This is a genomic window from Moryella indoligenes (assembly GCF_030812885.1).
GTDB lineage: Bacteria > Bacillota > Clostridia > Lachnospirales > Lachnospiraceae > Moryella > Moryella indoligenes.
Genome location: NZ_JAUSTO010000013.1, coordinates 1 through 55,627 on the forward strand (window position 1 = coordinate 1; position 55,627 = coordinate 55,627).

61 protein-coding genes and 1 tRNA gene (1 of these 62 cut by a window edge) are annotated in these 55,627 nt (G+C 54.2%); 12 read left to right on the forward strand and 50 right to left on the reverse strand.

The window, feature by feature from the left end; all coding sequences use genetic code 11:
- The 19 genes from J2S20_RS09210 to J2S20_RS09300 all read right to left on the reverse strand — a co-directional run.
- Positions 1–608, reverse strand: a 608-nt coding sequence (locus tag J2S20_RS09210; protein ID WP_307255139.1) for a hypothetical protein, incomplete at its 3' end; no start/stop codon positions are given.
- A gap of 5 nt (positions 609–613) precedes the next feature.
- Positions 614–1,156 carry a LemA family protein gene (locus J2S20_RS09215; RefSeq protein WP_307255141.1) on the reverse strand — a complete coding sequence of 181 codons (543 nt, stop codon included), beginning with the start codon at positions 1,154–1,156 and terminating at the stop codon, positions 614–616.
- Positions 1,157–1,168: 12 nt separating this feature from the next.
- A complete protein-coding gene (locus tag J2S20_RS09220; protein WP_307255143.1) occupies positions 1,169–1,540 on the reverse strand; it encodes a hypothetical protein in 372 nt (123 codons plus the stop codon).
- Positions 1,541–1,555: 15 nt separating this feature from the next.
- Positions 1,556–1,804: a hypothetical protein gene (locus J2S20_RS09225; RefSeq protein WP_307255145.1), complete on the reverse strand. Its 249-nt coding sequence runs from the start codon at positions 1,802–1,804 to the stop codon at positions 1,556–1,558.
- Between the two features lie 252 nt (positions 1,805–2,056).
- Positions 2,057–3,994, reverse strand: coding sequence for a DUF927 domain-containing protein (locus tag J2S20_RS09230; RefSeq protein WP_307255147.1), 1,938 nt, complete (start codon positions 3,992–3,994; stop codon positions 2,057–2,059).
- 5 nt (positions 3,995–3,999) lie between these two features.
- Positions 4,000–4,509 carry a CHC2 zinc finger domain-containing protein gene (locus tag J2S20_RS09235; protein ID WP_307255149.1) on the reverse strand — a complete coding sequence of 170 codons (510 nt, stop codon included), beginning with the start codon at positions 4,507–4,509 and terminating at the stop codon, positions 4,000–4,002.
- A complete protein-coding gene (locus tag J2S20_RS09240; protein ID WP_307255151.1) occupies positions 4,506–4,976 on the reverse strand; it encodes an ERCC4 domain-containing protein in 471 nt (156 codons plus the stop codon). Before J2S20_RS09240 ends, J2S20_RS09235 begins: the two co-directional genes overlap by 4 nt.
- Entirely contained in the window at positions 4,964–6,334 is a 1,371-nt protein-coding gene (locus J2S20_RS09245) for an ATP-dependent DNA helicase (protein WP_307255153.1), read from the reverse strand. The genes J2S20_RS09240 and J2S20_RS09245 overlap by 13 nt, the downstream gene beginning before the upstream one ends.
- 12 nt (positions 6,335–6,346) lie before the next feature.
- Positions 6,347–6,949 carry a hypothetical protein gene (locus J2S20_RS09250; RefSeq protein ID WP_307255155.1) on the reverse strand — a complete coding sequence of 201 codons (603 nt, stop codon included), beginning with the start codon at positions 6,947–6,949 and terminating at the stop codon, positions 6,347–6,349.
- On the reverse strand, positions 6,942–7,604 hold the full coding sequence (locus J2S20_RS09255; RefSeq protein ID WP_307255157.1) for an AAA family ATPase: 663 nt from the start codon (positions 7,602–7,604) through the stop codon (positions 6,942–6,944). The genes J2S20_RS09250 and J2S20_RS09255 overlap by 8 nt, the downstream gene beginning before the upstream one ends.
- Positions 7,605–7,606: 2 nt before the next feature.
- Positions 7,607–7,810 (reverse strand): hypothetical protein, encoded by a 204-nt coding sequence (locus J2S20_RS09260; RefSeq protein ID WP_307255158.1) that lies wholly within the window; start codon positions 7,808–7,810, stop codon positions 7,607–7,609.
- Positions 7,797–7,982, reverse strand: a complete 186-nt coding sequence (locus J2S20_RS09265; protein WP_307255159.1) for a hypothetical protein — start codon at positions 7,980–7,982, stop codon at positions 7,797–7,799. Before J2S20_RS09265 ends, J2S20_RS09260 begins: the two co-directional genes overlap by 14 nt.
- Positions 7,983–7,991: 9 nt before the next feature.
- Positions 7,992–8,486, reverse strand: coding sequence for a siphovirus Gp157 family protein (locus J2S20_RS09270; RefSeq protein ID WP_307255161.1), 495 nt, complete (start codon positions 8,484–8,486; stop codon positions 7,992–7,994).
- A 63-nt stretch (positions 8,487–8,549) separates the two neighbouring features.
- The gene (locus J2S20_RS09275; protein WP_307255162.1) at positions 8,550–8,771 is read right to left on the reverse strand and encodes a hypothetical protein; all 222 of its coding nucleotides are present in this window, start codon (positions 8,769–8,771) and stop codon (positions 8,550–8,552) included.
- Complete coding sequence (locus J2S20_RS09280; RefSeq protein ID WP_307255163.1) at positions 8,764–9,444, reverse strand: polymer-forming cytoskeletal protein; 681 nt, start codon at positions 9,442–9,444, stop codon at positions 8,764–8,766. The genes J2S20_RS09275 and J2S20_RS09280 overlap by 8 nt, the downstream gene beginning before the upstream one ends.
- 111 nt (positions 9,445–9,555) lie before the next feature.
- On the reverse strand, positions 9,556–9,717 hold the full coding sequence (locus tag J2S20_RS09285; protein ID WP_307255165.1) for a hypothetical protein: 162 nt from the start codon (positions 9,715–9,717) through the stop codon (positions 9,556–9,558).
- A complete protein-coding gene (locus J2S20_RS09290) occupies positions 9,714–9,950 on the reverse strand; it encodes a hypothetical protein (RefSeq protein ID WP_307255166.1) in 237 nt (78 codons plus the stop codon). The genes J2S20_RS09285 and J2S20_RS09290 overlap by 4 nt, the downstream gene beginning before the upstream one ends.
- A gap of 461 nt (positions 9,951–10,411) precedes the next feature.
- The gene (locus J2S20_RS09295) at positions 10,412–10,609 is read right to left on the reverse strand and encodes a hypothetical protein (protein ID WP_307255167.1); all 198 of its coding nucleotides are present in this window, start codon (positions 10,607–10,609) and stop codon (positions 10,412–10,414) included.
- A gap of 57 nt (positions 10,610–10,666) precedes the next feature.
- On the reverse strand, positions 10,667–10,942 hold the full coding sequence (locus J2S20_RS09300) for a helix-turn-helix transcriptional regulator (RefSeq protein ID WP_307255168.1): 276 nt from the start codon (positions 10,940–10,942) through the stop codon (positions 10,667–10,669).
- Positions 10,943–10,999: 57 nt separating this feature from the next.
- Between J2S20_RS09300 and J2S20_RS09305 the strand changes: the two genes are divergently transcribed.
- The 4 genes from J2S20_RS09305 to J2S20_RS09320 all read left to right on the forward strand — a co-directional run bounded on the left by J2S20_RS09305 (position 11,000) and on the right by J2S20_RS09320 (position 13,744).
- Positions 11,000–11,386 (forward strand): helix-turn-helix domain-containing protein, encoded by a 387-nt coding sequence (locus J2S20_RS09305; RefSeq protein WP_307255169.1) that lies wholly within the window; start codon positions 11,000–11,002, stop codon positions 11,384–11,386.
- Entirely contained in the window at positions 11,379–11,600 is a 222-nt protein-coding gene (locus J2S20_RS09310; RefSeq protein WP_307255170.1) for a hypothetical protein, read from the forward strand. Before J2S20_RS09305 ends, J2S20_RS09310 begins: the two co-directional genes overlap by 8 nt.
- Positions 11,601–11,613: 13 nt before the next feature.
- Positions 11,614–12,567 carry a 3'-5' exonuclease gene (locus J2S20_RS09315; RefSeq protein WP_307255172.1) on the forward strand — a complete coding sequence of 318 codons (954 nt, stop codon included), beginning with the start codon at positions 11,614–11,616 and terminating at the stop codon, positions 12,565–12,567.
- 148 nt (positions 12,568–12,715) lie between these two features.
- Positions 12,716–13,744, forward strand: a complete 1,029-nt coding sequence (locus J2S20_RS09320; RefSeq protein WP_307255174.1) for a site-specific integrase — start codon at positions 12,716–12,718, stop codon at positions 13,742–13,744.
- A gap of 135 nt (positions 13,745–13,879) precedes the next feature.
- Here the strand turns inward: J2S20_RS09320 and J2S20_RS09325 are convergent.
- Positions 13,880–13,967: transfer RNA gene (locus J2S20_RS09325), tRNA-Ser, on the reverse strand.
- A 67-nt stretch (positions 13,968–14,034) separates the two neighbouring features.
- A complete protein-coding gene (locus J2S20_RS09330; RefSeq protein WP_307255175.1) occupies positions 14,035–14,262 on the reverse strand; it encodes a hypothetical protein in 228 nt (75 codons plus the stop codon).
- 134 nt (positions 14,263–14,396) lie between these two features.
- Between J2S20_RS09330 and J2S20_RS09335 the strand changes: the two genes are divergently transcribed.
- Positions 14,397–16,511, forward strand: a complete 2,115-nt coding sequence (locus tag J2S20_RS09335; RefSeq protein WP_307255176.1) for an InlB B-repeat-containing protein — start codon at positions 14,397–14,399, stop codon at positions 16,509–16,511.
- A 216-nt stretch (positions 16,512–16,727) separates the two neighbouring features.
- On the opposite strand, the gene J2S20_RS09340 is transcribed toward J2S20_RS09335, so the two are convergent.
- From J2S20_RS09340 to J2S20_RS09385, 10 genes are all read right to left on the reverse strand, one after another.
- A complete protein-coding gene (locus J2S20_RS09340) occupies positions 16,728–16,949 on the reverse strand; it encodes a hypothetical protein (RefSeq protein ID WP_307255177.1) in 222 nt (73 codons plus the stop codon).
- Positions 16,933–18,012 (reverse strand): tRNA 2-thiouridine(34) synthase MnmA, encoded by a 1,080-nt coding sequence (gene mnmA / locus J2S20_RS09345; protein ID WP_307255200.1) that lies wholly within the window; start codon positions 18,010–18,012, stop codon positions 16,933–16,935. Before mnmA ends, J2S20_RS09340 begins: the two co-directional genes overlap by 17 nt.
- Positions 18,005–19,219, reverse strand: a complete 1,215-nt coding sequence (locus tag J2S20_RS09350; RefSeq protein ID WP_307255179.1) for a DUF1189 family protein — start codon at positions 19,217–19,219, stop codon at positions 18,005–18,007. Before J2S20_RS09350 ends, mnmA begins: the two co-directional genes overlap by 8 nt.
- A 6-nt stretch (positions 19,220–19,225) precedes the next feature.
- Entirely contained in the window at positions 19,226–20,146 is a 921-nt protein-coding gene (metA, locus tag J2S20_RS09355; protein ID WP_307255180.1) for a homoserine O-acetyltransferase MetA, read from the reverse strand.
- Positions 20,124–22,130, reverse strand: a complete 2,007-nt coding sequence (gene ligA / locus J2S20_RS09360; RefSeq protein ID WP_307255181.1) for an NAD-dependent DNA ligase LigA — start codon at positions 22,128–22,130, stop codon at positions 20,124–20,126. Before ligA ends, metA begins: the two co-directional genes overlap by 23 nt.
- Complete coding sequence (locus J2S20_RS09365) at positions 22,130–23,104, reverse strand: pseudouridine synthase (protein WP_307255182.1); 975 nt, start codon at positions 23,102–23,104, stop codon at positions 22,130–22,132. The genes ligA and J2S20_RS09365 overlap by 1 nt, the downstream gene beginning before the upstream one ends.
- A gap of 161 nt (positions 23,105–23,265) precedes the next feature.
- Positions 23,266–24,291 (reverse strand): tRNA preQ1(34) S-adenosylmethionine ribosyltransferase-isomerase QueA, encoded by a 1,026-nt coding sequence (gene queA / locus J2S20_RS09370; protein WP_307255183.1) that lies wholly within the window; start codon positions 24,289–24,291, stop codon positions 23,266–23,268.
- Positions 24,292–25,263, reverse strand: coding sequence for a hypothetical protein (locus tag J2S20_RS09375; protein ID WP_146137119.1), 972 nt, complete (start codon positions 25,261–25,263; stop codon positions 24,292–24,294).
- 268 nt (positions 25,264–25,531) lie between these two features.
- Positions 25,532–27,037 carry an NHL repeat-containing protein gene (locus tag J2S20_RS09380; protein ID WP_106611386.1) on the reverse strand — a complete coding sequence of 502 codons (1,506 nt, stop codon included), beginning with the start codon at positions 27,035–27,037 and terminating at the stop codon, positions 25,532–25,534.
- A gap of 230 nt (positions 27,038–27,267) precedes the next feature.
- On the reverse strand, positions 27,268–27,621 hold the full coding sequence (locus J2S20_RS09385) for a hypothetical protein (RefSeq protein ID WP_106611385.1): 354 nt from the start codon (positions 27,619–27,621) through the stop codon (positions 27,268–27,270).
- A 200-nt stretch (positions 27,622–27,821) separates the two neighbouring features.
- Between J2S20_RS09385 and rpoN the strand changes: the two genes are divergently transcribed.
- A complete protein-coding gene (gene rpoN / locus J2S20_RS09390) occupies positions 27,822–29,204 on the forward strand; it encodes an RNA polymerase factor sigma-54 (protein WP_106611384.1) in 1,383 nt (460 codons plus the stop codon).
- Between the two features lie 62 nt (positions 29,205–29,266).
- Here rpoN and J2S20_RS09395 read toward each other — a convergent pair whose 3' ends face one another.
- The 7 genes from J2S20_RS09395 to J2S20_RS09425 all read right to left on the reverse strand — a co-directional run bounded on the left by J2S20_RS09395 (position 29,267) and on the right by J2S20_RS09425 (position 35,418).
- Positions 29,267–29,959 (reverse strand): RluA family pseudouridine synthase, encoded by a 693-nt coding sequence (locus tag J2S20_RS09395; RefSeq protein WP_106611383.1) that lies wholly within the window; start codon positions 29,957–29,959, stop codon positions 29,267–29,269.
- Entirely contained in the window at positions 29,956–30,270 is a 315-nt protein-coding gene (locus J2S20_RS09400) for a GIY-YIG nuclease family protein (protein ID WP_172463663.1), read from the reverse strand. The genes J2S20_RS09395 and J2S20_RS09400 overlap by 4 nt, the downstream gene beginning before the upstream one ends.
- Positions 30,267–30,926 (reverse strand): serine O-acetyltransferase, encoded by a 660-nt coding sequence (gene cysE, locus J2S20_RS09405; RefSeq protein WP_106611727.1) that lies wholly within the window; start codon positions 30,924–30,926, stop codon positions 30,267–30,269. Before cysE ends, J2S20_RS09400 begins: the two co-directional genes overlap by 4 nt.
- A 55-nt stretch (positions 30,927–30,981) precedes the next feature.
- On the reverse strand, positions 30,982–31,788 hold the full coding sequence (locus J2S20_RS09410; protein ID WP_106611382.1) for an HAD-IIB family hydrolase: 807 nt from the start codon (positions 31,786–31,788) through the stop codon (positions 30,982–30,984).
- Between the two features lie 29 nt (positions 31,789–31,817).
- Positions 31,818–32,978, reverse strand: coding sequence for a trigger factor (gene tig / locus J2S20_RS09415; protein WP_106611381.1), 1,161 nt, complete (start codon positions 32,976–32,978; stop codon positions 31,818–31,820).
- Positions 32,979–33,041: 63 nt separating this feature from the next.
- Entirely contained in the window at positions 33,042–34,442 is a 1,401-nt protein-coding gene (locus J2S20_RS09420; protein ID WP_307255184.1) for an aminopeptidase, read from the reverse strand.
- A 262-nt stretch (positions 34,443–34,704) separates the two neighbouring features.
- The gene (locus tag J2S20_RS09425) at positions 34,705–35,418 is read right to left on the reverse strand and encodes a S1 RNA-binding domain-containing protein (protein ID WP_307255185.1); all 714 of its coding nucleotides are present in this window, start codon (positions 35,416–35,418) and stop codon (positions 34,705–34,707) included.
- A gap of 200 nt (positions 35,419–35,618) precedes the next feature.
- Here J2S20_RS09425 and J2S20_RS09430 point away from each other — a divergent pair, with 200 nt between their 5' ends.
- The 4 genes from J2S20_RS09430 (at position 35,619) to J2S20_RS09445 (ending at position 39,054) form a co-directional block, all read left to right on the forward strand.
- Positions 35,619–36,032, forward strand: coding sequence for a Fur family transcriptional regulator (locus J2S20_RS09430; RefSeq protein WP_307255186.1), 414 nt, complete (start codon positions 35,619–35,621; stop codon positions 36,030–36,032).
- A 36-nt stretch (positions 36,033–36,068) separates the two neighbouring features.
- On the forward strand, positions 36,069–36,620 hold the full coding sequence (locus J2S20_RS09435; protein WP_106611377.1) for an NADH peroxidase: 552 nt from the start codon (positions 36,069–36,071) through the stop codon (positions 36,618–36,620).
- Positions 36,621–36,787: 167 nt separating this feature from the next.
- On the forward strand, positions 36,788–38,407 hold the full coding sequence (locus J2S20_RS09440; RefSeq protein ID WP_307255187.1) for a UDP-glucose--hexose-1-phosphate uridylyltransferase: 1,620 nt from the start codon (positions 36,788–36,790) through the stop codon (positions 38,405–38,407).
- Positions 38,404–39,054, forward strand: coding sequence for a DUF6553 family protein (locus tag J2S20_RS09445; RefSeq protein WP_307255188.1), 651 nt, complete (start codon positions 38,404–38,406; stop codon positions 39,052–39,054). Before J2S20_RS09440 ends, J2S20_RS09445 begins: the two co-directional genes overlap by 4 nt.
- A gap of 181 nt (positions 39,055–39,235) precedes the next feature.
- Here the strand turns inward: J2S20_RS09445 and J2S20_RS09450 are convergent, their stop codons facing one another.
- The 4 genes from J2S20_RS09450 to J2S20_RS09465 are packed head-to-tail and all read right to left on the reverse strand — an operon-like array spanning position 39,236 to position 44,721.
- Positions 39,236–40,282, reverse strand: a complete 1,047-nt coding sequence (locus J2S20_RS09450) for a galactose ABC transporter substrate-binding protein (protein WP_307255189.1) — start codon at positions 40,280–40,282, stop codon at positions 39,236–39,238.
- 26 nt (positions 40,283–40,308) lie between these two features.
- Positions 40,309–41,277, reverse strand: coding sequence for a sugar ABC transporter substrate-binding protein (locus tag J2S20_RS09455; RefSeq protein ID WP_307255190.1), 969 nt, complete (start codon positions 41,275–41,277; stop codon positions 40,309–40,311).
- A complete protein-coding gene (locus tag J2S20_RS09460) occupies positions 41,267–43,120 on the reverse strand; it encodes a cache domain-containing sensor histidine kinase (RefSeq protein WP_307255191.1) in 1,854 nt (617 codons plus the stop codon). The genes J2S20_RS09455 and J2S20_RS09460 overlap by 11 nt, the downstream gene beginning before the upstream one ends.
- Positions 43,117–44,721 carry a response regulator gene (locus tag J2S20_RS09465; protein WP_307255192.1) on the reverse strand — a complete coding sequence of 535 codons (1,605 nt, stop codon included), beginning with the start codon at positions 44,719–44,721 and terminating at the stop codon, positions 43,117–43,119. Before J2S20_RS09465 ends, J2S20_RS09460 begins: the two co-directional genes overlap by 4 nt.
- Positions 44,722–44,949: 228 nt before the next feature.
- On the opposite strand from J2S20_RS09465, the gene J2S20_RS09470 reads away from it, so the two are divergent.
- Positions 44,950–45,537: a hypothetical protein gene (locus J2S20_RS09470; RefSeq protein WP_307255193.1), complete on the forward strand. Its 588-nt coding sequence runs from the start codon at positions 44,950–44,952 to the stop codon at positions 45,535–45,537.
- Positions 45,538–45,595: 58 nt separating this feature from the next.
- Positions 45,596–45,988, forward strand: coding sequence for a hypothetical protein (locus J2S20_RS09475; RefSeq protein WP_146137117.1), 393 nt, complete (start codon positions 45,596–45,598; stop codon positions 45,986–45,988).
- A 211-nt stretch (positions 45,989–46,199) separates the two neighbouring features.
- Here the strand turns inward: J2S20_RS09475 and J2S20_RS09480 are convergent, their stop codons facing one another.
- From J2S20_RS09480 to rpmE, 8 genes are all read right to left on the reverse strand, one after another.
- The gene (locus J2S20_RS09480) at positions 46,200–47,879 is read right to left on the reverse strand and encodes an ABC transporter permease subunit (RefSeq protein WP_307255194.1); all 1,680 of its coding nucleotides are present in this window, start codon (positions 47,877–47,879) and stop codon (positions 46,200–46,202) included.
- 15 nt (positions 47,880–47,894) lie between these two features.
- The gene (locus J2S20_RS09485; protein WP_106611367.1) at positions 47,895–49,403 is read right to left on the reverse strand and encodes a sugar ABC transporter ATP-binding protein; all 1,509 of its coding nucleotides are present in this window, start codon (positions 49,401–49,403) and stop codon (positions 47,895–47,897) included.
- A 95-nt stretch (positions 49,404–49,498) separates the two neighbouring features.
- Positions 49,499–50,818, reverse strand: a complete 1,320-nt coding sequence (locus J2S20_RS09490; RefSeq protein WP_307255195.1) for a substrate-binding domain-containing protein — start codon at positions 50,816–50,818, stop codon at positions 49,499–49,501.
- Between the two features lie 184 nt (positions 50,819–51,002).
- Entirely contained in the window at positions 51,003–52,244 is a 1,242-nt protein-coding gene (locus J2S20_RS09495) for a galactokinase (protein ID WP_307255196.1), read from the reverse strand.
- Positions 52,245–52,410: 166 nt separating this feature from the next.
- Positions 52,411–53,484 carry a peptide chain release factor 1 gene (prfA, locus tag J2S20_RS09500; RefSeq protein WP_307255197.1) on the reverse strand — a complete coding sequence of 358 codons (1,074 nt, stop codon included), beginning with the start codon at positions 53,482–53,484 and terminating at the stop codon, positions 52,411–52,413.
- Positions 53,477–54,388, reverse strand: a complete 912-nt coding sequence (prmC, locus tag J2S20_RS09505; protein ID WP_307255198.1) for a peptide chain release factor N(5)-glutamine methyltransferase — start codon at positions 54,386–54,388, stop codon at positions 53,477–53,479. The genes prfA and prmC overlap by 8 nt, the downstream gene beginning before the upstream one ends.
- Complete coding sequence (locus J2S20_RS09510) at positions 54,375–55,340, reverse strand: DUF1385 domain-containing protein (RefSeq protein WP_307255199.1); 966 nt, start codon at positions 55,338–55,340, stop codon at positions 54,375–54,377. Before J2S20_RS09510 ends, prmC begins: the two co-directional genes overlap by 14 nt.
- Before the next feature lie 153 nt (positions 55,341–55,493).
- A protein-coding gene (rpmE, locus tag J2S20_RS09515) for a 50S ribosomal protein L31 (protein WP_307255201.1) crosses the window boundary here: on the reverse strand, positions 55,494–55,627 show its 3' portion. 76 nt of this gene lie beyond the right edge of the window; only the last 134 of its 210 coding nucleotides appear in the window; its start codon lies beyond the right edge, outside the window — the gene reads right to left on this strand; its stop codon occupies positions 55,494–55,496.

The following is a 55,627-nucleotide window of genomic DNA, read 5'->3' on the forward strand; positions in this document are numbered from 1 at the left end:
GAATCAATGTCAGATTCGTAAAAGATTGAATTTTCCCCTACTTCACCTCCGGAAAGATTTGTAAACATCGTTCCGACCATGCCGGATGCAGCACCGCTGTAATTGTACCGAAGCTCCGACGATGCTCTCACCGTCCCTACGTATTGCATATAAAGCGGAGAAATTTTTTCTTTTGCAAATATTATTCCCAGCATTTCAACCTGTTCGCATTGCTTCGTCTCACTCGCAATTTCATCCCATGTCCAATATGTCTCCGTCGTGTATGTCGTTTCTCCGTTTACCGTATGCGGAACCATTCTTGTGTGCATCGTATACTGTTCCGTAGTCTGGCTGATCTCTATATACTCCCCATCAACGCCCGGATATCCTACAGGGTCAACAGCGGTAAGTTCTCCAAACACAAGTGCGTTTCCTATGTGTGTTCGCATCCCATACTCAAACGACTCTGCGCGTTCTATCCGTACCGCCTTGCTGTATTCAGTGCGTTTGCTGTCGGAGTAATTATCAATCTGCCCAGAGATAAAAAATCCTATGCTTGCCATAATTCCGACTATGGCTATGCTTGCAACGACTTCTCTCTTTGTGATCTCAATCCCCAGCACGTCCATAGCGATCACTCCTCAAAGAGCTTTTGCGGCGCATCCTTCGGAGCCGAATAGTCAAGATACTTAAAATTTATTCGCTCGTATCCAAGGATTCCAAGAAATATGCTGTTCGGGAATGCCCTCGTGTGCCTGTTGTATTCGCGAACCGCCTTGTTGTAATTCTCCCTGTACCCCGCAATAAGGTTTTCAGTGATGGAAAGCTCGTTCATAAGTTCCTTGTAGTTCTCGTTCGCCTTTAGCTCCGGATATGCTTCTGCTACAGCTGATATCGCCATAACCGCGCCGTCTATTCCACCGGAATCCCCTCTCTTTTCAACAATTTCATTCAAAACGCTTGCTTCGTGTGCATCGTAGTGTTTCACACTGTCCACAAGGTTATAAACAAGATCGACTCTTCGCTTCTCCTGAATGTTTATGTCTGATTCAGCAGTGCTCACCTGTTCCTCAAGCGAAAACGCCCTGTTTCTGCAACTCTGCGTCCAAACTACAAACAACGCCAAAACTGCAACTACGCTTGTTGTAACAATCAACCACAACTTTCTGTCCTTCATTTTCTTTTCTCCTTAAAGTCCTAACTCTTCGAGAGTGTATCCGCGATCAAGTTCCATCCCCTGATACATTGTGTTGGGGCCAAATTCGGGAAGGTAAATATCATCACCCTTTATCGTGATAGAAAGATGTTCTTTCTTTCCCATATTGAAACTCATCTTCGCGATATGAATCACCCTATCTCTCCACGGCTTAATCACCGCACTAAGATATCGCTTCTCTACCTTGTCCAGAATTTCAACCTTTGAACCATCAACCTTCGCAAGCCGATCAAGGCCACTTTCATCGAAGACCAGAGCGTTAAAGCCCTTTACCTTAAACATCCCAGGATCAACCTCTTTTTCCAGTTCGATTACGAACCTGTCTCCTGTCTTATACTTGCTCATCTATGCTCCTCTCTGTTATCCTTTGTGCAGTTCCATCCATCTGAGTTGAAGCTGGTTAAATACTGCCACTCCGATCTCTATTGCAAACTGACTGTTTCCGTACTTCTCACAAACCTGATTGATCTCTGCAAAGGCACTGTCAGCCTGTGATTGGTCGGTATCGTTATAGTGATTCTTAAGTATCAACCAAAACTCTTTTTGGATAGAAAACTCATTATGTTGAAAGATATTGTTACTATTCTTATTATTCATCTCCTGTCCCACTAATAATTAACACTGCCCCGCTGTTGTGTTGAATAGCCCCACAATGTTTTTGCTGGCGGGGCAGCGAAAAACCTAGTGTTTATAAGGCTTTCCGTGGTGTTGCCCCACTTGCCCCAGTATTTTTTACATTCCCTATAGGACTATAAAAAATGAAAATGATTGTTAAATCTTAAACACATATTTTCATTTTTTCATTTTCCTTATATATTGCTTATTTTCCGATGGGGCAGAGCGGGGCAGTGGGGCGGGACGTTAGTCAAACGGCAATTCGTCTTGTTCATAATCAATAAATTCCTCACTTTCATTTTGTTCATATTGCTCATTTTCATTATTCAACCTCAAAATGTATGTTCTGTATCTCTTGCCCGCAATCATTGTTTTACTTTGAAGGCGCTTTTTATCGCTATCGCATCGAAGTAAGTTGTTGGCACCTGCCCAGCGTACAAACTGCCGGGAATTGAAGTTATAAAACCTTCCCAATTCTTCTAATGCCGACGGAATGATTGCAACCGTGTCCTCTGTTGGAAAACTCCCCCAGATAACGCCCGCATAATTGCCATCTTCTCGCGGCTCAAATCGGTTGCGCTGCATATGCACAGCATCCATCACATGGTCGTAGGCTCGCCGCATCTCGGAAACTTCATTTTGTCCCTTGATAAAGTCAACGCACTTGTGCAGATCGAGCCGCACGCCGTCCTGAAAGATTTCCCGCTCCGCAATCTCATCTGCGGTCAGCAGCACGGCTAACGGAATTACCTGCTTTGCCTCTTTGGTTTCCCCCTTTGCCTCTGCGGCGTCTCGAATCTTCTGCTCGTAGCTGTCAACCATTTCTTGAAGGATGTCTTTGCCAAGGGCTTCTACCGCCTCAATGAACGGTTTCCCTCCGTGCCCGTAGTGCTTTAGCAGGATTCCGACCGTCGCATTGCCGTTTTCAAAGATGTCCCCCGGCTCTGTCTCGATGTCCAAAACACGGTTTATGGCGCCGCCCTTCATCGCTGAATCACAGAGCGGGCGCTCGATGTTGGTAAGAATGACATTGTCCCACGTCGCAACATCGCGCATTTCCATGGTTCGCATCAGGCGGCTCTTACCGCGTCCGGCGCAAAGCATGTAGATCAACTCCGGGAAGCGTTCCGGGTCTTTGTCACGGATTTTTGACAGATCGTCTATCATCATCGGGAGATGATTTAGGATTCCAAGCTGCTGTTCCATGGAATTAACAGTGCTGGTGCTCTCAACGATATATTTTCCGGTTCCGGGGTCTGCCCATACGCTGGTAGCAGCCATCAGAGCAACGGTTTTACCCCGACCGCTTTCACCGTACAGGTTGACGATAAACGGCAAGACGTTGAGGAGCGGCAGCAGCACGCTGGCAAAGCTCGCCGCAAGATAAACGGATACTTCTATTCGACCTCGTGCCCGAATGCTTCGCATGAGTCCTAACCACGCGTTGTAATCTCCCTCCTCATGCACAGAATCAAAAACATATTTGAAACTTGGATGTGCGTCAAAAATGATGTCTTTGGCTGAGTATGGCAAAAACTCGTTATCAATCCAGCCAAGCTTTGACGTAGATTCCCGGAGCGGTATCAGGTCGTTGTTAAGGGCTTCATAGTCTGAGAGATATGAGATCATAGCCCTTGCGGTCTCCGATGTGACCGGAAGTCCGTAATCTGACAGGTTCACAATCTTGCTGTTGGACGACATCTCACTCCGGTATGGCATGATGGAGCACACCCGCCCGTCCTTCTTCCAAGTGACCTGCACCTTCTCCCGGTGCGTCTCGCGATTCACCAGCCTTTCAGTCACGATGATAGGATAATGGCTCGCCGTGATGGTTCCAGCAAAGCCTATCGCCCGGACTCCGCTCTCTGTGACAATCCAGCGCCCTGTCCGAGCAAACACAATGTTTCCCGGTTCGAATTCCAGCGACATCGAATTGCTGTTGGCGCTGTCGGGCTCAGTCGCAGCTTTGACAGCTATTTCTTTTCTCATTTCCTTGAGCTGTTTCTCCTGTAAGCGAACCATTTGCTTGAACTTGCTCAGAATTCGCAGCTCTTCGGCTCTCTTTTCCAGCTTGTTAATCAGCAAAAAACGCTGCACTTCGTCTGTCTCTGTATAAACCTCTTCCAACAGCTCTGTGGACATGATCTCTTCCGCAGTTAAATTTTCCGGGTTGGATATGTCCATGGGCCTCACTTCCTTTCTGCCATCAGGTTCAATAGATCTTCAAGCAGGCAATCTGCCTTGTATGCAGTGGCCGCTAAATCATTCTGCGCAACGCACCACTGCTCGGAATATGGCGCAGAAGAATCCAGAGTGCCCTTAATTCCCGCCAGACTATCGCAGACGGACAAATACTCGCCTCGCGCCTTCTCAAGCCGTTTTTCGCGTCTCTCGTGCGCCGTTTGCCTGCGTTTTGCCCGAATCAGAGCAACATCCGACATCCCCGCCCGGCTATCTCCGCCCAGCTTCCGGAAAGCCTCCGCAAAGGAACAGCTCTCCATCTTCTGCACGAAGGTGAAAACATCGCCGTTTGCTCCGCAACCGAAACAGTGGAAGCTATCCGGGTAAATCTTAAGAGACGGGCTTCTGTCTCCCTCGTGGAAGGGGCAGCGGATAAAGTTAGCTCTGTTTGGCTGGAACCCGTACCGCCGCACCACTTCTGCCATGCTGATTGCCTGCTTGATCTCTTCTTTTGTCATGTCACGATCTCTAAAAGCTCTTTGATTCGCCGCCCGGTCTGACGCTTGTTGCAAAACTCGAACTGTACCCCGTAGCGCTCGCACATCGTCTGCATTGACCGGAAAAGCTGCTCTCCGTTGGTCGCCTTCGGGCTTGTCTTCCGGCGGGGATTCTGCCAGAAAAAGACATCTTCAAGCGACCGAATTCCCGGCTCTTCCACCAGAACAATAAGCTTGATTCCGGTTTTTCGGGCTCGCACAAGCTCCGCCCGGAAGCGTTCGTGCTGCTGCGTGACATTGCCGCAGACCTCGAGGAGTCCCTGCTTCCGGTCAACTACAACACGGGGATTATCTAAGTTCATATAGTCTCCGACATAAAGCTTTGAGCAGAAGTGCTGTATTCCCAGTTCATCAAACTGCGCCTCGATTCGCTTGCGTTCGGACTGGTGCTCCCGGCTGTCAATCTGGATCTGCATTACTGCCCCCATTCCTTATCAATTGCCCGATAGAATTTCCGGACCCTTGGAGAGGTGCGGAGGTCTTGAAACTGTAAAATTCCGTTGATGTATAGGTTACTTCCGCGATCCACTCTTGACAGGGCAACGTACATCTGCCCGTTTGCGAAAAATTCCGGATAAAGGTTTACTCCGTTTTTCAGCGTCATGCCCTGCGACTTGTGGATTGTGATTGCCCATGCGAGCTTAAACGGAAACTGCGTCACGCTGCCGGTCTCTTTTTCTGTAATTTCAGTTACAGTTTTGGTCACTGTCTGGCCATCCGGCTCAGTGACAGTCACCTGCTTTTCCTTTGCTACGGGCTCGGATACCGTCCATGTGTGCTTTTTGACAAGCACAACCTTTCCGGTCTCCTCAATTTTTACCTTTACAGTATCTTCATCCAGGCATTCAGTGATTGTTCCAAAGGAGCCATTGAAATAGTCACCCAGCGGACTGTTAATCAACATCATCACCCGCGCACCCTCTTTGAAAGTGAGTGCATATTCGGCATTGGTGGAGGAAATGTCTGCGTCCCCTTTGATGTCTGCCGGAGAGAAAATTTCCTCGCCCGGAAGTCCGGCCAAGCGCTCGTTGTTTCGCTCCTGCGCTGTGCTGTTTTTCCCGCAGAGAATCACGGAGTTTTCTGACACAAACGCATTTTTTGCCGTGTTACAGTCAAACCACTCTACGACAAACGGATCCTCTCCCGTCCTTACTGAGTTAAGGCTTTCTGCGTATGCCTTATCATCCGCTACCCGGTGGATTGTCCGAAGGATTGCGTTACGGAACCCCATGCCGGCCCAGAGCTTTGATTCAAAAGCAAAGAGTTTGTGACCATAAATGCCCTGAAAGATTTTCCTGTCAGCTGTTGTCAGTACTGGCTCAAGTTGGCAGAAATCTCCTACTACAATCAGCTGTGTGTGTACATCCTGCGGCTCACGATTTTGTTTTCTTGCAAGCCGCTCTTCATTTTTCCGTTTCACCTCGTCTGCCATCTGCACAGCTCTTGCCACATGCTCGAAAAGATCGATCCGGCACATGGATATCTCATCAATCACAATGATGTCTGCTGCCTGGATCTCCTTTTTGGCTTTTGCCGGAGGACGAACGATTGATACCTTCTTGAGTCCGAAGGCGCGATGTACTGTGTAAGCCGTGATCGTCTCGATTCTCTGAGCCGCTGCGCCTGTCGGGGCACAGGCGATGATATTTTTTCCTTCATCCTGTGCCCACTCAAGGAAGGCGTTCAGTACAGCTGTTTTACCAGTACCGGCTTTACCTGTCAGAAAAACGTTATCTCCGTTTTTCATGATCTCAAGTGCAGCCTGCTGGTCTTCCGAAAAATTCATCTTTCCTCCTTATCAGTTAAACGGCAGCCCTTCATCATCTGCGCTGTCCGGGATGTCCATAAATCCAGTATCCTTGCTTGTCGGTCTGAGCTGTTCCTGCTCAGCGTCGCTTAAGAACTTCTCGTTCGGAATTTTATCCGGGTCAACCTTGCCGTCTGTGACGAACCAGCGGAGTTTTGTTCTAACCTTTTCTTCTCCCTGATAAACTTCATGCACCAGTCCGTATGCTCCCCCGATCTTTTTGTTGCGGAACTGCCCGCACCACTGCACGGAATCCTCCACCCACTTGATCTGCGTGTCGTTTGACTGCTCATAGCAGGTGCAGAAGGTTTTGTACCCTCTCGTGGTCTGTCCATCAGAGCCAAGCACCGGGATATACATCGTGCCGCCTATTGGCCATTTCTTCTCAGGCCGGATGTCGTCTTTGAAAGCCTTTGCAAAAAGATCCGGCTGGCGGTCGTTCTTTGCAAAGTCAAAAAGCACCACAATCATCTGATTTCCGTTCTTGCTCTCCTTCTCTGCCACCTGCTTTATAATCAGGTGATGTCCTCCCAGCAGCGGAGCCTCATAATCTCCGGACGCGCGCGTCTCTTCATATCCCTGTGGTTTAAGCATTAACTGTCTCCTCCTTTTTCTCTGTGATCTTGTCCATTTCGTAGTAACTTCTTATAGCCTCATCGACTGCCAAAAGGTCGTTGTCGATACGCTCACTTTCAAACATCCCGATCGGGGACTTGCTGACAGCTCCGTCCGCTGCTTGCGTGACAAACTCGTGGCTGCCATTTTCTGACACGCAGCGCAGGACGATAGTAAACATCCCCTCGACGTTGACTTTCTCATCTAGCAGTTTACCGATGGTCTTAGGCCGTGTATTGCCCGCCTCGTCTGTGTCCTCGTGCATGATCACGTACACAATTTTGTCTTTCTGCACTTTGGTGGAGATAAATTGTATCAATCCCCAGAAGTTATCAGCCACTTTGTTATAGAAGGTAAACACCGCGTTCCCGCCTCCGGCGTTGGAATGACCGTTCATAAACTGGTTTGTAATAAGATATCCGGCGTCGTCAATCACGATGGATTTCTGTTTTGCCTGATAGATACTCTTCATCACAGTCCGATAGTCGTCTGTAACAGCTTCCGGGATTTTCCCCTTGAACGGCAGCGGCTTGTTAAGCACCTTAACAATACAAAAGTCCTTCCCTACGCAGTTCCGTAGGCTCGTGCTTTTCCCAGAACCACTCTTACCGATGATCAACACAGGCAGAGCCATGCTTACTCCTCCCTTCTGTCGTATACGACATGCTTTGCCGCCTCCAGAATGAGAGTGCTTGCAATGCGGGACATCGGCAGCCCAGTCTCGTTGCAGATGTCCACCAGTGTGTTGTATGCCTCAATCGACACGCGCGGCTTTGTGATACTATGATCTGTCGCATACCTCCATGTTTTCGCCGGGAAGCGAATTTCAAATCTCTCCATCCTGACCTCCTTCAACCTTTTTGTTCTCGCAGCTATCAATAGCCTCCTTAAAAGCTCTTATAACCTCCTGCTTCGGCATGTACTCACCTGCGCAGTAGTCGGCCAAAGCTTCACGCAGAGCTAATGCCTTCAGCTCATCAAAGCTCATCTCAACCTCGTAAGTACCCTTCATGTCTTCTCCTTATCTGATGCGCAGGCTCTCGCCCTGCTCAAGATGTGCAAAGTTGTACACCGCTCCACCCTTTAAAGCCTCCTTGATACTCGCAGTGTCGATCTTCGGTTCCTGCTGGATGAGGAAGTCTTCAGGCACGCTCTCCGGAGCGTCAACGACAACGCGCGGCGGGTTCTTCGCAATGCTGAAAGAAAACAGCGTTGTCTTAAACTTCCGCTTTCCGGTGGTTTCCATGGATGCCTGAAGGGCTTCCTTCATGCGTTCAATGTTGGCTTCAAGGCTTCTCTTCCTTTCACTCATGCGGGAAATCTGACCCTTTAAACCCTCAACATCTGACTGCAATTTTGCGATCACACTGGCATAGCCGTCTGCCTTGTCCTCGATCTCCCCGTCAAGGCCCTCCATTGTGTCCCGAAGTACACCCAAATCGGTGTCCGGGTCAGACGCGAGGTCAAGGAGCTGCATATACTTCCCCGTCAGCTCGTACAAAGTGCTACTTTTCATTGCTTTCCTTTCCGGCTATCGGTATAATGTGGATAGCCTTTCAAATGATTGGTTAATAGTTACTTAGATCAGCGCCCCTCGCTCGCCAAAGGTCGGGGCGTTTTTCTTTTCTCCGTTTCCGCAGAGCTCAAGGCACATCTGCCATGTGGGCGGTGTCTTTCGCAGCTCCTCTCTGGCTTCCTTTGCCTCTCTGATCTTCTTGAACTCGTACTTGAGCCCAAGCCGGACGAAATTCCAGACGTGCTCGTCGTGCATCGTCGGGAACAACTTTCGCATCTTACTCATGCGTCCCCTCTTCTTCGAGCATATTCTCTGCAAACTTGACGTATCTTTCGTACATCTTCCCTGACCTTTCCGAATCCTTGTAAGCCTTTTCAATCAGCTCCGCGGAAGTGCCAAGGAAACAGCCGACAGACCACATTCCCGTTACTTTATTGAAAAAGAAGTCTCTATAGCTCGACCACGAATTTTTAAAAACAAAATTAACGGTAGATGTCAGCTTAAAAGCTTCTTTGTACCAAAATGTAACCCACGCATTGCCGTCCACCTGCGCATCGCCGTACACCAGCGCATTGCCACGCACCCACGCATTGCCGGATACCCACGCATTGCCGTCCACCTGCGCATTGCCGTCCACCTGCGCATTGCCGTCCACCTGCGCATTGCCACGCACCCGCGCATTGCCACGCACCTGCGCATTGCCGGATACCCGCGCATTGCCACGCACCCACGCATTGCCGGATACCCGCGCATTGCCGTCCACCTGCGCATTGCCGGATACCCACGCATTGCCGTCCACCCGCGTATTGCCGGATACCCACGCATTGCCGTCCACCTGCGCATTGCCGTCCACCTGCGCATTGCCGTCCACCTGCGCATTGCCGAATACCCACGCATTGCCGGATTCATCAAGATTGTTTTCGCTTTCAATCCATCCGCCGATTTCTCCAGCGTTCACAGTTCCAAAACTGATCAGCGCCCTAATCCGATGAAAAACAACTGTTTCCCCGAATAGAACTTCCGTCTTGGTTTCCCCTGTAAACTCATACTTTTTATTCATGTTCTTACCTCACGCAAGCAGGCAAAAGCCGATAGCCATCACAATGATGATGAATCCCAACAGCAGGTTCATATCCTTCGCGTCCCGCAACTCGTGTCTGAGCCTCCGCGTTTCCCTGTCAAGGCAGCTGTCGATGTCTGCCACAGGGATAAACCTTACAATGTTTTTCATGATGTTCTCCTCACAAAGTCAATCTCATATCCCGCTGCTTCTGCTATCAGAGCGATAGTCAGAAAGTCCAGCGTTCCGAGTGTCTTTTCTCTACCCTTACGGGAAAGTGTTTCTTTACCGAGCCCCAGCTTTTCGCAGAGCTCAGACTTGGACAGTGCTTTGCGCTGCATGGCCTCTGTCACCTTTCCGTTAATCCGAATGCTCCAGTCTTCAGCCGGGCCGATTCGCGGCATTGGTGGCCTCCTTTCTCACTTCATCAATCCGTTGATAAAGCAACTTTTGTGCAACCCGGAGTCACAAGCATATTGCTTGCATCGCTCTTAGAGTTCAATCGTGATTTTTTGAAATCTGTGGTTTACGATCTTCTTCAGCAAATCGAGTCATCCAATACTTAAACTCGATGCAACTCGATTCTGAATTTCTATGCTGGCCTTGAACCTTTGATTCGAGGTCAGCTACTCTTTTTTCAAGCTGCTCATACCGCTTTTTAGATATCCACATCTTTCTTCCTTCCTGGCAATCTCAAATTACCTACGACGGAACAAATGGTTGATACCATCAAAGAAATGACTGAAAAGCTTTCTACGATTCAGGATAATTAACACTCCCGGTTTCATCTCCAAAGGCCGCCGCTCTTTAATGGCGGTCTTTTTGTTGTTGTTGTGCGCCTTCATATTGTCTCCTCCTCACTTCATCAGCTCTTCGATAGATGCGCCTTGCTATCAAGATGTCCACGAGGCTTCAGGATATCAATCAGCGTCTGATTTATCTTCGTCTGTGTCTCAAGCGCCTGAGCAGTCAACCCCATCTGGTACTGAAGCTTTTTCTGATTCCGAATCCGGTCTGCAAGAATCAGAGCCCCCAGAACAATAATCCATGCCTTTATTTTCAAGATATCCCTTCCCTCCTTCCTGTGTGGTTTGTCCTAATGTCTCATATCGTGACATTTTTAAGTAAAAAAAAGCTTTTGCACCGTTGTTTTAAAGTATTCCGCCAGTCGAATCTTGATATCGTCCCGCGGAACCCTTTCCTCAGTTTCATACATCGCCAGTGCAGAACGGCTTATTCCAATGGCAGAAGCTACTGTTTCAAGGGTTTTGTTCCCTCTCAGTTTCTTTAGACGCTCCCCATAACCTTCCAAAATTATCACCTTCTTTCTTTTGTCACATTTCGTTGCAAATGAATCATAGCACCTGCAATTCCTGTTGTCAACAACCTGTGACATTTTTTTCTTGATTTTTTCACGAATCGTGATACTATCTAATTAAGAAAGAGGTGAGCCATGGGAGATTTCAATAATGTATTTAAAAGCCTAAGAATAGCTAGTGGCCTTACTCAGGAAGAGTTGGCACAAAAATTACACATTTCTAGAAGTCGAGTAGGAATGTACGAGACTGGTGCAAGGCAACCAGATTATGAAACACTCGAAGCCATTGCTGATTTTTTCAATGTTGACATGGACTATTTGCTCGGAAGGAGCACCAAAACAACAGTCATCCCAAATACCGGCTACTACTTCAATCCGGAGACTGCCGAAGTAGCACAAAAAGTATTTGAAAATAAAGAATTAAGATTATTATTTGACGCAGCGAAAGATTCCTCTCCAGAAGATATACGCACCATACATCAAATGCTTCTTGCCTTAAAGAGGAAAGAAAAAAATGAATGAAGTATACGTTCACTTATTAGACTTTAAAACCACGCAGCAAGCAGAGGCTATCACTAAAAATGAAGATTCGAGCTATTCTATTTTTTTGAACAGTCGTTTATCTTCACTTATGCTAAAAGATGCTTACGAACATGCGCTAAAGCATATACAGTCCGGGGATTTTGAAAAAGATGATGTTCAGGAAATAGAATTGGAAGCGCACATAGACGGTTAAGGAGAATGTTTTAATGACTTCAAGATTTAAAGAAAAGTTAGATTTTATCCGTAATGCTTGTGTAAAATATTTCAAAGCGCCTATTGAAGCAGGTCTTTCTATTTGGCAGATTTTATCCATCTTGTTTTTGCTAGCAACTCTTTCAGCAATTTGCGCATGGACATTTGATTCACTGAGAATTGCACCAATTTCTTTAGCCATTGCAATTGCTCTGTGGGGAATTAAAAGAAAAAATAAAAAGATCAAAGAATGCGCTGGCATTGCATCTAGTACTCTCACACAAACTCCAAGTGAAGAGTTGAAGATCAACAACGCCTCGCACCCTCGTTTGAACTTAGAAGATTTGCCTGAAATCAAATTTACCAACATTACAAAACTCACGAATCTTGAAATGGTTAAAAACTTTGTTGCTGTTGACGTGGAAACAACAGGCTTGAACCCTAGCAAAAATAGAATTGTAGAAATCGCAGCTGTTCGTTTTGAAAACTGGAAGCCTGCAAAAGAGTTACATACATATATTAACCCACAGTGTAAAATTCCGCAAAAAACTATAGCTATTCATGGCATTACAAACGAACAAGTTCAAGATGCGCCTTGTTTCGAAAACATAGTTGATAGCTTATCGGATTTTATCGGAGAGCTCCCTATTGTTGGTCACAATTTGATTTTTGACTTAAAATTCTTATTTTGTTCGGGATATGATTTTACTGAAATAAAAAAACGAAAATACTACGACACTTTGACCCTCGCCAGTCGTGTACTAATAAAAGAAGGCTCACAGCGTTGGAACGTGCAAGAAGGAATCTATGAAGATATAGAGGACGATGGTGATGTGGAAGATTATAAACTAACAACGCTGTGTGATTATTATGGTATTCGAGACAATAAAAACGCGCATAGCGCATCCTCTGACAGCCACGCAGCAGGTTTGTTATTCAAACACTTAATAGACGACAAGATGTGTTGAAAAAGTAAAAAACCGCCCAGGTGCTACCAACACCAGGGCGGAATGAAACTGATAATCCGAAGATGATCAGCCCGAACAAGCTCATAGTATCATCTTCGGGGCATCCTGTCAAAAGGGTGTTCTTTTTGTACCCAAAAAGGAGGATACTATGGCAAGAAAAGCAAAAGGTCAGCTCCCGTCCGGAAACATCCGCATCCAAAAAGTTGTTTCCGTGAGTCCAGACGGGAAGCGAAAATTTAAGTCTTTTACAGGGCGCACACGCGCCGAAGCGGAGTATTTATACTCTCGATGGCTACTTAATTGTCCGGAAGAAAAGAAGCGCTCTCTGACGCTCTCAGAGGCTGTCAGGAGGTATATTGATGCGAAAGAGGATGTCCTCTCTCCGTCTACTATCGTAGGGTATGGGAGAATACTGCATCAGTATGTCTCCGGAGCGGTGATTGGACAAGCCGATCTTAGCAGCATTAGCACCAAAGATATGCAACTATGGATCAGCGATCTCTCGGGACGCGGCTTATCACCTAAAACAGTGCGCAATGCTTATATGCTTGTAAAATCTTCCATTTTGCTTTTTAATCCCGACTACAGAGACTCAGTCACGCTGCCGGCAAAAAAAAGACAGGACACCTACTGCCCGTCCGACCAAGATATCAAGCAGTTGCTGTCAGTCATCACGGATAAGGAGCTGGAGATCGCCGTACTGCTCGCCGCTTTTGGTCCGCTCCGTAGATCAGAGATTTGTGCGCTCGAATCGTCAGATATCAACGGGAACGCTATCACTGTAAGCAAGGCATGCGTAGTTAATTCTTTTGGAGACTGGATCGTCAAGCAACCTAAGACCTATGGGAGTTACAGGAAAATTGAAATGCCTACGTTTGTAATCGAAAAAATGAAAGGAATTAATGGCAGAATTATTGCCTGCACGCCGCAAGCACTCTCAGGTCGCTTCCGCAAAGCGCTTCGCGCCTCTAGCTGCCCGCATTTCCGCTTCCACGATCTCCGGCACTATTCCGCCTCCATTATGCACGCGATTGGAATTCCAGATCAGTATATCATGCAGCGCGGCGGATGGATCTCAGACAACGTTATGAAAAGGGTCTACCGCAATATCATTGACACTGAGCAGGAGCGGCAGACAAAAAAAATAACTGGTCATTTCGAGCAGATAATAATTTGATCTGTCACACGTGTGACAAATGCACCATTTCGATGTACTTTTTTCCGGTTTCTGTGATCCGTTTTCAGTAAACAAAAAACCCCGGAAACCGCATGTTTACTGAGGAAACAGCGTATTTCCGAGGTTTTATAAAAGCGGAGAGCATGGGATTCGAACCCACGCACCGGTCACCCGGCCTAACGCATTTCGAGTGCGCCCCCTTGAACCGCTTGGGTAACTCTCCAAAGCCTGCCTGCGCATTCCCTTCCGGCGGCAAGCGCTGTCTATTATAGCAGAAACCTTATGCTTTGTCACGAACAAATTGCTGTTCCTTCTCTTCTCCCCTGCCTCCTCTTTTTCCCCGCCTCCTCTTTTTCCCCGCCTCCTCTTTTTCCCCGCCTCCTCTTTTTCCCCGCCTCCTCTTCTCCTCTTCTTCTGCTTTCTCCCCCTCTCGAAAAAATTCTTGCCTTTTTTTCATTAATCAAGTAAAATTTTTTCGCCGGGAATCCGTTTGATCCGGAAGAGCCTCCGCCTGACATAAGGAGGGTCTTAAACTACCACTCTGTTCTTTTCAGCAAAAAGCCACAACCACAAAGGCAGCGGCTTTTTTTCATGTGAAAATCTGTTGCTTCCGTGGTTTCAGCTGAAAAAATAACCAAAAAAGGAGAGATCTATGAACCGAATGCGAAAATGGAACAAGAGAACCGCTCTGCTGTTTGCCGCGGCCCTTTCTCTTTCCGCAGTGCAGTCCTTGACAGCACAGGCTGCCGAACGGGAACTGCGGTCGGTCAACGTAAACATTGGAAACGATCTGGGAATTCAAAACCCGGAGAAGCCGCAAGATGGCCCCTGGGAAGGAGACCGGATTCTGTTCGGACAGCAAAGAGCCAATGCCATCCCGTTTCGCGTCCTGGACAAAAAGACCACGGACTTCGGCGGAACCACCATGTTCTTAGACTGTGACATTATACTTGAGGATAAAAAATTCAACGAACTTCGTGCAACCCCCAGCAACGTGTGGAAGGATAGTTCGCTTCGGCGTTATCTGAATAATGAGGAGATTGGTCTTTTAAGTACCTTTCAACCGGAGGAGCAGGCTGCCGTCCACCTGAGTAAGGACCCCTCCTCCCATGCCCAGTGGCCTGAGACATGGAATGGTCTGAGCTACGGCAGGCTCTCCGACGCAGGAGATAAGCTCTTTCTCCTCGACGCCAGAGAGGCTCAGCATCCGGCATACGGCTACTCACAGACGAGTGACCCTGTCAAAGATCGAGAAAAAACGTACGACGAAGATCACATCCATAGATTCTGGCTGCGTTCTCCAAGGACGGGTAGTACTGAGAAAGTTGGTGTGGTGGATGAACAAGGATTAGTTTATGAGCACGGTTCCAATAACCCTGGGGCCGGGATCAGCCCCGCCTTCAACCTGAAGCTTGAGTCCGTACTCTTTGCCCAGCTGCTTAACAACCCCCACCAGGATTTTTCTGAAACGGTCACTCCCACGGGCGAGCACAACGCATGGACCCTGACACTTCGCACCGACAACGGCGGCTTCACGGCAAGACGCACGAATCCTGCTGAAATTATTTCAGCGGCGGCAGGGGGAACCATCCATCTCTCCCTCTCCGGCAGAGGCACAATGCAGTATGCAAACCAGGTTTCCGCCATGCTGCTTGATCAAAACCAAACGGTGCTTTTCTACGGAAAAATAGCCAATCCTGATGACCATGAAGCGGAGGTTATCATTCCCCATGGGCTGAGGGACGGCGCATCCTACACGCTCCGGGTGTTCCTTGAGGAAGCGCGCCCTGAACACACCAGCTACGCCGGAAACATTCAGGAAATTCCCTTCATTGTGGGACGCGCCGACACGCCGCCTGCCAACACGCACACCGTTCGCTTCGACTTAAACGGACACGGCGGAATTGCGCCGTCAGACCTAACCGCTGCCTCCGGCGCAGCCATCGCAGCGCCTGCAGCTCCAACCGATGCGTCCTATGACTTCGGCGGATGGTACCGGGATGCAGCGTGCAGAAATGCCTGGAACTTTGCAAACGACCGCGTCACACAGGACATGACCCTCTACGCAAAGTGGACCTTGAAGGGCTCTCTTCCCTCGGGCTGCTATCGGATCCGCTTCGATGCAAACGGCGGAACCGTGGAACCTGCCGAGATGACAACCGGAACCGACGGAAAGCTCTCCCATCTCCCTGTTCCGACCCGCAGCGGCTATTTGTTTGAGGGGTGGTTCACCGCAGCGCAGGGCGGAACGGAAATCAAGCGGCAGCACACCTTCGGTGCGAACAAGACTGTGTACGCCCATTGGTCCAAAGTTTCCGGCGGACATTCCGGCGGGCACTCCGGCGGCCGTTCCGGCGGCTCCTCCGGCGGACAGAGGGCTGCGAACAGCAATCCTATCGGCTCCCGGAACAGCGGCAGCTGGATTCAGGATGCAAAGGGCTTCTGGTTCCGCTACAGCAACGGCTCCTATCCGAAGAACGAATGGAAGATGCTTCCCTACAGCGGCGGCACCGCATGGTACGCCTTCGATGAAGCCGGCTACCTCCGCACCGGTTGGTTTTCCGCCGGCGGACGTTGGTACTACCTGAGCGAAGCAAAGGGTGCGGAGCTGGGAAAAATGATGACCGGCTGGAAACAGCTCAGCAACGGTAAGTGGTACTACCTGGAGCCGGTGGGAACTCCATCCCATCCGCAAGGAGCAATGTATGCAGGCGAAATGACGCCGGACGGCTACCGTGTCGATGCCAGCGGCGCCTGGATCCACTGACTGAACAAGGGATGACACCATTGAAATCCCTGCATCAAGCAATCAAAACAATCAGCGAGACAGCCCTAGGGCTGTCTCGCTTTTCAATACGCAGATCTATTGTGGGGAAGCTATGAGGCGTCTCAGGCTCCGCCATTGATTCGTTTACAAGCCGCCATGCTTCAGGCTTCCCAGAACCTCTCCGTCCAAACCGGGTTTCCGACGCAGCTTCACTCCCTATCCGACGCAGTATACCATCTCATCGCAGGGCTCAAAGCGAAAACCGTTCACGATATCCTCTGCTCTCTCTGTTTCTCCCGTTGACTCCAGCTCCCGCGTCTCCGTCGGGCTGAGCGTCAGCAGAAGATTCTGTTTTGTCTCCTCATCCCCTCCGCCGCAGGCACAGAGCGTCAGCAGACTGACGAGCAGCAGGATGCAGCCTCTACAATATCGTACCACCCCCGAGCACATAGCCGGCCTCCGAATAAAATACCACTGACTGCCCCGGCGTCACCGCACGCTGCGGGCTGTCAAAGACTACCTTCACACGATCTGAGCCATCTGAAAAGATCGTGCAGTCCGCTCCCCTGTGATTATAGCGGATCTTTGCCCTCGCTTTCAAGGGTGCGCTGCCAGGCCCCTCGACCGCCATCCAGTTGAGCCGTGTGGCAAAGAGTGTGTCGGTAAAGACCTCCTCGGCTTCCCCGATCACAACCTCATTGGTCTCCGGGCGCAGCTCTGTCACAAAAACCGGATGTCCCAGGGCGATCCCCAATCCCTTTCTCTGCCCCACGGTGTAGTGCGTGATGCCTCTGTGCCTGCCGATGACTGTTCCGTCTGCCCGGACAAAATTCCCCTCCGGCGGCACCGCACCGAGTCTCCTCTCTATGAATCCGGTATAGTCCTGATCCGGAATGAAACAGATCTCCTGACTGTCCGGCTTGTCTGCGACTGTGAGCCCGGCCTCTGCCGCAAGCGCGCGTATCTCGTCCTTCGTGTACTCGCCGACCGGCATCAGCGTGTGCGAAAGCTGCTCCTGCGTGAGCTGATACAGCGCGTAGGTCTGATCCTTCTCCGCAGTCTTCGAGCTCCGCAGCGTGTACCGCCCTCCCGGGAGCTGCAATATCCGCGCGTAGTGTCCCGTCGCAATATAGTCCGCGCCGAGCTCCCGCCCGCGCCCAAGCAGCGCCTCCCACTTGATGCGCCGGTTGCAGACGATGCAGGGATTCGGTGTCCTGCCGCAGCGGTACTCCTCCACGAAGTAATCGACCACACCCTTTTTGAATTTCTCCTGAAAGTCCACGAGCTGATGCGGAATTCCCAGCTGCCCGGCCACGCGACGGGCATCCTCCGCGGCCTGAGAGGCGCAGCTCTTTTTCTGCATCTCCCGCGTCTCGTAAAAGGCATCCTGCCAGAGCTGCATCGTCACGCCGATCACATCATAGCCCTGCCTTTTTAAAAGCCAGGCCGCAACAGAGCTGTCCACTCCGCCGGACATGCCGACGATCACCCGCTCACTCATGCCGCTCACTTCCGCCGTCCGCATCTGAGGGCGCTCCCGTCTCTGCACTCTCCCGGCTCTCCTCTGTTCCGAAGCTCCAGCCGTCGCTCGGACGTATATCGCTGTGATTCAGCCTCTTCGGGAGCAGCAGCTCCGGCTCCTTCTGCGGCTTCATATTCTCCTCTGTCTCCGGCTTCTGCACACGGTCCGCTTCCCCTCTCGCGGGAGCCACTGCCGCAGCACCCGGCTCTGTCTGCGTCTTCTCTGCCTCTGCACCCGGCCGCTGCGCGGGCACGGTCTCATCCTGCTGCGGCAGCTCTGCATCTGCGGCCTCATCTCTCTGACGGGACAGCTCTGCATTCTCCTCCTCATCCGGGCTCTTCGGCGTCGCGATGCGCTGTTTCCGCTGCGCACTCCCCGGAGCCTCCTGCACCGCCAGACGCTCCAGTACCAGATATCGGAACACTCTTGACAGCACAAAGAGCGAATAGAGCATACTCAGTCCGGCGTATTCCGGCAGCGCAAAGTCGAAGAGAAAGAGCACCGCCCCCAGCAGCACCGGTGCGCTCCGCGTGTACGCAGAGAGCTTGTAGATATCGCCGTAGCGAAGCCGCACGCCCAGCACCATCCCGAGCAGGCGCCCGAAGGCCGCAATGACCAGCAGCCACAGGAAAAAGCCCGCGAGCTGTATGAAATATGTCAGCACCATGACGAGGATTGCCGCACGCACCAGATAGGGCACCGTCTTTAGGACATCTGCCTTCCGGAAGCTCAGATCCTCCGCCTGCGAGAACTCGATCAGCTGAACATTGCTCGGCTGCAGCGCCTCCGTGGGGCCCGCCTTGTAGATGAGACGCTCGGAATTCACGGCAAGCACCACGTCGTTCAGCGCAAGCAGGGTACGCATGTCCTGTGAATTCAGCTCCAGCTGATTGTCCGCGTCCGTATTGACGTCAATATAGACACGCCCGGTCGCGTAGCGAAAATGCTGATTTGCGCTCAGCTTCCCGTCCTTCAGCTCAAAGACAAAGTCCGGCAGCTTCTCCTGCAGATAGCTGTGAAGCCCCCCCGTTCTCAGCTGAAAGCCGATCACCGGAACACAGACCGTGAAGAGCCAGAAAAGCAGGCTTAAGAAGGCTCCGAAAAAAAATACATGGTGTTTCCTTCGCTTCAGGAAGTCCGGATAGGCCCGGTAGTTCCAGAGCGAGCTCACAAAATCCTGAATCATAAGCCCTTACAGTCCTTTCTCCTCCAGTATGTACGGAGTCACCTGGTAGACATAGTAGTTCAGCCAGTTCGTGTACAGCGTATTCGCCATATTTCTCCACTTGAGCCGCGGACGCGACGCGGGGTCATCATTGTCATAGTAATTTACCGGGAGCGCCGGATGCAGCCCGCGCGAAAGATCGCGGTGGTACTCGGTATCCAGCGTCATTCTGTCGTACTCCGGGTGTCCCTGCATGAAGATCTGGCTGCCGTCCTGATTCATGAGCAGCAGCACCCCCGCCTCCGCGCTCTCCGCAAGAATATTCAGCTCCGGATGCTTCAGAATATCCGCCTTCCGCACCTCCGTCCAGCGGGAATGCGGACAGTACATATAGTCATCCATGCTGCGCACCAGCGGCACGCTGTGGCGCAGGAGCTCGTGGCAGTAGACGCCGCTGAGCTTTGTCTCGCGCTGATACTTCGGAATTCCGTAGTGGAAGTAAAGCCCCGCCTGTGCCCCCCAGCAGAGATGCAGGGTCGAGGTCACATGCGTCCGGCTCCACTCCATGATGCGGCAGAGCTCCGGCCAGTACGTCACCTCCTCATAGGGCATATTCTCCACGGGAGCCCCGGTGATGATCATGCCGTCAAAGCTCTGTCTGCGTATCTCCTCGAAATAGGTATAGAACTTGCTGATATGGCTCTTGCTCGTGTGCGTCGCCTCATGAGACTTCGTCATGAGAAAGCTGCAGTCCACCTGCAGCGGCGTATTGGAGAGCGCACGCAGCAGCTGCAGCTCCGTGTCCTCCTTCAGGGGCATGAGATTGAGAATCAGAATCTGCAGCGGACGAATATCCTGCGACATCGCGCGGTTTTCGTCCATGACAAAAATATTCTCCTGCTCCAGTATCGCCTTTGCGGGCAGATCATTCTGAATCCGAATCGGCATTGCTTTCACTCCCTTCTGCCAGTTTCAGAAAATCCTCCTCCGAGAGCACCGGAATTCCGAGCTCCCGGGCCCTCCTGTTCTTGGAGGAAGCGGACTCCTTATCATTGTTGATGAGATAGCTCGTCTTCGCGCTGACACTCCCCGCCGCCCTTCCGCCGCGGGCCTCAATATATTCCTTCAGTGCCTCTCTGTTTTTAAAATGGGTAATGCTGCCGGTGATCACAAAGGTCTTTCCGGCAAAGCGCTCCGCTGCGACGCTGCCCGCGTCCTCTTCCGCCTCCGCGAGTGAGAGACTCTGAAGCAGCGCGTCCATCAGCCTCGCATGCTCCGCGTCATCGAGAAATACCCGTATGGCGTGCGCGAGCACCTCACCTATCCCCTCGATCTCACAGAGCTCCTCTTCCGCCGCAGCCCGGAAGCGCTCCACCGAGCCCCTGAAGTGCCGGTTCAGCATCTTTGCATTCTGCAAACCTATCCCTGGTATCCCGAGCGCATACACGAAGCGCGTCATCGTCGTCCGCCTTGCCCGCTCCGCCGCGGCGATAAGTTTCTCTGCCGACCTCTCTCCAAAGCCCTCCAGCGCCGCGATCTCCGCGCGATACCGCTCCAGCCGGAAGAGATCCGCATACTCATGAATGAAGCCTGCGGCGATGAGCTTCTCCAGCGTCGCCTCTGAGAGTCCCTCAATATTCAGCGCATCCCGGCTCGTCATGAGTGCAAGGCGCTTGATCTTCTTGATCACACAGTCGGGATTGGGACAGAGCAGTGTCTCGATCTCATTTTCCCGGTGCAGCTCTGTCTCAGCTCCGCAGACCGGACAGTGCGCCGGGATCTCCGACGTGCCGCTCTCTGTCAAATTCTCTGCAATCTGCGGAATGATCATATTGGCCTTGTACACCGTGATACGGTCGCCGACACCAAGCTTCAGCGCCTTCAGTATGCTCACATTGTGGACGCTCGCGCGGCTCACAGTCGTGCCCTCGAGCTCCACCGGAGAGAAGATTGCGACGGGGTTGATGAGTCCGGTCCGCGAGGGACTCCACTCGATCTCTCGAAGCACGGTCTCCCGCGTCTCATCCCCCCACTTGAAGGCAATGGCGTTCCGCGGAAATTTTGCCGTCGCGCCGAGCGACTCTCCATAGGCGATATCCTCCAGAAGCAGCACCAGTCCATCCGAGGGGAAATCATTTTCCGCGATCCGCGCCTCAAAATGATGCAGCTCCTGCAAAAGGTTCTCCGCTGTCACCGGAACATACTCCACCACATCAAAGCCCATGGCGGCAAGAAAGCGAAACTGCGCCTCGCGGGAATTCCGGAAATCGACCCCTTCCGCCTTTACCAGCGCAAAGGCGTTGAAGTATACCGCGCGCTCCCGCGTAACGCCGGGATCCAGCTGACGCACTGAGCCGGAGCAGAGATTCCTCGGATTCTTATACTGCGCCTCTGCCTCCGGGATGCTCTCATTGATTTTCTGAAAGTCCGAGTAGCGGATCAGCGCCTCCCCCCGCAGGACGAGCTCGCCCTGAAAGGGAATGCGCAGCGGAACATTCCGGAACATCCGCGCATTTGCGGTGATTACCTCTCCCTGCAAACCATTACCGCGGGTCACTGCCTTCTGAAGCGCTCCGTCCCGGTAACTCAGCACAACCGTGAGTCCGTCCAGCTTCCACGAGAGCAGCGCCCGCTGCGCGCCGAGCCAGCCAAGCAGCGCTCCCTCATCCTTTGTCTTGTCGAGGGAGAGCATAGGACTCTCGTGCTCCTCCTTCGGGAGCGCGGAGAGTATCTCATAGCCCACCTGCTGCGTCGGGGACCCGGAGAGCACCGTCCCCGTCTCCGCCTCCAGTGACAGCAGCTCATCGTAGAGCTGATCATACTGAAGGTTTGTCATGAGCTCGCGGCTCTCCTGATAATAGGCCCGCGCCGCCTGAGAGAGCTGTGTCACCAGCTCATGCATGCGGGCGAGCTTTCCGCCATCCTGCTTCATCAGCCTCTCCTTCTGCCGCTCTTTCCGCCACTGCCTCTGCTGCCCTCATCGTCCTGTCTGCGACGCTTGAAGTAAGCGCGCTGTCTCTCCTTATAGTTCTCGTCCCGGCGGCGATCCACAGCGGAGAGACCCTTCCTCTTCGCCGCGCTGCCTCTCCTCGCGCTGCCTGTTCCGGAACCCGAAGCACTGCCGCTGCCGGAAGAAGCCTGCGGCGCCGGACGCCTTGCAGAGCTGTCCTTTTTCAGCATCCCGGAGAGCGTCTTCAGCTCCTCCGGCGTCACATTTCTCCAGCTCCCGGACTTCAGCCCGCCGAGCCGTATATTCATCACGCGCAGACGCTTTAAGCTGACCACATGATAGCCCAGCGCCTCGCACATGCGGCGGATCTGACGGTTCAGTCCCTGCGTCAGCGTAATATAGAAGCTCGTCTTGTCGCGGATCACCAGCCTGCAGGGACGGGTCGTGAGCTGCAGCTCATTCAGATGCACGCCCCTGCGCATATGCTCGACAAAGCCCTCCGTGAGTGCCTTGTCCACGCGCACAAGATACTCCTTCTCATGTCCGTTTGATCCGCGAAGTATCTCATCCACCAGCTCTCCCATATTTGTGAGGAGAATGAGCCCCTCGGAATCCTTGTCCAGACGGCCGATCGGATAGATGCGCTCCGGGTACTCCACCATGTCGACAATATTCGGTGCGCGGTCGTTGTCGCTGGTTGTGCAGACCACGCCGACCGGCTTATTGACCGCAATCAGCACCGGCTTTCTGCCCGATAATCCCTCCACACCGCCGAGCTCCTGTCCGTTCGCCCTGACGCGCATTCCCGGCTCAACCACGGTTCCGAGCTCCGCCGGAGCTCCGTCCACGGTGACCCTGCCCGCCTCGATGAGACGATCCGCCTCCCGCCGCGAGCAGTAGCCGCTCGCACTCAGGAATTTATTGATGCGCATCGCACCGTTCGACCATTCAAACATAATAATCCTCTGATTTTCTTCCGGACTGCGTCCGGAGCTGTGAGCACCCTCGCGCCTGCCTTTGCAGGCGAAATCTTCGCCCTGTTTTCATAAACAATGATCCGCATAGAAAGCAATGATACTCTCCGGAACCTTCACATTACAAATGTAAAAGATTGGTGCTAGCATATAAACATCGCGTCACCGAACGAAAAGAATCTGTAGCGCTCCCGCACCGCCTCCTCGTAGGCCGCAAGTATCTGCTCCCGCCCGGCCAGCGCACTGACCAGCATCACCAGCGTGGACTCCGGCAGGTGAAAATTTGTGATGAGACAGTCCAGGATTTTGAACCGGTACCCGGGGTAGATGAAAATATTCGTCCAGTCGCTCTTCGCGTGCAGAATTCCGTGCTCATCTGCCGCGGATTCAAGCGTCCGGCAGCTGGTCGTCCCGACGCAGATGATGCGTCCGCCCGCCGCCTTCGCTAGATTGATGCGATCCGCCGCCTCCTGCGTGACGATATAGTATTCAGAGTGCATATGATGCTTCAGGATATCCTTCTCCTTCACCGGACGAAAGGTCCCAAGCCCCACATGCAGGGTGACATGGACAATATCCACTCCCGCACTGCGTATCTCCTCCAGCAGCTCCTTTGTGAAGTGCAGTCCCGCCGTCGGCGCCGCCGCACTTCCCTCATGCTCCGCGTACACGGTCTGGTAGCGGTTTTTATCCTTCAGCTGATGCCGGATATAGGGCGGCAGAGGCATCTGCCCGAGCTGATCCAGAATCTCCTCGAATATCCCCTCGTAAAAGAACTGTATGAAGCGGTTTCCGTCCTCGGTCTGCCCGACTACTTTTCCCCGCAGAAGCCCGTCTCCAAAGCTGATTACTGTCCCGATGCGGCACTTCTTTCCCGGCTTCACGAGCGTCTCCCAGATATTGTCCTCCTTCCGCGTGAGAAGCAGCACCTCAATCTTCGCGCCCGTCCCCTCCTTTGCGCCGATGAGACGCGCGGGGATCACCTTTGTGTCATTGATGACCAGGCAGTCTCCTTTTCTGAGATATTCCAGAATATCGCGGAAATGCCTGTGCTCCCGCTCTCCACTCTCCCTGTGCAGTACCAGCAGCCGGGACGCCGAGCGGTCCTCCAGCGGATCCTGTGCAATCAGCTCCTCCGGCAGTTCATAATTAAATTCCGATACGTCCATTTACTGTGCTGTCCTCTCTGCGCTCTCTGACTCTGCGCTGTTCTCCTGACTCTCTGCAGCGGATTCCTCTGCTGCGTCCGTCTCCGTCCCCGCTGCGCTCTCCTCTGTATTCTCTGATACCTGCTCTGTTCCGCCGCTCTCCTCTGCGGCAGAGGAAGCGCCGCCTATCTCCACGACAGCATCCTCGATCCCTGCCGCCTCACTGCTCTCCTCTGCGACTGTCTCCGCCTCCGTCGCGCCGACGCGAAGCCGCTCATAGAGAGAGCCGAGCTTCGCATCGCTCACCACCGCCTTTGCGAGCTCGCTGCGCTGCGCGCTGCTCATGCGGCGCACCGCCTCAGAGGCATCCGCAGCTGCCACCGCCGCTGCCTCCTCCTCCGTCAGTGTGCTCTCCTCCTTCATGTGACAGCTCCCATCCTCGCCCCTCACAATGTAGGCGCGCATCAGCATGGGTGCGGGCGTCTCGATCTTCCGAAACCACGCCTGCGTACTGATATAGACGATCCAGCTCTGCTCCCCGATTCCCGGAATAATGTAATTGACCGTATTTTCAAAGGACTCATACAACTTCCTCTCCTCTGACATACTCTGACGCAGCGCCTCAAGCCCGGTCTGATCCGTGATGCCGAAGACGCGGAGCATCTCATCCGCATCTCCGCTGACCCGTGCACGAAGAAAATCGCTGACCAGTGCGTTGACTTCCTCCTCCGCACAGCGCTCCGGCGCCGCATTCGCGTAATCATAGGGCTCTGTCTCCTCCGCACTCTCCTCTGTTTCGCTGCTCTCTGCCTGTTCCAGGCTCTCCGCCACAGCAGAGCTCTCCCTTGCGGCGGCTCTGCGCTTCGGCAGATCTGCAATGAGGATCAGCACGATCAGCACAAGTGCAGCGCCCGGCAGAGCGAGAAAGCGCAGGAACTTCCGAAACTGAAGTTCATCCATGCCCATTATCTTTCTGTTCTTCTCATATCTCACAGCTCTCTTAACCTCCATAAGCCTGTCCGACCAGTGCGGACAGGCCAACTATTCAGAGCAATAACGGGGGTGATGCTGCCGCCCCGCAGGATGCCTTTGAATCAGCTTATTTTAACAAAGCCGGAACCAAAATGCAATGAAAGTGCGCGCGCTTCCCGCCGTACCACACAACTTTGCACACACTTCCGGAATCGAGAAAGTGCGCCGGGCGATGATCGCCCGACGCACTCCGTCACCTCTTTTACCCGTGAGAGCTGTTGTACTGCACTCAGAAACCGCTCATGCGGAACACCATCAGCTCAGAGGCAGATTCATCATCCCGCTCCTGCGTCATCAGCAGCAGGACTGACCCGTCCTCTGCCATCCGCATATCCTCAATCCAGGGGTATCTTGTACCCAAAAACTCCTTCACGTCAACGGTGCCCACATAGGTTCCGTCCTTGCTCCAGAAGAAAATATCCCGCATATTGCCGTCCGTTGCAATATAGCCGTTCTCCGTCTCGACCATAGCTGTGATATAGCCGATCATATCCGGATCGTTTCCCTCTCTTCCGCCGAACTCAAGCTGCGTGTTTCCGTCATAATCGTACACGACGAGACGCTTATCCTCCTCGCCGCCCTCCAGCTCTGCATTTCCGCTGACCATGATACGACTGTCCGAGATCGCAACGGAATCTACCATGGAAAAAATGCCCTGTCGCGCCGCCGCATCCGACATATTGGTCAGTATCCACGGCTCGGAGACGAGGTTTCCGCCCTGATTACGGATCTTCTGCGTATCAGAGCCAACCCAGTAGCTGATCCCCCACTCACCTGACGGATGCATGTGCAGATAACCATCGACTGTTGACTGGAAGGTCATCACGCCGTCCTTCACACCCATCACATCACCGATCCCCGGAGAGAGATACAGCATGCCGCTGTGATCCGACGAGATATCATCACAGTCCCTCTCGAGCTCCAGCTCTTTCCCCTTTACGAGCTTATCACCCTGAAGCGTAAAGTAGCTTAGCTGCTTCTCATGCAGCAGGCAGAGCTGATCCCCCACCGTATCAAAACGGTACTCCATAATATCAAAGCTGGTATACGGCTCCTCAAACGGAATATACTCTGCATCTATGGTGTAGCTGCCGACCATCTGCGGCTTAATTTCCGGTGTGTAGGGCTCGCCCTCCCATGGGTAGGGAGCATCCTTCTCTCCCTCGTCCTTTAGTGTCAGAACCAGACCCTCAAGTACTTCCCTGACCTCTTCTCCGCCGACATCGCCCTCCACTTCTACATCGACGGTCGTCGCGGACGCCTCGTCCCGGCAGAACAGCGTGCTGCTGTCTTCGCTCCAGCCCGGGCATATTGTCAGCTCCAGATCTCCAAAGCTGCGCTTCTCTGCCTTGCCTTCCGCGTATTCTCTTAAATCTATGCCATAACGGCATACATCCTTCCGGAAGGAATAGGAACTCTGCTCCGAGGCTGTGATGAGAACATTTGTATCAGAGTCGTCCGGCGTTTCTCCGAGATAGAGCGAGGCCTTCGCATAGCTCTCATCCTCCTCCGTGGAATCCTCATCGAGCTTCCACTTTTCCGGATAATACAGGGTGAAATGCTCAAATTCCAGCTTTTTGCGATCTGCAAAGCGCTCCCCGGGCTCCTGCGCTGCGCTCTCCTCCCCCTTCGACTCTGCGGACTCCGTCGGCTTCTCTGCTTCTCCCTTTCCACAGGCCGCGAGCATAGACAATGCGATCAGGAGGGCTGCTCCTTTCCATACTCTCTTTTTCATTCCCTTCTCCTTTCTTCACCAGTGCTCTGCATTACTTCCGCATTCCAAACCAGACTTCTTCTGTCTTCTTCACAGCCTCGCTGTCAATGCGTCCTTTCTTTATCACTTTAGGAGAAATTCACGAAAAATACTATGGTACCAGGGATACTTTTTTACAGAACCTCCTGATTCTTCATGTGTTTTTTAATGTTTTGACACTGCGCGTTATTTCCCGCAGGCTGTGCTCTCACTCACAAAAGATCAGCGAGATAGTCGGCTGCATCCGCGAGCAGCTCTGCCGCTTCCTCCGGGCTGTCTGTCTCTCTGAGGAGCTGCAGCGCCGCATCCAGCAGGTCTGTCGCATCCTCCATGACGGCAAGCTCCTCCTCCATGGCCTCCCCCTTCGCACTGTAGCGCTCCTTCTCCGACATAGAAAGGAAGCTCTGATCCGCGCCCTCACGAAGCGCATCCAGCGCGGCTCTCTTTTTAAGCAGCCCCGCACTGTCGCAGGAGCATCCCTCGCGAAGCGCCTGCGCGAGCCGCTTCCGCTCCTCTCTGAGCTCCAGAACGAGCAATCGCAGGCTCTCCCTCTCCTGTTTTTTCATCCCGTATCCTCCTCTTCCGCACGGCAGTCCCGCACTACCGTGCAGATCTGTCCGCTTGCACATTATGTTTTTTCTATCTATGATACTGTTAAGGTCACGACAAAGCACAATCATCTTCCGACACATACAGATATGCTTCTGGCGCCATCGCGCTGTCCGCGATACAGCAGGGCGGCACACATCATTTCAGGAGGCCCTTCATGCAGCTGGAATTACAGCTCTCACAGAAACAGCAGATCACACAGAAAATGCTCCAGACACTCCATTTGCTGGAGATGAACACACTCCAGCTGGAGAGCTATATCGAGCAGCTCGCCCTCGAAAATCCCCTGCTTGAGCTTCAGGACTCCGGGGCCGGGCGCGCCGCGCTCTCCAGCGAGCTCGCCCGACAGGCAAAGCTTCAGCGACAGCTCGACTGGCTCTCTCAAGCCGACAGGCAGAACCGCATATACTACGAGGCAGATCACGCCGACAGCAGCGAAGACAGTATTCCGGACTACACACAGCAGGAGGAGACGCTCGCCGACTATCTGCGCGCGCAGCTTCTTCTGAACCGCTACAGCACCGGGGAGCGGCGCGCACTCGATTTTCTCCTCGCGTCGATCGACGCGCGCGGCTACCTCAATGAGTCTGCAGAAGAGGTCGCGGCGCGCTTTGCACTCCCGCTCCCGACTGTGAAGCAGCTGTTCCAGGACATTCGAAACCTGGATCCGGCAGGTGTCGGCGCAAGGGACCTGAAGGACTGTCTGCTGCTGCAGCTCTCCCGCAGGCCCGAGCACGCACCGCTCGCAGAGCTTCTGGTGCGTGAGCATCTCCCCGATATTGCAAAGCACCACCTGAGCCTGCTCGCCCGGAAGCTTCAGGAGAGCCCTGAAGCAATCGCGCGCGCAGTCGCTGAAATACAATCCCTGAACCCGAAGCCCGGCGGTGCCTTCAGCGACCGGATACAGCTCCCCTATATACATCCGGATGTCGTCGTCATAAAGCTCGAGGATCACTTTGAAATACTGGTGAATGAGTACCAGTATCCGCGCTTCACCCTGAACAAAAGCTACCTCTCCATGGCGGAAAACCCGCCGGACAAGGAGACCGGCCGCTATCTGAAAGAAAAGCTCCGGCAGGCGAAGGCTGTGCAAAGCGACCTCGCAGGCCGCAGCTCCACGCTCTCCGCTCTCTCTCGTGTCCTGGTCGAGCGGCAGAACAGCTTCTTCCGTCTGGGACCGGGTCACAAACGCCCCCTGAAGCTCTCGGAGCTCTCGGAGGCGCTCTCCCTGCACGAATCTACCATCAGCAGGGCTCTCAGCAATAAGTTTTTACAGTGCAGCTGGGGTGTTTTCCCCCTGAATTACTTTCTGAGCTCGGTCGCCGCTATTGATCAGCACTCCGGCATTGAAAAGACCCCCGAGCAGGTACAGCAGCAGATACAGGAGATCATCGACGCAGAAGACAAGACACATCCGCTCAGTGATGAAAAAATACGCGCGGTCCTTGCGCGCAGCGGCATTGTCATTGCGAGACGCACAGTAAACAAGTACCGTCAGCTGCTCGGCATCCCGGACCGCGGAGGGCGAAGGCTTCCTTAGGCAGAAGACTGCCCCGCGCCTCCTGCCTCTCAGTCGTTTTTCTGCCGGCTGCACGCGCTCCGTCACAGCTGACAGGGCGGCTCAATGGCAAAGTGAAGACGCTTCCGGCTCCGCGGATGCGTAAATTCCAGCGAACAGGCGCAGAGACAGAGCCGCGCACCCAGCTCTGTGCTTCCACAGAGTCCCCGCGGCGCTGTCTCCCGATATGCGGGATTATATTTTCTGTCCCCCATCAGCGGCAGTCCACGGGAAGCAAACTGCACCCGGATCTGATGATGCCTTCCGGTGAGCAGCTCGATCTCCACCTCGGAGATCTGCTCCCCCGCGGTAAACTTCTTTCTGAGCAGCCTGTAATTTAGCCTCGCCTCCTTCGCGCCCGGCTCTCCCTTACGCCCGCAGCGCGTCACATTTCCCTTCGTCTCATGCACAAGCCAGTCGGAAAAGCTCCCCTGCTTCTCCTTCGGCTGACCGCAGAGTATTGCCCGGTATTTCTTCTTCATGCCTCCCTCGCGCAGCTCCCGGGAGAGAGCCGCAGCGCTCTCCTTGTTCTTTGCAAAGACCATGATACCTGTAACCGGCTTATCCAAACGCTGAATCACAGCGACATAGGGTTCCTTTCCGCTGACGGAGAGGTGATTTCTGATCCGGTTCACCATATCCGGTGCAAGCCCTCTGGCCGCCTCACTCTCCACTCCCTCCGGCTTCACAGCGACCAGAATGTCGCGATCCTCAAACAATATCTCCAGCTCCGTCATAAAAATCCCTCTCTCTGCTCTGCACTCCAGCAGGCGGCAAGCGCCGCCTTTTCCTCATGTCGCAGACGCTTCAGAGCGCACTCCCGCTGCAGCGCGGCACTCTTTGAGTCGCAACGCTCCGCATATACAAGTGTGCAGGGCCTCCGGCTCCGCGTGTACTTTGCACCCTTCCCGGCATTGTGTGTCTCAAGTCGCCGCATCGGATCCGTCGTATAACCGCAGTAATAGCTTCCATCTGCGCAAAGAAGGAGGTACACATAAGCTGTCCCCTCCTTCGCCTCTCTCAGAGTATCATACATCTTTTCGTTCATGCGCCCCGCCGTATATCCGGGCTCCTCTGCGCGGCAAGCTCCTGCTCCAGCTCATCCACACGCCGCTTCAGCTGCTCAATTCTGTCCTGCAGCTGTCCGAGATCCGCACTGTAGGCGTGTGGCCGGCTCACGGAACGCCCGCCGACACGCACCGGCCGCGCAGGTATCCCGACTGCGGTGGAATCCGCCTGAAGTGGCTTCAGCAGCACAGCATTGGCAGCAATCTTGCAGTTGTCTCCGACCTCAAAGGAGCCCAGTATTTTTGCTCCTGCCCCTATTGTCACATTGTTGCCTATGGTAGGATGGCGTTTTCCCTTCTTTGTTCCTACGCCGCCGAGCGTGACCCCCTGATAGATCGTGCAGTTGTCTCCGACCTCCGTTGTCTCACCGATCACCACACCGGTGCCGTGGTCAATCAGTATTCCATGTCCGAGACGGGCGCCCGGGTGTATCTCGATCAGGGTCATAAAGCGTGACAGCTGAGAGATGAGTCTGCTGATAAAGTAGCAGCGCCGCAGCCAGAACCAGTGCGCAATGCGGTACGCAATCAGCGCATGCACGCCCTGATACAGAAGCAGAACCTCGAAAAAGCTCCGCGCCGCCGGATCTCTCTCCTGCGTCGCACGTACATCCAGATAGATATCATGTAGAAGCATGGCTATTCCTCCGGCCGGCAGCACTCTGCCGGCCATATGCAAGCTCTGTCCCGCCTCACAGCACGTTCAGCGCGTGAAGCGCCTGTGCAATACCATCGTCCAGAACCTTCCCCGCAATCATAGTCGCGTAGGGCTCCAGCACCGTGTCATGCACAGCCATAGCGATGCGGTGTCCCGCCTCAGAGGTAAACATCGTCAGATCATTTGCGCTGTCACCAAAGACATAGCAGTCCTCCGGACGAACGCCGTAATGCTTCCGGACAAAATTGATCGCACTGCCCTTGCTGCAGCCGAGAGGCACAAATTCATAGAAGCCGCGACCGCGGTCAATACAGTCAAAGTCCGGCACTTCCGTCACCAGCTTTTGGACCAGCTCCCGCTCCGGAAAAAGCGGGCTGGTCTGAATACAGAACTTATCAAAATCGTAGGAATGGTCCTCGAGGGCATTGACCTCCGTCTCCGCGTAGCAGCTGATGTAGTCCAGAAGGCCCTCCATGATCTCCGGATTCTTGAAGGGACGATCCGAAAAATAGATCGCCTCCTGTGCCTCCAGCACGGCATCGAGCTTCAGCTCCTGGATGAGCTTCCGAATCTCCAGCCCTCTCCGGTGGCTGATGCGCTTCTCCATCAGCGTATTTCCGTTCACGATGATCTGTGTGCCGCAGCCGCAGGCTGCACAGGAAATTCCAAAATTCTCCATCTCATACTCCAGAAAACACAGTGTTCTGCCGGAGTTGATAAATACCAGATGGCCCGCAGCCTGCAGAGAGTGTATCGCCTCCACTGCACTCTGCGGACATATCTTTGTCTCATCGTCGATCAGCGTACCGTCGACATCAAAAAAGAAGAGCTTTCTCTCCATTCCATTCACTTTCCGATTCCTGCAGGCCGTTACGGAGCGTTCGTCTCTGCGGTACTGCCAGCATCAGCCGCGCTCTCTGCCTCTGTTTCCGCAGCCGGAATCTTATTTGCTTTTTCAAGAATGAGATTTGCCACCTTCAGGTAGCGGGTCTCAAGATCCACCGCGTCCTGTCCCGCCATGGAGACAAGCATGCTCTTTGAGTAGCCATACTGCTTCTCGAGCTCCTTATAGTCCGAGTCACCGAGTGTGAAGCCCTCCGCATCGAAGATCCCGTCAATGAGCAGCCTCAGCTTTGCGGCGCTCTCGCCTGCCTGTTCAACCTGCTTATCGTAGTCCTCCTGTGACATGGAGAGCCTGTCGAGATAAGAATTCAAATCCATGCCGTACTGGGCAAGCTGGGCCTCCATACCGGCCCTCTGCTGCTCCATCTCGTACTGCAGCGCCTCCGGAGCAATCTCAAAGCTGGAGGCATCCATAACCTTCTGAATTGCGGAGCCAAGCTCCGCGCTCCGCTCTCTCTTCTCCCTCTGCTCTGTGAGCTGGGCGCGCACCGCCGCCTTATACTCGTCCACCGTCTTCTGTGCGCCCTCCGTGTACTTCTCCACCCAGGCATCGTCGAGCGTCGCTTCCTTCGACTCCTTCACGGCATTGACCTTGACCTCAAAGACCACGGCCTGCCCTGCGAGATCGGCCTGATGGTACTCCGACGGGAAGGTCAGATTCAGGCTTCTGGTCTCGCCCTTCACCGCGCCGATCAGCCCGTCCTCAAAGCCATCGATAAAGCTGCCGCTGCCGAGCTTCAGATCGTAACCGGTCGCCGTGCCGCCGTCAAAGGCCACCCCGTCCTTTGTGCCGCTGTAGTCAATATTCACCACATCGCCCTCTGCCGCCGGGCGCTCCACCTCGGTCTCCTCCGGATTCGCGGACAGTATCCCGGAGATATAGCTCTCCAGCTCCTCATCCGTCACCTTAACCTCGGAGACCTCAATATCGATCCCCTTGTACTGTCCAAGCTTCACGCTTCCATAGCTCTCCGGGGCCTTCTGGGCCTCAGCGCCGGTCTCTGCCGTAGCATCCGCTGCGGTCGCCGCGCTGCTCTCCTTGTCTGCGGACTTTCCGCAGGCAGCAAATGCACAGGCCGCAGCGCTCACTCCGGCAATCAGCAGCAGTCTCTTCCATGTAAATCTCATATATTTATCCAATCTCCTTTTGTGGTTAATGTAGCCGGCCCGCTCGGCGGACACCGGCGGTCTTTATTTATAAAAGGCCTTAAATGCCAGATAGGTATTGTAGATATCCAGCTTGCTTGTGATCTCAAAGGGCGCATGCATGGAAAGCACCGGGACGCCGAGATCCACGACATCTATGTTCAGCATCGCCACAAACTGCGCAATGGTCCCGCCGCCGCCGGCATCAACCGCGCCCAGCTCACCGATCTGCCAGTATACCTTCTCTCTGTCCATGATGTCGATCACCTTCGCCATGAACTCTGCGCTCGCGTCGGAGCTTCCGGACTTCCCGCGCGCTCCGGTGTACTTTGTGAGTACCACGCCATGATTCAGGAAGCTCGCGTTCTTCGCCTCAAAGACATCCGGGAAGGTCGGGTCGTAGGCCGCGTTCACGTCCGCGGAGAGGCAGGCGGAGTTCGCAAAGACCTCCTTCGGATCCGCGCCCTGATTGTCGCAGAGATAGGCGATGTAGTCGCGCACGTAGTTGGAGTGAAGTCCGGTATTTCCGACCGAGCCTATCTCCTCCTTGTCCGTGAGTATCGTGACTGTGGTGTACTCCGGATCTTCCGTCTCGAGCTGTGCGATCAGCGCCGGATAGGCACAGACTCTGTCGTCCTGTCCGTAACCGCCTACCATGGAGCGGTCAAAGCCGATGTCCCGCGCCTTGTCGGCCGGAACCATCTCGATCTCCGCCCGCGCAAAATCGCGCTCCGTGATGCCATACTTCTCATTCAGTATACGCAGCACCTCCAGGCGGAAGGGCTCACGCACATCCTCATCCGGATAGGGAATTGAGCCGAGGATAATATTCAGCTCCTCGCCCTTCAGTCCCTCTGCCAGCGTGCGCTGGGACTGCTTTGCCGCGAGATGCGGCAGAAGATCGGAAATACAGAACACCGGATCTCCCGGCTCCTCTCCTATATTAAAGTTGACGACGGAAAAGTCCTTTTTGATCACGACGCCGTGCATGGCAAGCGGCATGGTGCCCCACTGGTACTTCCGTATGCCGCCGTAGTAGTGTGTCTTGAAGAAGGCGAGTTCATTCTTCTCATAGAGCGGATTCGGCTTCAGATCAAGGCGCGGGGAGTCGATATGCGCGCCGTTAATGCGCACGCCCTCACGGATATCTCTCCTTCCGAACACTGTCGCAAGGATGGACTTTCCGCGGTTCACATCGTAAACCTTGTCGCCGGAGACGTACTGCTTCTTCGGATCGAAGCGCTCATAGCCCGCATTGACCAGCGCTGCCTCCGCATAGTTCACACACTCCCGCTCCGTCTTGCAGCTGGAGATGAAGTGCTTGTAGCCCTCGGCAAATTCCTGCGCCTTCGCAATCTGCTCCGGTGCTTCCTTCGCTATGTTCGGATACTCCCAGCAGAGCTCCTTCTCAAGTTTCTTTCCCTTTGAAAGCTTTTTTTCTGTCATTTTATCTTCCTTTCTCAGCTGACGGAATACAGCAGAGCATCTCTTTCGCTTACCCCCGGCATAAACCTCTCCGGGAGCTATAGCCGTGCAGATCTAAACACAGCGCGCAAATTCAAAGCCCCCCACCTGCATGACGGGTGGGCTGCTGCTTCGCATAAATTCCGTCTATCTTCTGAAAGATTCCACGCATACGCAACAAGCTAAAACCGGTACAAAGCAGAAAACCGGCAGCGGGCGCTGACGGTTTTCTCTTCCTGAATGCTCAGTTCAGCTTGATACCCTTCAGAAGGTCTCCCAGATTGGTCGTCGCACGAGTCTTCTCCTCGTACTTGAACCCTCCGGTCTCCTCAAGCGTATTGTCTCTCTGGAAGCTGCCCTCCGGCTCCTCCAGCGCACGGATGGAAAGGGAGATCTTTCCATCTCCGATCTTTATTACCTTGACCTTGACCTCCTGTCCCTCCTTCAGGACATCCGCCGGAGTCTTGATCCTCTTTCTGGAGATCTGGGATACATGGAGCAGTCCGGTCACGCCGCCGAGATCCACAAATGCGCCGTAGTCCTTCAGACTCTCGACCTTGCCGTCCACAATCTCTCCGACCTTGATCTGTGCGAGGCGTGCAGCCTTCTCCTGCTCGCGCTCCGCCTGCTCAATCTCACGATGAGAGAGCACCAGACGCTTCTTCTCCGGATCTGCCGTGATCACCACAACCTTGATATGCTTGTTCTGGAACTCCTCGAGCTTCTCCACATAATTAACAGAGAGCTGGCTTGCCGGGATAAATGCGCGCGTATCCTCAAGATAAGCGATGCAGCCGCCCTTCACGACCTCGATGATCTTGACGTCGAACTGCTCCTTCGTCTCGATCAGGCTCTGAAAGCGCTCCCACTTTCCGCCATCCTCATTCTCAACCTTCTTCGCGGTCTTGAATGAATCATTAATTTCCTGTTCAAAATCCTTCATGCTCTCTTCAGCCATGACAACCTCCCCAACGAACCGGCTATATGCCGTTATTGTCCCGATTATAGCACACTTTGTAAAGATTGGAAATGAAATAAATAAGAAGTGGCAATGAGCGGCACGGGGTGTTAGCCTCAATCTAAATAAACTTATTCTTGACTAACCTAGTAGACAAAGACTATCATAACGATAACAGTTCCTATTATCGATGAGGTGCTATGGAAAAGACGATCAAATACAGCCGCCAGCGTGAGGCAATTCTTAAGAATCTGATGTCGCGAGGCGATCATCCGACCGCGGACGCGCTGTACCAGTCTCTGCGCAGGGAATTTCCCTGCATCAGTCTCGGCACAATTTACAGAAACCTTTCTCTGCTCTCTGAGATGGGCAGTATACGGAAGGTACACTGTGATGATGGCACGGAGCGCTACGACCATGATACCAGCGATCACTGCCACTTCGTGTGCCGGAGCTGCGGACGCGTGATGGATCTTCCCATGGAACCTGAGCTGGATCTGAACCGCATGGCGGAGCAGGCCGGACTCGGAGAGGTGGATTGTCACTCTCTCATCTTTTACGGGTACTGCAATGACTGCCGAAAGGCAGGGCGTCAAAACACAGACAGCAACTGATTTTATAAAACAATCATATTATGAAGGAGAACGATTATGAAGAAGTGGAGATGTAAGGTTTGCGGCTATATCTGGGAAGGCGAGAATGCACCGGAGCAGTGTCCGCAGTGTAAGCAGCCGTCCAGCGCTTTCGAGGAGATTAAGGATGAGGGCGAGATGACCTGGGCTGCCGAGCATATCGTCGGCGTGGCAAAGGATGTCGATGAGGAGATCAAGAACGGTCTCAGAGCAAACTTCGAGGGCGAGTGCTCCGAGGTCGGCATGTACCTCGCCATGTCCAGAGTCGCCTTCCGCGAGGGATATCCGGAGATCGGCGAGTACTGGAAGACCGCTGCCTTCGAGGAGGCCGATCACGCTTCCAGATTTGCTGAGCTGCTCGGAGAGGTGCTGACCGATTCCACCAAGAAGAATCTTGAAATGCGCGTCGCTGCGGAGAACGGCGCTACGCAGGGCAAGGTTGATCTCGCCACCATGGCCAAGAAGGCCAACCTCGACGCAATCCACGACACGGTTCATGAGATGGCGCGTGACGAGGCACGTCACGGCAGAGCCTTCGCTGGCCTTCTGAAGAGATATTTCGGCGAGTAATTACTGCATATGTCCTGTGCCTCCAATTACAGGAATACTTTTACGACGAAAAGCGTCGGCTGTACTCTCAGCCGGCGCTTTTTGTTCTGCCCTCCGCTTTCTTATTGCATTTTTCTGCCATCCGCGCCATGATAGCAGTGACTTGATTTTGCACACAGGAGGTTTTCATGGCAACTACATTCACGATGACCGAACTCAGCTCCAACCCATATAAGGCGTCAGCCGCTCTGGTGCAGTACGGAATCCGCAGCGAACTGCTCGCCCCGGAGGATGCCGTATACAGCTATAACCTGCTTCTCGACGCACTGCAGCTCCCTCCCGCGGAGCCCCCGCTGCCGCTCTGCGATCAAAATACTGAGAACGCGGCTGATGCTCCTGCGCTCGAGGAGATACTCCGCGCGCTGCTGGATGATGCGGTGAACCGCGGCATGATCGAGGACGGCGTGACAAGCCGCGATCTCCTCGACACCAAGCTCATGGGACTTCTGATGCCGCGTCCCTCAGAGGTAATACGGGAATTCCGCGCGCGCTACGCTAAGAGTCCCGAGGCGGCGACAGATTACTTCTACGCCCTCGCCGAGAACAGCGACTACATCCGCCGCTACCGCATCCGAAAGGACAGAAAATGGATCGTCTCCACCCGCTACGGCGAGCTGGATATCACCATCAACCTCTCCAAGCCGGAGAAGGATCCCCGCGCCATCGCGGCGGCACTTAAAAAGGCACAGTCCGACTATCCGAAGTGCCTGCTCTGCCGGGAAAATGAGGGCTACGCCGGGAGGCTGAACCACCCCGCAAGGCAGAACATTCGCCTGATTCCCCTGACCCTCGGCGGGGAAGCGTGGTTCCTCCAGTACTCTCCCTACGTCTACTACAATGAGCACTGCATCGTCCTCTCCGGCGCGCACACGCCGATGAAAATCGACGAACAGAGCTTCTCCCGACTGCTGGAATTCGTCACACTCTTCCCGCACTACACTGTCGGCTCAAACGCCGATCTCCCGATCGTCGGCGGCTCCATTCTGACGCACGAGCACTATCAGGGCGGACGCTACAGCTTTGCCATGGCGCGCGCCGCTCTGCGGGAGGAGCTGCACTTCACAGACTTTCCGGATATCCGCGCAGGCATCGTAAACTGGCCCATGTCCGTGATACGCCTGACCGGCAGCGACCCACAGCGCATCACTGCGCTCGCCGGACACATACTCCGCTGCTGGCGCTCCTACACAGATGAGAGCGCCGACATCCTCTCCCACGGCGACAGCGCGGCGGAGGCCGTTGCTTTCCAGGGTGCGCCGCACAACACCATCACCCCGATCGCAAGGAGAAGGGAGGCGCTCTATGAGCTGGATCTCGTGCTGCGGAACAACAGAACCACGGAAGCATACCCGCTCGGCATCTTCCACCCGCATCAGGAGCTGCACCACATCAAGAAAGAAAATATAGGTCTTATTGAGGTAATGGGCCTCGCGGTGCTCCCCGCACGTCTCTTAAAGGAGCTGGAGGCGCTGAAAGCTGTGATACTCGCGGGCAAGAATCCCGCCTCGGAACCGGAGCTCGCCCCGCACGCCGCATGGGTCGCCGACATTCTTAAAAGGCACCCGGAATTCAGTCCCGAAGCAGTGCAGGACAGCGAAAAATCCCGCGCCGCGCTGGAGCACCTGCTGGAGGAGGAGACGGGGCTCGTCTTCGCAAGAGTACTGGAGCACAGCGGTGTCTTCAAGGACAGTCCGGAGGGACGGGCGCAGTTCTCCCGCTTTGCGGCGGCAGCGGGGGCCGGGGCATGAGCAGCTCTCTTCCCGCCGAAAAGCTCGCCGACTGGCCTGCACACTACTACGAGCTCACGGACATCGATCTCCGTGAGGCCTGTCTCCTCCATATTCTGAAGGAGCAGCCGGACTCCGAAGACAATAAGATACGCCTGATGCTCCTCCGCCGCCGCTTTGGCTCCTCAAGGGAGGCTCAGCGCATCCTCGACGGCGCGCCGCACAGAAGGAGAGCGCCCCGCCCGGACGCCTTTCTCCGCGCCTTTATTCTCCTGAAGGCGGGGTATCACCGCGGCTCCTCCCTCCTGAACAGAAAACGGGAAAAAGCTGAGTTCCGCGAGCACATGCGCGCGCTCTGCGCACCCGAATTCTGGCCCGAGCCCTTTTACAGTGCGGAGTGCTGCCTGCCGCTGCTGTACGCAGAGTGGGAGGACCTCGCGCGCTGCTTCATCGGCAGCTGCGCGCGGGATTCCAGCTATCGCTCCGTCCTGTTCGGAATGATCTCCGTGAGCGAGGAGAACATGGCGGAGCGCATCCGCAGTGAGATTCTGCTGGTCTGTGAGGAAATTCCACAGCAATTCAGTGCCGCAGAGGCACTCCTTCCGCTCCGGGATATCATGCTGCGCGTACATGAAGCGTATTTTCCTGACCGGAAGCCGCTGTGCTGATGAGATTTCTATTCGTCAGGCGAGGGGGCTGTACGCTCCCGGACGCAGCACTGAAATCACATTCCTCCTGATTTTTTAACAAAACAAAAACACCTGCTGTAATGTGCCGCCCCCAAAAGTTAGACCTAAAAATCTAACGATTGGAGGTCGGTATTTTTACGGCTGAATTTATATTTGGCAGTTATTCCTCCCTCCGGAAGCAATCCACATTCTCCGGAGTGATCTTCTGATAGGGCAGGCGAATGTACTTGCCGTCGATTAGCTCGTAGTCCTGAAGCTCTGTTCCTCCGGCGACGGAGAGGCAGAGCGCAAACATGGCCTCCGCCTGTCCCCTTCCGTCATTGTAGACCGTTCCGATCATCTCCCCCTGCTTCACGGCGCGGAGCCCCGGCTCCGTGCCGTCTATCCCCACAATGATGGGACGGCGCTCCTCCGGGATCTCCGCATTCTTGTAGGCATCGATCGCTCCCAGCGCCATGTCGTCATTATTGGAAAGTATCATCTCTATGGCTTCTCCATACTCGCTGACCATCTGCGACACCTGCGTCTGCGCCTGCATCCGGTTCCAGTTCGCAAGCACATATCCCAGCTTCTCCAACGGCACCCCCTGATCCAGAAGTGTGTTCACGCAGTACTCCGTCCGCACAATCGCGTCCTGATGGCCGACCTCGCCCTCCAGCACGATATACTGTATGCTTCCGTCTCCATTTCTGTCCACGGAGGGGTCTGTGTTGCAGCGCTCCGCTGCGATCTGTCCCTCGAGGATCCCCGACTCAAAGGCATCCGCCCCGACATAGTACAGCCTGTCCCAGCGCAGCAGATCCTCCTCCACGAGCTCACGGTTGAAAAAAATCACCGGAACGCTGTTTTTCTTCGCCATATCAATGATTTTGGTCGGTGCGGTGCGGTCCACAAGATTGACGCAGATCACATCGCAGCCGTCCTCAATGAGCTTCTGTACCTGACGGTTCTGCGTCTGCTGGCTCTTCGCGGCATTGAGTATCTCCAGTGTGATATTCTCCTGCTGCAGCGCTGCCTGTTCATTAAAATGCATCATGAGCTCAGAAATAAAGGTATCGTACTGATCGTAGAGCGTCACACCGATGCGTATCTTCCGCGGCTGTGTCTCAGCACTCTCCCCGCAGCCGGTGAGACAGAACAGAAAAAGCAGCAGGAGACACACAGCGCGCCGATAAAAACCTTTCCCTGCAAAAAAGTCCTTGTCCATCGTTCTCTCCCTCCCGGTCCGTATCATCACTGCACCAGCGGAAACAGAAGCTTCTGGTTCTCGCTCTCAAACATGTTTTCATGGGAAATCACGCGGAACTCCACGCTCTCCTCTCCCGCGGGATCCCCCCGCTTCTCAAGATGTGCCGCAGCCTCAAGCACAGCCTGATAGCCCATATTGAACTCGTTCACCACAATAAGCCGCTGCACCGCGCCCTGATCCAGCGCGTATACATTCTGATCGGAATTTCCGACCCCAAGCAGCAGCGGCTTCTCCTCCCGTTCAGCGGCATAGCTCACGGCGAGTGCCAAACTCTTATCATCCACCGCGGCAATCGCATCTGCCTGCTGCAGTTCATCCGCCGCTCCGAACTGCGCACCGCCATCCTGTCCGCTCTCCTGCTCCCAGACCAGCTCGAGAGAGCTCCCGGCCAGCACATTTTTCATCCCCTTCACCCTGCGCTGCAGAGAGGACTGACGCGTATTGTCGCAGAGTATGCCGACCGTCCCGTTTTCTGCTGCGGCAGCTATCAGCTCCCGGCCGAGCGTCTCTCCGATTGCGTAATCGTCCGCTGTGACACTCTCCCACACAGCTCCCGGCTGACTGACCGCAGTGGGCACCGTATCCACCAGCACAAGCACTGTCCTCCTGCTGAGCCGCTCCACCATCCCGGCGGCGCCCTCGCTCTCCGGAAGCTGCAGGACGATCGCGTCCGCGCCCTCAGACAGCTCCTTCTCCGCGAGCGCCTCGACCTCTTCGAGCGTCCGGAGCTCATTTGTGCTGACATAGTTTAAGCTGATGCCGCTGTCCTCCGCACTGCGCATGAGCCCGGCCTGAAATGAGACCCAGCGGGGCAGAGTGCTCTCGCTCACAATCACTGAGAGCTGGTGCTTTGGCTGCACCGTGTGCGAGGAGCGGAGCGAAGCAAAGGCGGCAACAATCACGGAGAGCAGGATCACGATCGGAAACCGGCTCAAAAGTCCATCATCCTTCATGCCTCTCTCCTCCCTCCGGCAGCTGCTCCGGCTTTTTTCCCTCCTCCAGCAGCCTCAGATTCTCCTCTGTCGCCGGAATGGCCGGGAGCCGTATCGTCACCTCGGTTCCGACATCCGGCTCGCTCTCCACACTGAGACCAAAGCGCTCTCCAAAGCGCAGCTGTATGCGTCTCTGCACATTGATGAGTCCCACTCCGGAGCCATGTCCGCGCATCCGGCCTGTGTCTTTTAGCAGCTCCCCAAGCTCCTCCTCCGGTATGCCGTAGCCATTATCCCTTACACAGATGCGGATCTCCCCGTCCTGAAGACAGGCCCGCACGGAGATCTCCCCCTCGTCCTCCATGTCCTTCACCCCGTAGTAGATCGCGTTCTCCAGAATCGGCTGTACGATCAGCTTCACCGTACAGCAGTCCCGCACCTCCGGGGCAATATCATAATGCACAGAAAAGCTATTCTTAAAGCGAACCTTCTGAATATTCATGTAGTGCTCGGCGTGATGCAGCTCGTCCCCGAGCCGTATGATCGTCTTACCGCGGCTTAAACTGATGCGGAACAGACTCGCCAGCTCGCTGATCATCGAGACTGCCTCCTCGTAGCGTGCGCTCTCAATCATCCACACGATGGAATCCAGCGTGTTGTACAGAAAATGCGGGTTGATCTGCGACTGCAGCGCATCCAGCTCACTCTTTCGCTTTTCCTCCTGCTCGATCACGATATCCCGCATGAGCCGATTGATCTGCTCCACATAGCTGCGGAGTGTCCTTCCGAGATGCTCCACCTCCGTGCTGCCGCCGACATAGATCTCCGGGTAGAGATCCTGCCCCGACTCCAGCTTCCGTATGGACTCATTCAGCCGCATCAGCGGCTTCGAGATACGCGCCGCCACAAGGCGGTTCACCAGCAGCACCGCAAGAAGCACAATTGTCACCATGAGTATCGCAATGAGCCTTGTATTCGTGAAATCCAGCGCAAACTCACTCTCCGGCATCACACTGATCAGCTTCCAGCCGGTGTAGCTCACCGTGTCCACGATGATCTCCCGCCGCTCCCCCTGAAAATATTCGCTGTGCACACCGTCCTCATAGCGCACGGCCTCAGCATTGTTCTCCCTGACAAAGCCGGAGGCGATCTGCATCTGCCGTGGGTGATAGATCAGCTCTCCATTGCTGTCACAGAGGTAGACATAACGGTTGCCGCTGTCCGCATTGACCTCGCTCAGCATCTGCTCTATGGTGCTGTAGTTCATATCAACCAAGAGAATGCCCTCTGAGGGATGCCCGTGATCTGTCAGATCCACAAGGCGGCTTAAGGAGATCACCCAGTAGTAGCGATAGCTCGGATCGTCAAAGAGATTCTGCACATGCGGCACGGAGAAGTGCAGGTTCTCCATCTCCCCTGTGGCGCTCCCGAACCACTCCTGTGCGCGGACATCAATCGCCTTCTTCTGCACAGCAATCGGAGAGGCCGAGAGCAGCGTCCCGTCCTTTCTGTAGAGCGCAAAACTGATGAGCCCGTCCCGGTTTGCCTCATAGAGCAGATCCATCTCATCGTCAATGCTCTCCGTCCCGATATCCTTATCCTTGATCACCGCATAGTACATGGCGTCCGCAATGCGGCGCATATTGCGGAGATAGTCCTCGAGATTTGCAGAGGTCTGATTCAGCACCTGCTCCGTGCTCTCGATGAGAATCTCCTCAGAGCGCTGCACAAAGAGACGGTACAGTCCCACCCCCAGCACAGTCGTACAGACTGCCGATACGATGGAGAAGGATACCAGTATCGTAAAGCGTATGCTCCACGGCAGGGCAGCAAAAAAGCGCCTCTTCTCTTTTCTGTCCATCATCTGCTCTTGCCCTTCGACGACTTGTATCTGGAGGGTGATACTCCAAACTGCTTTTTGAATACATAGCTGAAGTAGTTCGGGTCGCTGTAGCCGACCTGCTGCGCTATGATATAGGTCTTCTCATCCTTCCCGAGCAGAAGCTTCACCGCCTTCTCCATGCGAAAATCTGTCAGATAGTTGATAAAGGTCTTCCCGGTCTCCCGCTTGAAGATGGTTGAAAAATACGCCGCACTGACACCCAGATGGCCGCACACCGCATCGACGGTAAGCGCATTGTCCGCGTAGTGATCCTGCACGTAGTCGATGGCACGTTCCGCAAAGGAACGCGTCGTGCTGGCGCGCTTGTCCCGTATCATCAGCCGCATCTTCCGGCAGACCACGCTCATCCACTCCTCAAACTCCTTCGCCTCCAGCTGCTGAATGGTGCGGTACATCTCGTCATTATCCCCGAAGATCTCCTCCGGCGGAAGCTCATTGTCCCGGGCAAAGCGGTACAGCTCTCCCACCACCCCCATAATAAAGAAGCGGTACTCCTGCGGTGAGCCCGCGGCACTCGCACTGCCCGCAATATGCTCCGCAATGGCCCCGGGGAGCTCCTCCGCGTGATCCATGCGGATCATGCGGAAAATATTCCTCATCGCATCATCGCTCCCGCGCTCCGTGCTGTTCTTCTCCTGCGGCGCGATCTCCGCGATGTTGATGGCCCGGTCCGTCCCGTAAATCATGCGGTAGGAGACAGCGCTCCGCGCGCCGGTATAGGAAGCCGGCAGCTCGGAGAGCCGGTTGCAGCACTGCCCCACTCCGGCACTCACCGTGGCGCGCAGCATGCTCTTGGCGAGACGGCAGAAGCGGTCACAGGCATCCGTAAAGGGAATAATCTCCGCCTCCTCCCCGAGCTGAACAATCATGACCGTATTTCCGAGATAGGAGAAAAAACGCCCGTTCCAGTTCTCCTCCATGCGCTCCTGCACGAGCTTTCGGACTGATACCGCCAGCAGAACAGGACTCATGCCCTCGGGAAGCGCTGAGCTGCTGATATGAAACACGGCAACCGCATAGTTCGGCCCGTCAAGACTGATGCGATAGTCCTCCATCTGCTGTCTCAGCTCCGTCTCAGAAAACTTTCCCTCGATCAGAGAGACGTAGAAGTTCTCCTGAAGGGTCGGCAGACTCTTATTGTAATACTCCTGAAGCATCTTGAGGCTCTGCTCCTCATCATGCTCCCGGTCCAGCTGCTCCCGGATGCGGAGAAAAACCTTCGAGAGCTCGCCCGCATTGATCGGCTTCAGAATATACTCCTCCGCCTCCAGACGTATTGCTGTGCGCGCGTACTCAAATTCATCAAAGCCGGAGAAGATGATGATGCGGACATTCGGATAGAGCTCCTTCATGCGGCGGCTCAGCTCCAGTCCGTCCATATACGGCATCTTGATATCAGTCATAACCACGTCGGGGATCTCCTCCTCCGCCATGTCCAGCGCCTCCAGACCGTTGCGGGCGTAGCGGGGATGCTCATAGCCCAGCCCGTTCCAGTCCAGCTTATTGATGATCGCGCTGCTGACATCCTCCTCATCATCCACCATGAGACAGGAATAACGCATACGGCCCTCCTTATATGTATGGGTTCAGTATCCTTGGCACTGTAATCGCTCCTATTATAGCATAAGCCAGGACTCGCAAGGCATACTTTGCACCGGCTCATAAAAGCGTACTTTCCGATTGCTGTTTTTCGTCAGTACCTATGCTATAATGAAAAAAAATTCTCACTTTTTATCCAGAGTCCGCAGGCGGACCTCAGCACGAAAGTCAGACGAAAGGAGAAAATGCAAATGAAAAAGACAGGAATAGGAACATGGACAAGAGTATTGCTTTTCTCGCTGCTGTTCAGCTGCTTCACCTCCATCTCCGCCTATGCGGGGGGATGGGAGCTGGATCAGATCGGCTGGTGGTATCTGGAGGATGACGGAAGCTATCCGCGGAACGGCTGGAGAGAAATTCACGGCAACTGGTTTTACTTCTACGACAGCGGCTACATTGCTCAGAACACCACCACACCGGACGGCTATTATGTGGACAGCAACGGCTGCTACATCGATCTCTCCCAAAAATACAGTGTCGTAAACCAGGTGTATGGTTTTGAGACGATAGAGCTGGAGGTGGGGCAGTACTCAGGTGACGGAAGAGTCTACGTCGCGGTGCTCATAGACGGCAGGGAGAGCTGGTACGGCGAGGAGTCTGCGGTGTTCGCCTGTGGCGGGCAGGGCGTGGAGCTTCATTTTTCCGGAATCCAGGGCTATGACGGTCAAACTCTCACGCTCAGCTGGATCGTAGACGACCCGACCTACGGTGTCTATGTGAAAGGCGGCGGACTGCCGGAGGCACAGTATGACTATGTGCGTCGGCTCAGCGGAAACTGAGACAGACCGTCGCATAGCAGAAAAATATGCGAAAAGGCAGAAACAAAGGAGAGCATTCTTGAAAACACTGCAAAGAATCAGTATCCTCATTGCCCTTATTTTCAGCGCCACAGCGATTACACTCGGTGGGTGTACCCATTTCACAGGCAACACTCAAACAGAGACCTCTGAGAGTACTGCATTTCAGGCGCTCTGCGATCAGAGTGTTATCGCAAAAGCATATGCGGATCAGTGCCTGAATCACTATCTTGAGCCCTTTGATTCTGATTACAGACCTGTCGAAACAGCTTATGGATTTGTGACCGGTCAGAATCCTGTATTCTTAGTGCGCTATAAGTGCAGCAACGGCATTGGCGATATATTCTACGGTTATAAAATACGCATAAGTGACGGGGGAGAATGCAGCATCATGGAGGAAGGAAAGAATACCGCAATTACTCTGCTGGAGTAAAGAAGAAACCATCCTCCATTTTACATTTTATTGTCGCTTTTTCACAGGTTTTTGCATGTAAATTATATTCCATTTATATATTACTTTCAACTATTGCCTATGATTTTACGGGACTGATAAAAGAAATGCCAGATTCAGCCATTACTGAATCTGGCACTTCTCATTGAGAGACTTATTTTACCAGTCCCTTTAAAGATAGTAAATTCTGCCGTCACTTCTTCTGCACGTACTTCAGGCAGTCCAGGGTGACAGCCGTCAGAATGATGATTCCCTCGAATACGAACTGCAGGTTTGTGTCGATACCGAGTATCGTGAGGGAGTAGGTCAGCGCTGTGAAGATGAGCACACCGACCACAACGCCGGAAATCTTACCGATACCACCGGTAAAGGAGACGCCGCCGACCACGCAGGCCGCAATCGCATCCATATCCCATCCCTGTCCGTAAGCAGCAGAGCCGGAACCGACCATACGCGCACACTCAAGCCATGCTCCGAAACCATACAGCACGCCTGCCATCATAAAGGCGCCCATAGTCACCGCAAATACGGAGATGCCGGACACCGCAGCCGCCTCCGGATTGCCGCCGACCGCGTAGAGATTCTTTCCAAAGCGGGTCTTGTTCCAGATGAACCACACCACGCAGATCGCTGCGATAGCCCAAAGTATAATGGTCGGGAAGCCATTGATCTTCGGAACTATCATTCCTGGAATATCCGATTCGATCGCACCGAAGGACACACCCTTGGTCGCATAGGTCACGAGGCCGAAGATCATCAGCATGTTGGACATCGTGGAGATGAAGGGATGCATCTTGAACTTCGCTGTAAAAAAGCCTGCAATCGAGGTGAAGCAGACGCAGAACACAATGCAGCAGAGCAGAGCAAAGAGCACCCTTCCCGCCAGCGGCATACCCGTGAAGTCAAAGATATGTCCAAATACCGCACCGGTGTTTGCACCCTTGTGCATGATGATGGTCGCGGTCACCATGCCCATACCGACCATACGGCCGATGGAGAGATCGGTTCCGGTCAGAAGGATGAGTCCCGCCACCCCCAGCGCAAGGAACATGCGCGGAGACGCCTGCTGAAGAATATTCAGCACATTATTAAAGGTGAAGAGCTGTGTGTTCTTTATGATTGGTGTCACGATGCTCAGTGCAATAAAGATCAGCACGATCACGATATACAGACCATTCTTTAACAGGAACTGCTTTCTGTTGAAGGTGTACCGGTAGTTCTCAAGCTTCTGTGCCCGATCCTGTGCAAGGGTAAATCTGGAATTCCGGAGCAGGTCGATCAGGTGATACTGCTGCACAAAGGCCTCGTGTTTTCTGTCCTTGATGAACTGCAGGGTCTTCTCATGATTCAGCTTTGCATCGAAAACCTTGTTCTTGTAGACATAATTCTCATCCTTCAGCTCCTGGGAGAGCTCGGGCGCATTCTCCTGCTTCAGCCGCGCGAGCTCCTTCTCATGTGCGGCTCTGAGCTCAGAGAGCCGTGCGCTGTACTCCTGTACCGCCTTCTCTTTCTCCGCTGCACAGCTCGCAGCCACCGGCTTGAAATACTCCCTGTCGTAGTGCTCCTTCAGGTAGCTCTCCGCCTTTGCGACGAGTCCGGAAATCTCCTCCTTATGGCTCGCCTCAACGGCCTTTGCCTTCTCCAGAAGCTCTTTGTCCTCTGCGATGAGAGCCTCCTTCTCCTCGCGGCTGTGATTTCTGTCCTCACGGATCAGCTGCATATGGTTGGTCAGATACTGCACCTGATCACTGCCGTCCTTACGCAGCGCGTCAATTTTCTCCTGAATCTCACCGACATAGTCTGTGATCGGCTGAAGCAGCTTCTCCTCCTGCTCGGCAGTGAGGATTCCGGCCTGATTATTTGTCTGACTCATAAGCTTCCCCCTCTATTACAGATACTTGGCGCTGAGCCTTAACAGCTCTTCCTGATTGGTTTCCTTTGTATTTACAATTCCGGAGAGATAGCCGTTCGACATAACGCCGATGCGGTTGGTGATACCCAGAATCTCCGGCATCTCGGAAGAGACGACGATAATCGTCTTGCCCTGCTTCGCCATTTTGATAATCAGATCATAAATTTCATACTTCGCTCCGACATCGATGCCGCGCGTCGGCTCGTCCATCATAAAGATCTTCGGATCCCGCTCCAGCCACTTTCCAAAAATCACCTTCTGCTGGTTGCCGCCCGAGAGACTGCTGATGAGATCCTCCGGCCCCATGCACTTCGTGTGCATGATGCCGATCTGGTTCACAGTCGCCTTCACCATCTTTGCGTCTGAAAGCGCGATCCCGGATCTGTAGTGCTTTAGGTTTGCGATCGTCGTGTTGAAGGTGAGATCGCCCTTGAGGAAAAGTCCGTTGGCCTTTCTCTCCTCAGTGATCATCGCAAAGCCATGATTCATGGCCTCCTTCGCGCTGTTGAAATTCATCAGCTTTCCATTGTAGTAGACGCGCCCCGCCGCCCTGGTGCGCACGCCGAAGATGGTCTCCAAAAGCTCTGTTCTTCCCGCACCGACCAGTCCGTAGAGTCCGAAGATCTCGCCCTTCTTTACGTCGAAGCTGACATCCTGAAGATGCGGCTCAAACTTCGTGGAGAGATGCTGAATCGAAAGTACTGTTTCGCCCGGAACATTATCCACAGGCGGAAAACGATTGTCCAGAGAGCGGCCCACCATCGCCGCAATCAGTTCATTCAGATTTGTGTCCTGAACGTCCTTCGTCGTGACCAGTTTACCATCCCGCAGCACGGATACCTGGTCGCAGATCTCGAAGATTTCGTCCATTTTATGAGAGATATAGATCAGGGAAATGCCCCGATCTCTCAGTTTCCGCATCATGTTGAAGAGCTTTTTGACCTCCGGCTCCGTGAGAGATGAGGTCGGCTCATCCAGTACAATTATCTTTGAGTTATAGGAAATAGCCTTTGCGATCTCGCACATCTGCCGCTGGGACACAGACATATTCCGCATCGGCTGAGTGAGGTTTACAGTCATGCCGAGCTTTCTGAAGAGCTCTGCCGCCTCTTTCTTCATGCGTCCCTCATCCACCACACCCGCCGAGGTCAGCGGATAGCGTCCGAGGAACAGATTATCTACAACGCTTCTTTCCAGACACTGGTTCAGCTCCTGGTGAACCATGGCGATTCCGTTTTCCAGTGCATCCTTCGGCCCGGAGAAGCTGATCTCCCTGCCGTCCAGAACGATATCGCCCTCATCCTTCTGATACGTGCCGAAAAGGCACTTCATCATCGTGGACTTGCCTGCGCCGTTCTCCCCCATGAGACCCATAACCGAGCCGCGCTTCAAATCCAGATTGATATGATCAAGAACTCTGTTGCGCCCGAAAGACTTGGACATACCGCGAATTGATAAGATGATATCGTCTTTCCTGTCTGACATTGTTCTTACTCCCGTTTGATTGATCCCTTGTTTTAAAAAGAGGTTATCAGGAAGGAGGATCCCCTCCTGATAACCTCTCGGTCACAGCTGATTCATTACTGATTCAGAATTGCAGTGTAGGATGCCGCATTGTCCGTCTTCACCATGTTGATTGCGAATGCATCATACTGGCTCGGATTGCCAAGACGGTTGGTGATATTGGACTCGGTCTGTCCGTCGCCGCCGATGTACTCAACCTTCAGGTTCAGAAGATCATCGTAGTTCTCAAGCAGCGGCTGATAGGTTGCGCTGAGGAAGTTATCTGCAGCATTGTAGATATTCAGCCACACGCTCTTCTCCGGATGAGCTGCCGCATCGAGCTGCATGGAAACCGGTGCGTACACCTGAGTTGCATCCATGAAGTCCTTGTAGTTCTCAGAGGTAACAGCAAGGTTCAGAGCATAGTAGGAGCGCTCCTCCTCAACATACTTGTAATCGGTGTCGGAGAGTACGTTTCCGGCATCATCTGCGGTGCCGATACCCATATCGACATCCACACCGTCAAGCATATTTCTCAGAACACGAAGGGTCAGATAAGCCTGAACGTCAGCATGCTGGCTGATGGTTCCGCCGTAGCCCTCTTCAATTGCAGCAACTGCGTCGCTGTTTGCGTCATAACCGAAGGTAGGAACCTTGTTCTCCTTGGACCATGCATTGAACATGGACATGCCCATGCCGTCGTTGTTGGAGACGATCACATCGATCTGATCACCGAAGGAAGCGGACCAGGTGCCGATGCCGTTTCCGGCAGTCGCAGCATCCCAAGTCGCGCCTGCGGAGTTCTTCATCTCCTGAGAAGCGAGCTCACGGACGGTAAAGGTCTTTCCATCCACCTCAAGGGTGCCGTCCTGAACAACCGTTGCGGAACCGTCTACATTGGTTCCTGCCGGATCGGAGACAATCGCGCCGTCCTTCTCGACTGCGGTACCGAGAGCCTTACGTGCGCCTCTGGTACGGGCAATGGAGTCATTGTGGCCGATGTCGCCGATTGCGAGGACGTAACCGATGGTGCCGTCGCCGTTGCGGTCGATCTCTTCTGCATGTGCCTTGATATAATCAACAACCATCTGACCCTGGAGGTCAGCGCCCTGATTTGCATCGAAGCCCACATAGTAGGTCTTGTCGTTGAAGTTCAGAGCATCCTTGTCGAGCTCACCGGTGGAGCTGTTGGACGGCTGACGGTTGAACCAAACGAGGGGCTTATCCTTGTTTGCGATCTCGCCGCCCGCCTCCGCGGTGGTCTCCTGAGCGGTGGTCTCACCCGCCTGCGTCTCCGCCGGAGCTGCCGTAGTCGCCGGTGCAGCGCTTCCGCCGCAGCCTGCCAGAATCGTCATTGCCATAGCAACTGCTGCCATAATGCTGATTCTCTTTTTCATAATTGACACATCCTCCTTTTCTTCATGCAGTTCCCTGCATTTCCGTTTACAGCACAAATTATAACAATGGGCGGAGACAAAAAAATAGGATTTTCTATAATATTCCTAGAAAATCCTACTCTGTTTCGTTTTTTTATGTGCTTTTACACAGAATTCTATGTGCATTTTTTCGTCAGGCAGCGCTTTACAGCCTCACTTCTACCGCACCGCCCTGGCGTATGCCCATCACATAGATATTTTTCTCTCCGACATAGGGCGTCATATACTCGATAAAGTGCTCCCGCTCCGCCTTGGGCAGCACCACCATGATAACCCCCGCAAAGCCGCCGCCGTGAATGCGGCAGGCCCCCTGTCCCGCTCTTCGGATATAGAGCTCCGAGAGCGCCAGCATGAGCGGTATGGACTGCTCCCTGGGCGCGGCGGCCACGTAGCCGTTCTGCAGCCACTTCCAGGAGGAATTGCCCCCCTCCGTGATGAGCTCCAGCATACGATCCGCCTCTCCCGCGCGAAGCGCCTCCACCGCGCGATCCACTCTGCTGCACTCCTCGTAGTAGTGCAGGGCGCGAAGCAGTGCCCGGTCATTCTGAAGCTTCTCTCTCAGCTCCGGGAGCCTGCACAGCAGCTGCGCCTCATCCGCCTCGCAGAGATTCTCCCCGCCCATCAGACGCGCCACCTCACGCATTTCATTCGGCATCGCGGAATACTCCGCCCCGAGATCTGCATGCCCCTTGCCCGTATTGATGATAAAAAGGTCCATGCCCAGCTGGTCAAAGGAGAAATCCACCCGCTCGTACTTCACCCCGTCAGAAAAATCCAGCAATATGGTCCCGCCGACTGCGCAGGCCATCTGATCCATGAGTCCGGATGCCTTGTTCCACCAGTGATTCTCCGCGTACTGTCCCATGCGCGCATAGTGTGCGCAGTCAATTGCACCGTCATTATAGAAGTGGTTGATGATGGCACAGATCAGCATCTCAAAGGAGGCGGAGGAACTGACACCTGCCGCCGCGATCACCTCCGTCGTGACGTAGGCAGAGAAGCCGCCTGTGCGGAAGCCGAAGCGCTGTGCCGCCTCCGCGATTCCTGCTACGAGGGAGATGCTCCCGCACTCCTTCGGTGTCTCGGGAAGCTTCCTGAGATCCAGCGTGATCGGCCGGTAGCCCTCGCTCACGATCGTGATCACCGGCTCCTCTGTCCTTGCCGCCGCACAGATCGTATCCAGCGTGATGCTCGCCGCGAGTATCCTGCCGCCGTTGTGATCCGTGTGATTCCCGATGATCTCAGTCCGCCCCGGTGCGGAGAAGTAGCGAAGCTCTCTCTCACCGAAGTGCTCCCTGAACTTCTCCTCCAGATGCCGGTAGCGCTCCGCCGCCCTGCCGGCATCATCCCCGTAAAGCTCCTCTAAACTCAGTGTTTGTCCGTTCATATCGCAGCTCTCCTGTCCTTTTCATTCAATCCCTGCCGCCTTCTGCCCGAAAACCGCCTGCGCCGGATCATACAGCACGCCTTTCTGCTCTGCCCCGCATGATGACTGGCAGCCTTCCTCCCGCATCATAACACAGTCTGCGCCCGCTGCAAGCAGAAGCTTCCGCTCAGTGCTCCTCCATGCGGGAAAGCTTCTCAGCCTGATCCGCCGCGATGAGCGCATCCAGTACCTCGTCGAGCTCCCCGTTTATGATCTGATCGATCTTATAGAGCGTCAGCCTGATTCTGTGATCCGTGACGCGCCCCTGCGGGAAGTTGTAGGTACGTATCTTCTCCGAGCGGTCGCCCGTGCCGATCTGGCTGCGCCGCGCCTCTGCCTCCTCCGACTGACGCCTGGTAAGCTCCAGGCCATAGAGCTTGCTGCGCAGCAGTCGAAAGGCCTTCTCCTTATTCTGAAGCTGCGACTTTTCCGTCTGAGAATAAATCACAATGCCGCTCGGCATATGGGTGAGGCGCACGGCGGAGTCCGTTGTGTTGACGCACTGTCCGCCGTTGCCCGAGGCACGCATCACATCAATGCGGATATCGTTCATGTCGATCTGTACATCGACCTCCTCCGCCTCCGGCATCACGGCTACACTCGCGGTGGAGGTATGAATTCGGCCGCCGGATTCTGTCTCCGGCACGCGCTGCACCCGATGCACGCCGGACTCATACTTGAGGCGAGAGTACGCCCCCCGTCCCGAGATCGTCGCAATAACCTCCTTAAAACCTCCAATGCCGTTCTCATTCAGGCTGTCTATCTCCACACGCCAGCCGTGCGTATCCGCGTAGTGCTGATACATGCGAAAGAGAGAGGCAGCAAAGAGCGCCGCCTCATCACCACCGACACCCGCACGTATCTCCAGCACGATATTCTTTTCATCATTCGGATCCTTCGGGAGCAGTAGAAGCTTGAGCCTCCCCGAGAGCTCCTCCCGCCTCCGCCTTGCGTCAGAGAGCTCCTCCTTTGCCAGCGCACGGAGCTCCTCATCCCGCTCCGTATCCAGCATGGTGCGTGCATCCGCCTCGTCCTGTCCTGCCGCCTGAAACAGACGATAGCATTCCACCAGCGGCTGAAGCTCCGCCTGCTCCTTCATCATCGCGCGAAAGCGCTTCTGATCCGAGCTGACCGCCGGATCCGAGAGTCCTGCCATCAGCTCCTCATAGTGTGTAAGCACCTCATTCAGATGTTCAAACATAGGCCATCCTTCCCGTCACGACGCGATCCAGCCCCGCGAGATCTCTCACACAGCGCAGCTCCTGAAAGCCCTGCGCCCTGAGGAGTGAGAGCACCGCCTCTCCCTGATCAAAGCCGATCTCAAGACAGAGCCGCCCGCCCGGCAGAAGGTGCGCCGGGCTCTCCTCTGCCAGTCTCCGGTAAAAACTGAGTCCGTCTCCGCTCCCATCAAGCGCGAGCAGCGGCTCATGTTCCCGCACCTCCGGCATCAGTGAAGCCACCACCTCCGTCCTGATGTAGGGCGGATTTGCAGTAATCACATCGAAGCGCCGCGCTGTCAGCGCGGAAAAGAGATCCGAGCAGAGAAGCTCTGCCTCAATCTGGAGCCGCCGCACATTCTCCGCTGCGACTGATAGTGCATCCCCGGAAATATCCGCCGCGGTCACAGAGGAAAAGCTTCCCAGCCGCGCAAGGGCGAGCGCGATACAGCCGCTTCCGGTGCAGAGATCCAGAAGCGTCTCCCCCCGTTTCCGCTGCTCTGAGAGCACAGTCTCCACCAGAAGCTCCGTGTCCTGACGCGGAATCAGCACACGCCGATCCACATAGAAATCAAGTCCGCAGAAGCTCTGCTCATGGGTAATATACTGAAGCGGTTCATGTGCCGCGCGCCTTTGAATTGCCTCTAAAAAGCGCTGTACCGCGTTCTCCCCGTCCTCTGAGAGTCTCTCCGGGCTTTCCTCATAGTGCAGCAGCAGCTCATTCCAGCGCAGAGAAAACGCGTGCAGAAAGAGCAGCCGTGCGTCTGTCCCGGCCTCCTCAACACCCGCCTCTTTGAGCTGTCGCTCCCCCTCGCGAAGCAGCGAGCGGCAGCTCAGAAACGCTTCTCTCTCCGGCATACGGCTCCCTTCGCCCTCAGTCCGCATCATCCGACCAGTCAAAATGCTCCTTCAGATAGGCTCTCCAGTCAAAGACCGCCTCCACCGCCTGGATCGCGACCTCTGCCATGTCCGCCGTGGGCTCTCTGGTCGTGAGCCCCTGCATCCACATCCCCGGTCTGCTGAAGATATTCACGACGCAGGAATCATGTGTCCCCGCCCAGCGCAGAAATTCATAGGATATGCCCGCAATCACTGGAATCAGCAGCACGCGTGAGAGCGCCCGCATCCAGAGAGTATCTGTGCGTATCACCATGAAAAAAAGAATGGAGATCACCATAACGATCAGAATGAAGCTGGTTCCGCAGCGCTTATGCTCCCTGGAGCTCTGCATCACATTCTCCACCGTGAGCGGAAGCCCGTGCTCCACGCAGTTGATGCACTTGTGCTCCGCGCCGTGATACATAAAGGTGCGGCGGATATCCTCCATGCGCGAAATCAGCTTAATATAGCACACAAAGATCAGGATACGCAGCACCCCCTCGAAAAATGCAACCAGTGTCTCGCTCCCGGTGAGCTGCTTGAAAAGTCGCGCCAGAAACATCGGCAGCAGCATGAAGATACAGATCGCCGCGAGGAAGGAGCCGCCCATAATGATACCCATAATCACAGACTCCGCCTTCTCCCCGAAGGTTCTGTCAAGCCACTGCTCCAGACGGGATGGCTCCTCCTCTTCTCCGGCTGCCTCGGCGTAGATCGAGGCGGACCAGTTCAGGGAGCGCATTCCGAGTATCATCGAGTCTGCAAAAGCAAAAACGCCGCGCACCAGCGGAAGTCTGAAGAAGGGATGCTTCTCCGTCATGCTGACATAGTGCTGCCGCTCCACCGCAATGCTGCCATCCGGTCTCCGCACCGCACAGGCGTAATCGTCCCGGTTTTTCATCATAATTCCCTCCAGTATCGCCTGCCCGCCGATACCGGAATACTTCTGTCTCTCTGCCATAAATCCCTGCCCATTCTTTTTTGCCGCGATGCCGACAGCTTCAGTATTTTACTTATTTAACTCCAGCTATTCAGTTTGCCTCAGCTATCGCGCAGATACAACAACGGGGCTGAGTACGACTTCTCATACTCAGCCCCGTTTACTTTACTCTTATTACTGCGCGGCCTTAACGCCGTACTTCCTATTAAACTTCTCGATACGACCACGCGCACTGGCAGCCTTCTGCTGACCGGTGTAGAAGGAATGGCACTTGGAGCATACCTCTACGTGGATCTCCTTCTTCGTGG

What these genes read in the sequence shown, in the direction of transcription:
- J2S20_RS09230 (WP_307255147.1), bottom strand. Translation starts at nt 3,994, where the DNA reads ATGGACATATCCAACCCGGAAAATTTAACTGCGGAAGAGATCATGTCC.
- J2S20_RS09305 (WP_307255169.1), top strand. Translation starts at nt 11,000, where the DNA reads ATGGGAGATTTCAATAATGTATTTAAAAGCCTAAGAATAGCTAGTGGC.
- J2S20_RS09235 (WP_307255149.1), bottom strand. Translation starts at nt 4,509, where the DNA reads ATGACAAAAGAAGAGATCAAGCAGGCAATCAGCATGGCAGAAGTGGTG.
- J2S20_RS09510 (WP_307255199.1), bottom strand. Translation starts at nt 55,340, where the DNA reads ATGGCAGAGAGACAGAAGTATTCCGGTATCGGCGGGCAGGCGATACTG.
- J2S20_RS09220 (WP_307255143.1), bottom strand. Translation starts at nt 1,540, where the DNA reads ATGAGCAAGTATAAGACAGGAGACAGGTTCGTAATCGAACTGGAAAAA.
- J2S20_RS09485 (WP_106611367.1), bottom strand. Translation starts at nt 49,403, where the DNA reads ATGTCAGACAGGAAAGACGATATCATCTTATCAATTCGCGGTATGTCC.
- J2S20_RS09380 (WP_106611386.1), bottom strand. Translation starts at nt 27,037, where the DNA reads ATGAAAAAGAGAGTATGGAAAGGAGCAGCCCTCCTGATCGCATTGTCT.
- J2S20_RS09315 (WP_307255172.1), top strand. Translation starts at nt 11,614, where the DNA reads ATGACTTCAAGATTTAAAGAAAAGTTAGATTTTATCCGTAATGCTTGT.
- J2S20_RS09395 (WP_106611383.1), bottom strand. Translation starts at nt 29,959, where the DNA reads ATGACGGAGCTGGAGATATTGTTTGAGGATCGCGACATTCTGGTCGCT.
- J2S20_RS09300 (WP_307255168.1), bottom strand. Translation starts at nt 10,942, where the DNA reads ATGTCACAGGTTGTTGACAACAGGAATTGCAGGTGCTATGATTCATTT.
- rpoN (WP_106611384.1), top strand. Translation starts at nt 27,822, where the DNA reads ATGCAGCTGGAATTACAGCTCTCACAGAAACAGCAGATCACACAGAAA.
- J2S20_RS09310 (WP_307255170.1), top strand. Translation starts at nt 11,379, where the DNA reads ATGAATGAAGTATACGTTCACTTATTAGACTTTAAAACCACGCAGCAA.
- prmC (WP_307255198.1), bottom strand. Translation starts at nt 54,388, where the DNA reads ATGATGCGGACTGAGGGCGAAGGGAGCCGTATGCCGGAGAGAGAAGCG.
- cysE (WP_106611727.1), bottom strand. Translation starts at nt 30,926, where the DNA reads ATGCTTCTACATGATATCTATCTGGATGTACGTGCGACGCAGGAGAGA.
- J2S20_RS09350 (WP_307255179.1), bottom strand. Translation starts at nt 19,219, where the DNA reads ATGATTCAGGATTTTGTGAGCTCGCTCTGGAACTACCGGGCCTATCCG.
- mnmA (WP_307255200.1), bottom strand. Translation starts at nt 18,012, where the DNA reads ATGAGTGAGCGGGTGATCGTCGGCATGTCCGGCGGAGTGGACAGCTCT.
- queA (WP_307255183.1), bottom strand. Translation starts at nt 24,291, where the DNA reads ATGGACGTATCGGAATTTAATTATGAACTGCCGGAGGAGCTGATTGCA.
- J2S20_RS09445 (WP_307255188.1), top strand. Translation starts at nt 38,404, where the DNA reads ATGAGCAGCTCTCTTCCCGCCGAAAAGCTCGCCGACTGGCCTGCACAC.
- J2S20_RS09480 (WP_307255194.1), bottom strand. Translation starts at nt 47,879, where the DNA reads ATGAGTCAGACAAATAATCAGGCCGGAATCCTCACTGCCGAGCAGGAG.
- J2S20_RS09335 (WP_307255176.1), top strand. Translation starts at nt 14,397, where the DNA reads ATGAACCGAATGCGAAAATGGAACAAGAGAACCGCTCTGCTGTTTGCC.
- J2S20_RS09455 (WP_307255190.1), bottom strand. Translation starts at nt 41,277, where the DNA reads ATGAAGGATGATGGACTTTTGAGCCGGTTTCCGATCGTGATCCTGCTC.
- J2S20_RS09330 (WP_307255175.1), bottom strand. Translation starts at nt 14,262, where the DNA reads ATGTCAGGCGGAGGCTCTTCCGGATCAAACGGATTCCCGGCGAAAAAA.
- J2S20_RS09255 (WP_307255157.1), bottom strand. Translation starts at nt 7,604, where the DNA reads ATGGCTCTGCCTGTGTTGATCATCGGTAAGAGTGGTTCTGGGAAAAGC.
- J2S20_RS09290 (WP_307255166.1), bottom strand. Translation starts at nt 9,950, where the DNA reads ATGCCGCGAATCGGCCCGGCTGAAGACTGGAGCATTCGGATTAACGGA.
- J2S20_RS09285 (WP_307255165.1), bottom strand. Translation starts at nt 9,717, where the DNA reads ATGAAAAACATTGTAAGGTTTATCCCTGTGGCAGACATCGACAGCTGC.
- J2S20_RS09365 (WP_307255182.1), bottom strand. Translation starts at nt 23,104, where the DNA reads ATGTTTGAATGGTCGAACGGTGCGATGCGCATCAATAAATTCCTGAGT.
- J2S20_RS09385 (WP_106611385.1), bottom strand. Translation starts at nt 27,621, where the DNA reads ATGAAAAAACAGGAGAGGGAGAGCCTGCGATTGCTCGTTCTGGAGCTC.
- J2S20_RS09400 (WP_172463663.1), bottom strand. Translation starts at nt 30,270, where the DNA reads ATGAACGAAAAGATGTATGATACTCTGAGAGAGGCGAAGGAGGGGACA.
- tig (WP_106611381.1), bottom strand. Translation starts at nt 32,978, where the DNA reads ATGAGATTTACATGGAAGAGACTGCTGCTGATTGCCGGAGTGAGCGCT.
- ligA (WP_307255181.1), bottom strand. Translation starts at nt 22,130, where the DNA reads ATGAAGCAGGATGGCGGAAAGCTCGCCCGCATGCATGAGCTGGTGACA.
- J2S20_RS09495 (WP_307255196.1), bottom strand. Translation starts at nt 52,244, where the DNA reads ATGAACGGACAAACACTGAGTTTAGAGGAGCTTTACGGGGATGATGCC.
- J2S20_RS09430 (WP_307255186.1), top strand. Translation starts at nt 35,619, where the DNA reads ATGGAAAAGACGATCAAATACAGCCGCCAGCGTGAGGCAATTCTTAAG.
- J2S20_RS09240 (WP_307255151.1), bottom strand. Translation starts at nt 4,976, where the DNA reads ATGGGGGCAGTAATGCAGATCCAGATTGACAGCCGGGAGCACCAGTCC.
- J2S20_RS09215 (WP_307255141.1), bottom strand. Translation starts at nt 1,156, where the DNA reads ATGAAGGACAGAAAGTTGTGGTTGATTGTTACAACAAGCGTAGTTGCA.
- J2S20_RS09440 (WP_307255187.1), top strand. Translation starts at nt 36,788, where the DNA reads ATGGCAACTACATTCACGATGACCGAACTCAGCTCCAACCCATATAAG.
- J2S20_RS09270 (WP_307255161.1), bottom strand. Translation starts at nt 8,486, where the DNA reads ATGAAAAGTAGCACTTTGTACGAGCTGACGGGGAAGTATATGCAGCTC.
- J2S20_RS09245 (WP_307255153.1), bottom strand. Translation starts at nt 6,334, where the DNA reads ATGAATTTTTCGGAAGACCAGCAGGCTGCACTTGAGATCATGAAAAAC.
- J2S20_RS09320 (WP_307255174.1), top strand. Translation starts at nt 12,716, where the DNA reads ATGGCAAGAAAAGCAAAAGGTCAGCTCCCGTCCGGAAACATCCGCATC.
- J2S20_RS09470 (WP_307255193.1), top strand. Translation starts at nt 44,950, where the DNA reads ATGAAAAAGACAGGAATAGGAACATGGACAAGAGTATTGCTTTTCTCG.
- J2S20_RS09265 (WP_307255159.1), bottom strand. Translation starts at nt 7,982, where the DNA reads ATGAAGGGTACTTACGAGGTTGAGATGAGCTTTGATGAGCTGAAGGCA.
- J2S20_RS09490 (WP_307255195.1), bottom strand. Translation starts at nt 50,818, where the DNA reads ATGAAAAAGAGAATCAGCATTATGGCAGCAGTTGCTATGGCAATGACG.
- prfA (WP_307255197.1), bottom strand. Translation starts at nt 53,484, where the DNA reads ATGTTTGAACATCTGAATGAGGTGCTTACACACTATGAGGAGCTGATG.
- J2S20_RS09425 (WP_307255185.1), bottom strand. Translation starts at nt 35,418, where the DNA reads ATGGCTGAAGAGAGCATGAAGGATTTTGAACAGGAAATTAATGATTCA.
- J2S20_RS09420 (WP_307255184.1), bottom strand. Translation starts at nt 34,442, where the DNA reads ATGACAGAAAAAAAGCTTTCAAAGGGAAAGAAACTTGAGAAGGAGCTC.
- J2S20_RS09250 (WP_307255155.1), bottom strand. Translation starts at nt 6,949, where the DNA reads ATGCTTAAACCACAGGGATATGAAGAGACGCGCGCGTCCGGAGATTAT.
- J2S20_RS09260 (WP_307255158.1), bottom strand. Translation starts at nt 7,810, where the DNA reads ATGGAGAGATTTGAAATTCGCTTCCCGGCGAAAACATGGAGGTATGCG.
- J2S20_RS09435 (WP_106611377.1), top strand. Translation starts at nt 36,069, where the DNA reads ATGAAGAAGTGGAGATGTAAGGTTTGCGGCTATATCTGGGAAGGCGAG.
- J2S20_RS09465 (WP_307255192.1), bottom strand. Translation starts at nt 44,721, where the DNA reads ATGCGTTATTCCTGTCTCATGGTGGATGATGAGGAGGATGTCAGCAGC.
- J2S20_RS09450 (WP_307255189.1), bottom strand. Translation starts at nt 40,282, where the DNA reads ATGGACAAGGACTTTTTTGCAGGGAAAGGTTTTTATCGGCGCGCTGTG.
- J2S20_RS09275 (WP_307255162.1), bottom strand. Translation starts at nt 8,771, where the DNA reads ATGAGTAAGATGCGAAAGTTGTTCCCGACGATGCACGACGAGCACGTC.
- J2S20_RS09410 (WP_106611382.1), bottom strand. Translation starts at nt 31,788, where the DNA reads ATGGAGAGAAAGCTCTTCTTTTTTGATGTCGACGGTACGCTGATCGAC.
- J2S20_RS09460 (WP_307255191.1), bottom strand. Translation starts at nt 43,120, where the DNA reads ATGATGGACAGAAAAGAGAAGAGGCGCTTTTTTGCTGCCCTGCCGTGG.
- metA (WP_307255180.1), bottom strand. Translation starts at nt 20,146, where the DNA reads ATGCCGATTCGGATTCAGAATGATCTGCCCGCAAAGGCGATACTGGAG.